Origin of the sequence: Crocosphaera sp. (assembly GCF_030064895.1) — a bacterium.
GTDB lineage: Bacteria > Cyanobacteriota > Cyanobacteriia > Cyanobacteriales > Microcystaceae > Crocosphaera.
The window spans coordinates 1-57,671 of the sequence record NZ_JASJEB010000016.1 but is presented as its reverse complement, the minus strand read 5'-3'; the positions used below and the strand labels follow the sequence as shown (position 1 = coordinate 57,671).

Sequence of the window (57,671 nt, the reverse complement as noted above, 5' to 3'; positions counted from 1 at the left end):
TTTCGGTAGAAACTGCCCAAGATGCGGTAATTTCAAACCCTGCGTCGATTAAGGCTTTGGCTAGGGTGTCCCATGCCCCTGAGTCTTTATGGTTAAATTGTACCGTTAAGACTCCTTCATCCCGTAAGACTCGGTAAGCTTCTGACCATGCTAAGGCCATTTTAGCTTCATAGTCTCGTTTGGCTAAGAAGTCGGGGCTTTCTCCCATGTTACGGAAACGGGAAGGGTTGGCGACGGCTTCTCTGTCTTTGTCCGTTAATTCTTGATAGAATAGGTCGGGAAATATATCTCCTAATGTTCTGCGTTGCCAGACATAAAAAAAGTCGCTTAATTCTGCATATTGGATGGTTCCATAATAGGGGGGATCTGTAATTATGGCATCTAAAGTGTTATCGGGAATGTGATATAAACTATCGGCTGATTCTAGGTTAATGTTAACAATTTCTGGTGCATAATTATTGTGTAAGTTGTTTTCTATTTCTACATCGTTATTATTTTGGTCATTATTGGTGATGGTTGAATCATTTTTTTTTCTTTCTAGTTTTCCTAATGGGGTATCGGCAAAGGATGATGAGTTAGTTTTAGATGTTTTATCTATAGTGTTTTTAGTTAATAGCGTTTTATAGTAGTTAAATAATTGTGTATAACCATCTGCAAATTTAGCCATTTGATTCCATAGTTTTTTATAGCCTTGAAATTCTGGATAATTCCAGTTCAAATTTAATGAATGTGTCAAGCTTGCTTTGATAGTTGTTGCTGTTCCTGTATTCCATACTGTTAACCTACAGTTTAAGTCAACGCATCTATCCATAACTAAACTTAAATAAGTACAAATAGCTTCTACTTTTTCTGGTTCATATTCAATATATAATTTAGTTTTAGCTTCGTTGATGATTTCTAGGTAAGTAACGAGGGTTAGAAGTTGACGGGGGTTAAACATATCTTTCCAAGTTGGACAAAATATTCTAATTTGCTCATCTAAATCTTGTCCATCAGGTAATAATTCAATAGGAATAAGATTTAATTGTTGTAAAATATCGTTTTTTTCTTTTAAATAATCTTCTGCTTTCTTAAATCCTTTCAAGTCCAATTCATTAGGAATTCTAAATTGTAAGCTACTTTTACCCTCTTTATACGCAACAGCATATAATTGACAACCAAGAGTTAAATTTTCAGCAGATTGCATAATTATTTCATTTTCAATTACACTATCACAACATAAACATTTACCCACACCTCTACTAATAGTATTATTATCTTTGGGATCAAAATCTCCATTCTCAGTTTGAATTGTTGTCCCCTTACCTTTTTTTCCCTTAATTAACTCAAAATCAACCCGTTTATGTTCAATATTAGGTATAGGTTTAACTGCACACCATTTATGTAAATTCTGCTTTTCTGGACGTTTATATAACCACCAATTAGGAGATAAAGGAACAACCGACTGACAGTTTGGACAAACAACGGTATGCGCCCAAAGATAATTTTGTACCGTTTCACCTTCAGGAGAAGGGAAAAATTCAGCCAGTCTTTTTTCAGCTTCATCACCTACCCATTTCACCCATTTATCAATATCCTTTTGTAAGTCTGCCCCAAACTTTAAGGGATATTCCATCGCAGCTTTCATCGTGACAACCGCCACAGGATTTAAGTCAGAAGCATAGACATTTAACCCATATCTAGCTGCTTCAAAAGGAATACTACCCCCACCCGCAAACTGATCTAAAATAGTGGGTGTTTTACCCCATATTTTCTGACATAATTCATGAACTCGGTTAATTTGTTTTTCAGTGGGAGGTGTTTTATATAATCTAACCTTATTCTTATTTCTTAACTCTTCTTTTTCTTCCTTTGATAATTTAGAATTTAACCATAATTCTAACTCTTCCTCTGTATGTAACCCTAATAAATATTCAAACTCTTCCATAGAAATATCAGCAGGAAGAATTGACCCCAAAACCGACGCACGGGAGAAAGATAAAGGTTTGCGTGAATACCAACGATGTAACCCTTTAAAGGGGTTGCCTCCATGTTCATAATAAACCTGTTCATTTAACAACTTAACAGGCATAATCTTTTCAATAAAAACTCTCGGACGGTTGGGGTTAGTCATGGATTTAATTACTTTAAAATTGAGGTTTAACGTATAAATTCCAAACGTTTAAAATTGTTTGAGAATCTTGAATAGAAATATGTCCAATTTTTCCCAATAAAAGAGAATTTTCTAAACAATCTAACCGAGATAGACGAACTGTTGAAGGTAATCTTAAACCACTCATTGCCCAATCATTTAATTTTACATCAGTTTGAGAACGAGGTTGCGCAGAAGTTACAACAGCAACAACAACATCATTTCCATCACACCAAAGAACTAAAACAGGACGCTTTTTGCTACTCACACCATTAGTAAAAGGAATTTCTGCTACCCAAAAATCACCGGGTTGGATAGTCATCATATAACCCCTCATCTTCAGGTGAATAACCATTAAGAAAAGCTTGATGGTTACGAGTCGTATTTATGAGAGAAGCAGACTCAGTTACTTCTTGTAATTCTATATCTTCTGCATAAACTTCTGTATAAAGTTTAGCTGATTCATCTAATTCCTTATTCTCTAATTCTTGTTTTAACTTTTCTAAAGCAGATTGGATCATCGATTCTTGACTATCAAAACCATAGTCTTGATACTGATTTAAAAAATCAGTCTGAGATTCATCAAAAGTCAAACTTAATTCTAAAGTCATGTTAATACTCTCCTGAAAATCTAATCTAAAACTTCAACAGTTCTTGATTTTTGTCTTTCTTTTCTTAGTTGTTTTAATTGGGTAATCATATCACTCTCCTAATAAAACTCTCATTGCTTTTAAAGCAGGACTCCGTTTACCATTAGAAATCTTAGCAAACCAATAATGTGCCTCCTCATTACTCATGGCCATTATACCATCCCGAATATTAACAATTTTAGACTCTTTTCTTAACGGTTGTACAGCTTGAAACAAAATAGCTAAATTAACCCCTGATTCTTCACTTAGAATGTAAGGAGTTGAACGCTTATAAGATAATGTTTTAGGGTCATAATTATTTGCTTTTAAAGTTTGATAAACTGCTTGACGAATCAATACTAAAGAATGACCTTTAACTCGTCCAATGCGTTTAGCTGCGGGTCTTTTTTTCTCCCCTGCTTTTTTGTAAGCACACTGATATAATTCTAACGCAAAGTCGTTATCTTTTAATGGTAAAATCCTTAGTTGAAACTCTTGCATATCTAGTGAATCAATCAGTAAAAAGAGAAATATAATACTTAATCATTATACCTTTTAACCTCGTCAATAATTAACTTTTGTTGTTAAATTTAATCTTTCCACAGGATTACGAGATAAAGCTTGGTGAATCATATTAATTTCTGTTCCATCAAACTTAACAAGATCCTTAAACTCAAAAGATAAAGCCAAATTAATAGTAGCTTGAGCATTGGGACTATTCAGTAAACTATTAATAGGATTAAAGAAACTCATAAAACCTCGATTATCTCCTTGATATTCTAAACGAACAAATTGACCTTGTGCTTGAATGGTAACAGTTTGTTCAATCATTAAAGTAAAAAAAGGTCGATTTAATAAAGATAAACTGGTTCCAAGCTTCCGATAATCCATAATAGAATTAACCGTAATATCTAAACTTTCAACCCCTTGGACTTTATTATCTAAACATTGATCTTTAAAATCATTAAAGGTTCTATCAACTGTCCCATCAAACGATAACGTAGGGGGTTTATAATCAGCCATAGGAATACTAATAACTGACCCCCCAGTATCATAAGTTCCCCCCTTTTCTCTAACTTTTCCACCTCCTAAAGATACCGTGGTTTCTTTTTCTGCTATTTCCCCACTACCATAATCAGCAACTACCTTAAACGTCGTAGATTGATTAATTTGACATTCATATTCATCACTAGGTAAAAAGCTACCCGTTATCTCAACATTATTTTGATATAAAGTAATCGTTAAAGCTTCTTTTGCTTTCCATCTAACTCTAACTTGTTTATTCTCATTTCCAGAGATAACTTGTGCGCTTAATTCAATAGTACGAGGTTCCGGTGGTTGTAGGATTCCCCGTCGATATAAAATAAAGCGATCGCTAAATTCAATGGTGTTAGGAAGGGTTAAACTTTGTCCTTCTGTTTTAATATATAAACGAGGATTTCTACGGGTTGAGGATGATTCTTTCTTAAGGGAATCTTCTGACCCCTGACTGGTATTTTCATCCTCTGGATTAACCTTATTTTCGTCTTCAAGCCCTACTTTTAAGTCCCAATGACCCTCTGCTAATCCTTTGCGTATCGTGTCCCTTAACAGCGAAATTTCCCCTTCTATGAGAAACCGTAATCCTAAATCTTTGGCAAAGGTTTCTTTTAATGATTTAGTTGTCCAATACTCTAACCCGACTGGCCATACTTTCTGTAGAATAAAAGCAGGTGCATAAGCTTTTAATGGTTCTTCGGGACGTATTTTCTGACAATCTTTTAAGGCTTTAAAAACAACGTCTTGTTGATTATTTTTTCCTTTAACACTACTCGATTCTTGTGCCGGTAAGGTATAATGTTTTAAGCCATTGGGAGCTTTAACAGGGTCTGAATCAGGGTAAAATAAATGACGATAAGCATTAGTTAAACTAATTCTTACTTCTAAATCTTTCGCCCCTTCTCGTTCTCTTAATTGTTTCTGTTGACTTTCGGATAAATCTTCTAAACGAGTTTGTGAACCTAATATATTTTTAATTGCTTTATATTCTCTAGCAATATCAATGGCATTTTCAATTTGAGTTTGATTAGCTACTAAAAACAATAAACGATTGCGAAATAATCTAAACTTACCAGCATCCCCTGTATTCCCAAAAATTTGTGTCACTAAAGAAGGTGGTTCATCAGTGGAACTGTTAACGGTTCCTTCTTGAAAATCAATGACACATAAGGCAATATCATCGGGACGATCATCTACATCTGAAGGACTTTCAGGAGACGAAATTAAGGTAAAAAACTTTTTAGCAAAAATACTATCCCGACGATTTCTTAAATCTTCTTTAGCCTCGGTACGCCCCACTTGTTCCTTTTCTTCTGTTACTATTTTATTGATAGAAGGTTCCTCTTTAAACCGAGATAAATTAGTAACAGGATCATCATCTAAATACCAAGCTACTGAAACCAACTGGTTAATCACTTTATCTACAAAACCGATCTCGACACCAGGGGTTAATAATGATAAATTTAATTCAGCCCGTCGAATACCGGAACTTATTCCTTGGGTTAATGAATGCAAAAAAATCGTTCTTGCTACCCAAGTAGAAAAGGGAGGTTTTCCTGCTAATAACCACTCTTGATCTTGGACTTGAGCATAAGCTTCTCGTCCGTTAGCATTGTAAATATCGGCCCCAATGGGGTTACGCATGGGGGAACGTTGCAACCGAGACGTTAAATCATTGGTCACTTCTTCATCAACCCCAACGGGAATATGATGAGTATGGATTAAATAGACCCAATTAGGTTTATTTTGCCATAAGTGACGGACAATCTGAGCAAATAACCTTAATGCACCCCTCGTCTTCTGAAACTCAGGAATAGAAGCTATTTTCTTGGTTAATAAACTAAATAACTCAGGATGAAACGGATAACTTTGGGCGATCGCTTGAGCATAGTTAGCATCTTTAGACGCATCGGGTAAATTAACTTGACTGGTACGATACGCACTCAAATATTCTGTGGCGATCGCTTCTGCTATATTGATATCTACAGCAGCAAATAACCGTTGTTTGACAATATTATATATTTCTATATCATTACTGGGGGTCAACACCCGTTCTTGTCTAGCTGACGCACGGGAAATTTCTTGTAATTCTTGCTGAATTTGCTCTCTAAATTCTTCGGTTTCTTCAGCAAAAGTATCCGTTGAAGAAGCCAAAGAATAAACAAATACCAGATGGTTACAGGCCGCAGCTAAGTCCATTAAAGAAAAGAGAAAATTAATAACCTGCTTAGCTAAATTACTATCTTTAATTGCTTTCCCTTTAGCTGCACTTAAATAACGGGCAATTTCATCTAAAATAATAACAGTAGGCTTATCCTGCATCAATCTTTCCATAACCGAAGTACCAGGACTTACCCCAGATTGATCACTCGCTTGTAATAATTGATAACCTTCAATACCTCCTATTTGATAAGCGAATTCTCCCCATAAAGTATAAGTGGTTATGCCTGTATCTTCGTGGTAAATGCCATTAATTGGGTCTAAATCTCGACCATCAACGGCTGCCACTTGAACAGGAGATGTAGGTAATAGTTCAACGGACACAAAACGCTCTAAACCAGTAATATTTCTTCCTTGTTGACAAATATGCCATAGAGCAATTTCATCGTGGGTTTTACCGCCCCCGAAACTGGTTTCTAAGCGAATGACAGGGGAACCTGAACTTTTGCCTGTTAAACGACTAAAAACTTCTCTTAGTAAGGTTTTTATACCGTCAGTAGCAAAGGTATTAGCAAAGAAAATATCGGGATTTTGATAAACTTGGGGAGCTTTTTTTTCAACAACTAAACGAAGTTTCGCTGCGAATAAATCAACGGTTAATTCCCCTGATAAAATTTCCGCTCTGGGTTCGCACGTCTCAAAGATAGAAGATAACATTAATTTGAATAATTAAATTATTTTAGAAAAACTCAGACTTTCTTGTTCTGGATGACTATTTATTCCAAAGCCAAATTCTTTCAACCAAGATAACATTTTCGGTCTTCTTTCAATTTGCTCTAATGTTAATTCTCCGTATAACTTTTTCCATCCTTCTTGAGAAGCTAAATTTTTAACCGTATCCCAGAGTAAAAAATTAATTTCTTCAGATGAATCAGTTGAACAAGGACTAACCATATTTAGCCAAATTTCTTCGGATGAAGATTCTACTTCTTTAACTAAATCAATTCCTGCTGTAAATTTACCACGATTCAATCGATCTAATTTCCTGAGAGAAATCCGCCATAGATTAAAGCTATTTCTGTATTCTATGGATAGCATATACTTATTACCCAGACTGTCAATGTATTCTTTCATTATGGGTTCCTTTTTCTTGAATTTCTTATCAAACTTAGGCAGATCAGAAGTTGGCTCATGGGGCATTTCCTCAATTATTTGTCGAATCAATTCAGAACGAGATAATCCGCAATTTGCGGAGTAATGTTCGAGCTTTTCATCTTGTTCGTCAGTTATACGAACTCTTAACCACTTTTGTTTTACCATGTCCCTATCGTGACACAGTGGGATACATTTAAGGAATTGGTATAATCACGGATTATTTGGTTATATTCCTGTCTGTTTTGAGTAATTACCGTATTAATAAATTGCGGTGCATGAGTTGAACCTTGTGGGTAAAGTAATCTCTACGTCTAAGATTTGGAAACATACAGATTCTATAAAAGTAAATTTGAAAAATGAAGCACATCAATTGGGCATTTCGTCTTCAAGAGAATCGAGAACATCTTCAATATATTTCAATCGAGTTTTTATCTTCTTCCAAAGGTCTTTATTTTCCCATAACTTAGCTTTTTTTATACGTTTGCTTAAATCATCTAATTGACGACTAGGAGACGATGGCGTTTTACTTTTATCTGAAGCTAATGAGAGAATTTCTTTAACTCTGTCAACAATTTCTCGTTGACTCCATTGCTGTGCGATCGCTTCGGATAAAATCCGTTGTCGGTCATCGTAATTTTTTACTTTGGCAATAGCTTTAGCTTTAGTATAAGCAATTTTACCTTCTCGTAAAGCACTCAAAAGGTCATCAGGAAGATTGAGTATTCTTAAACGATTACAGGTAAATGAGTACCAATTTTGTCCGAGTTGCTCAAAGATTTCCAAGATTTTTGATTCATGTTCATTACGGATAACGTTATCCGTAACTTTATTTTCTTTCTTATTTTTCAGATAATTAAGCTCAGAAATAACGTCGGGGACTGACTTTTCTAGAGACAGTGAAAGAAATTGTAAAATCCCCTCAACTTCATCCACAGGATTTAAGTCTTCTCGATGCAAGTTTTCAATTAAAGCTAACCGTTGAGCAACGGAATCATTGAGTTCTTTAATAATGACAGGAACTTCAGTAAACTCAGCTTGTTTTGCGCTTCGATAACGACGCTCCCCAAAAACTAATTCATAATAGCCCTTGCGTTCAGAATAAGGGCGTACAACTAAAGGTTGAAGAATACCATCAACTCGAATTGAATCAGTTAGTTGTGCCATTTTTTCAGGGTCAAAATAGCGACGAGGTTGGGAAGGAGGAAGTAGAATTAATTCAATAGGAATAAAATGAGGGGATTCTACTTCCTTTTCTAACTCTTCTCCGAATAAAGCATTGATCCCTAATGGTTGAAAAGGCTTATTTTTCTTAGACATAGTTCACAGGTGAGATAAGAGAGTAATTTACAAATTTTCAAGACAGTAACGAGCGATCGCTCTTAAGGGTTTAACGGCCGGATGTCTAGATTGATATAAAGCTAAAGGTAAATGTTCCTCCACCGAATCAGCAAAAGCGGTTGCACGGGGAACCGGTTGAAAGATATGTCCCACTTTTCCTAAATAGTCCCTAATTGCTTGTAAAGCTCTCACATCTTGAGAATTACTTTTAGCATAGAGAATGGGGACAAAACCGGCCAATTTCAGTTCTTTATTAGCCCGTGTTTGAACTCTTTTGACTGTCTTTAAAAGTAATTCCGTTCCCATCCAGGCTTTATATTGAGTGGCAATGGGGACAAGAAGATGGGTAGCCGCCACTAAACTTATGTAGCTTAAAATTCCCAAGGAAGGAGGACAGTCAATGACAATAAAATCGTAAAGTCCGTGAATTGACTCTAAGGTATCACGTAAGCGGAAGTCTCGTAAGTCCGCATTGACTAATTCAATTTCAGCCCCAGATAAATTGATATTAGACGGAATCAAATCAAATCCGGCACCATCAATAGACTGTATGGGTAGGGGTAGGTCTTGTACTAAAGATTCATAAATAGTTTGCGGTAAATCAAAAGGTGTTAGTCCACAAAATAAGGTTAAAGATGCCTGTGGATCTAAATCCACTAAAGCGACTCTTTGGTTTAATTGCTGTAGATGATAACCTAAATTCATGGCCAGAGTGCTTTTTGCCACCCCCCCAGCTTGATTAAAAATTGCGATAATTTTGCTCATTGAGATATTTCGGAGTTTCCTGTTTTTGCTCACAATCAATTACAAAGATAAACCAAAATGGGTTAATTTTTTGTCCGTTCCCTGTTGTTCTTGGGCAGCAATCAGTTTCAGTAGATCAAAAACTTACTTGCTTGGGCTGCAAGGGAGCAGGGAGTGGGGAGAAGGGGAGATTATTTTCAAACTTTTTCGAGTAAATAAAGTTTTTTAAGGGATATAAACCTTAGTTCTCTCACTTTAACTCGTTATTTTTGGTTTTTTGACTATGATTGTTTTCTCCCATGCTCCGGTCTCCCTGCTCCCCCACAATCCCAACTAGGATCTTTGTGATCTACTGAGTTTTTCTCTCGGTTCGAGACGTTAATTGGCAATGCTTTTATTTCAGTAAAAAAAAAGTTTCTGTTTAAATCTGGTGGATTACTTTTACCCAATCGCCCTAGTTTGGGGAGCGAACTTCGTTTCCCAAATACACTTTTTTCAAAAAAGACAAAGAACTAATAAATTTTCATCGATATCAGTGTTAAGATTGAATACAAAAATTTAAAGAAGAATTGATAAATGGATAATCAAGAAAGTTATGGCTTAAGAGCGCAGTTCGATTTTATTGTTAAAGAAGATAATTTTAGTCGCATGAGCGCGACACAAGATGCTTTACGAGGTATAAGAAAAGAACTAGAAAAGTTAGAAAAGACCTCTGAACTTACTGGCTTTCAAAAACAATTTGATGCGATGGCAAAAGCAAGCGTAAAAAGCACTGACGCGATGGGAAGAGGTATGGATAATTTTGCGGATGATAGTAAAAGGGTAAGAAATGAATTATCACCATTAAGAGCGGAATTTAGAGCATTAAAGAAAGAAGTTAGGAATATTGAATTTGGAGAAATTTATGATTTTAAGGCTTTTAGAAAAGCCGAAAAAGAAACGAGAAATTATATAAAACAATTTGAAAGATTAGAAAGGCAAATCAAAGGAACCACCTTCGCAGAAAGAGAGTTTACCGCTTCCCTAAAACAGCAACAAAGAGTATTGGACACTAAAATTGGGATTCAATACCAAGAACGTTTAGCAGCCCGTTCTGCTGAAAGAGTAGGGCAATTTCAAGCAGCAGAACAAATAGGAAGAAATATGGTGCTTCCCTTTGTTAGAGAAGGGAAAAAAGCCACAGATGCTTTAATGGCTTTGAACGATCAACTTTCCTCTGTCGAAGCTAAGACAGGGGCAACGACTGAAGAGATGAAGAAATTAGAAAAAATTGCTCTACGGTTGGGAGCAACTTCATCTTTTACAGCTAGTCAAGCAGCCTCAGCAGAAGTGTATTTAGGGCAAGCAGGATTTAATGCCAGAGAAATCTATGCAGCCTTACCCTCAGTTTTAGGCTTAGCCGGTTCAGATTCCAGTATTGACTTAGCCATGAGTGCTGACATTACCAGTAACGTACTGAGTGCCTATGAACTGGATGCGATGAAAGATACCGCTAGGGTGGCTGATATTTTGGCAAAAATTGCTTCAAAAACCAATACTAATGTTGCTCAGTTAGGGGAAGCCTTTACCTACGGTGGTACACAAGCTAAGATGTTCAATGTTTCCCTGGAAGAAACATCTGCGTTGCTAGGGGTAGCTGGTGACATCGGTATTCAAGCATCATCGGCTGGTATGGGGTTACGTTCCGGTTTAGCCAATTTAGCCGATGCTTCCAAGCAAGCCAAACTGAAAAAAGCTTTTGGGGTTGATGTCGTTGATCAAAAAGGCCAAATCAGAGACATCATAGACATTATGGGAGATTTGTCCATTGCCTATACAAAAACATTTGAGGAAAGGCCAGCAGAATCATTAGATGCTTTAACCAAGGTTTTTGGAAAAACAGCAGTGGGCTTTTGGTCTGCACAAATCAATAATTATAGTAAGCTGCAGCGAGATACTTTAATAGGATTGGCCTCGGGGGTAGAAGAACAAAAATTAGCAGATATTTTGGGGATTAATATTCAAGAAGGTCAGAATTTATACGATCAGTTGATTAAGCAAACGGGGAATTATAATCAAGCGGTTGAGGTTTTGAAGAAAGGAATAGACGATCTTATTCAGAGTGGTAGAAGCGGACAAGGGGCTGCATTAGCCATGTCTTCAATTATGCAGAATAATCTGGGGGGTGCATTTCGATCGCTTTCCTCGGCCTTGGAAGCTTTTAGGCTGGCTTACATCAAACCCTTAGAACCTCTGATTATCACCACAACTAATGCGATCGCAGGACTCCTAAGATTTTTTGCTAATCTCCCAGAACCCATACGGTTTGTAATTAGCAGCATGGCGTTGCTCACAGTAACTATGGGAACGGCATTGGTAGTTATTGGCAGTGTCTCCGCAGCATTATTCGGTTTTTCTCAAGCAGCAGCTACAGCAGGTATAGCAACCACGGCTCTGGCTCGGGGAGGGATGATTCCCCTAACAGGATTTTTCAATGAGGCCATGGGGGGACTTCGGGGAGCATTTGAGTTGGATAGCATTATCCCTTCTCTTTCTAACGCTTTTGGAGATTTACAGAATGTAGTTGTAGGGACAGGTGGAGCAACTTTAGTTAGCTTTGGTAAAGTTTCTACTGTAGTTAAACTTCTTGCTTTAGATTTTTTACAATTATCTCGTGCTTTTTTGCTGTCCCCATTAGGATTAACCATTGGAACTTTTCTTGCTTTAAATACGGTTGTAGAAAAGCTAGTCCCAGGACTTAATCTGATGGGCATTGCTTTAAGTGGAATAACCGCGATCACAGGTTTTTCTTGGGGGGTGGTTAAAGGTTTTACAGAAGCTATTTTTGATTTTCTTGGTGTTACAAGGGCAGGGGGCTTAGGGGTAATTAGTCCTATTTTTGAAAGTATTGGTAATGCTATTTCAATGGCAGCTAAATCTTTTGAGCTATTTAGTCAAACTGGAGAAAATCTGGGAAAAACTTTTGGGAAAATTCTTGTAAGTCCTTTTTTATGGGCTGGTAGAACTATTGTTAGTATTTGGCAGATGACCATTAATGCTATTCGTCAGCCTCTACGTCCCTTTGCTGATTTTGTACAATCTATTGGGAAATTATTGGTTAGCTTTTTAGCTGAAAATTCCCCTGGACCTACTTATCTGATTAGGGAAAAGTGGGGGATGACTATTGATTTTCTTAAAACACAATTTGATAAGCTCATTCACTTTGCTAAATTAGTGAATCAAGCTTTTCTTGGGATTGGTGATATTACGGCGGAAGAAAGGGGAAATGCAAGAATTGAATTATTGCAAGGCACGTTAAATATGTTCATTGGGGGAATCAAGTTGATTAGTAGCTTGTTCTCTCTTTGGCAACAGTTTAGGAATTGGCAAAATCAGGTTATCAAGGAAACTATCTCCAATATGGATTTATTGGGGTTTAGTTTACTTACTTTATCCTCCCTACCAATGACGCTGGCGGATCAACTACTGCCTACGGCTAAAAACATTGTCAAGGAATTAGCTTTATTGACTGATGCCGGTATTTTTCGAGGCTTGATATTTACTTTCCCTGGTATTATTGCTAGTTTGATTTTTACCGGCACATTAAATGAATTTGAACAAGGGTTTTCAGATTTCTTAAAACAAGTACCTTCTGTTCTTTCTAATACTTTAGACAATTTATATTCATTAATTAGCGACGAATTTAAGACTCAATTTAATCAGGGAGTATCTGATGCGGTTACTGATTTGGTTAAAAGTGCGCCTAGTTTATTTCCTGGATCAGAAACTTTCGCTTTTGCGTTTGACTTGGATACTGTTTATCAACAGACGCAAAATGCAGTTAATACGACTTTATCAAGCATTGTTAATTATTTACTTGTGGTGGGGACAACAGCGCAACAAGTTGGACGAGAATTAGTTGCGCTGTTAAAGCCTTTATTAGAATTTAACGTATTAAATATATTCCCCCAGTTGGGCAATATTCCTATTATCTCTGCATTAGCTTCTGTTCCCCTTGTCCCTAATTTTACTGTTGTTCAACCCTTCATCAAGGGACTTCTCGAAGTGTTGAGATCGCCTGAAATAAAAATGCTGGTTAATTTTTTGAGAAGCAATGTTTTAGATGTCTTTTTAAAATCTTTAATCAGTGTTTATGAAACATTACAGCTAATAACTGGGGTTAGTTTTAGCCCTGTTATTATCCCTCTAATGTATGGAGTGGACCAAGTTTCTTTGCTACTTAGATCCATCATTTTAGATACAGGTATATTAGTCAAAAACTTTGCTGATTTAAGTGTTACAGGTGTATCCATAGTATCGAGACAATTAATAGAAGTAATACGCACTATTCCTTTTGTTGGAGAAGGAATTATTACGACATTCATCAACGTATATCGTTTTATTTCTAATATTAGTAAAATCTTTAAACCTTTTGCAATTCAGTATGGAAGATTCTTATTAGGATTAATTCCTACACAATCTTTTAAAGATTTATTTTTCTCTTTACTTGATTTAGCTAAGGTTGGATTAGAGGGTTTTGTAATATTTACTCAAAAAAATATTGCTCCTTTAGCCAATATTTTACTTAAGGCATTTAACCCTCTTAGCTTTTTCAAAATTTTGAAACTGTACTTTACAACAGGGGGATTTCAAGGGTTATTGAAAAAGGGTCTTTTTTCCATTACTCCTTATGACTTCTTATTTGGTAATCGCAATATAGCCTTTTTAGGAAGAATCTTTCTCGACACTGTATTTCCTGCCAATATTATTCGTAAACGAACTACAGAAATATTCCAAAACTTGGCCAGTCCCCAAGCAGCAGCAGAAGCTGCTAAAACTAGCCGTAGGTTAGGTAGAACTGTTCTTGTTCCCCTTGAGGAAATTCTGAATTATGTACCTGGAGGTACAAAAGTATTTATTCGCTTTGCCCAAGCAGCTATGATCATGAACCCAGTCGTGCAGATACTGGGACGCATCGCCTTTACAACGATGTTTTGGTACTCTGTCCTGAAACCCCTGACCCCTGAAATATTTGATGCGATCGCAGCAACTCGCGTATTTGGTGTTCAACTAACCTATCTTGCTCATACCCTTAGAGTAGCAAGGTTTTTGGTGGTTAACTTAACCGATAGTTTTAAGTATCTGGCAGTTAATTTACCTCGATGGGCAACCCAGATTCACAACACTTTTAAAGTAATTGGGGACGTAGTAGGAACCGTCACACAGTTGATGGTAGGTGTTAGTGCGGTAGGATTCAATGTCTTCAAAGCATTGGTTGTCAACCCTCTCCTACTTATCCCCTTGGGCATTTTAGAGGTGATGAACAATGCCTTGAAAATTCTACAGTCAGGGTTACAGCTAATTGTTCTGAAAACCACTCAATATGGAGATGCCATTAGTGCGGCCTTAAGAGGGAATTTTGTCCCCCTAATTAAGCAAATAGCCTCAGATGTGACAGGGGTTGTTTGGGGTATGACAACTGCCATTGCCAATGCCATTACTTGGCCGTTTCGGATGGTTGCAAAGTACACATACATGGCAGGGGCAGAAATTATCCGTTTCTTGCAGAATCCTGTACGGGAGTTGAATCGGTTAAATGATGCCCTCATTAATATGGCAGGGAACTGGAGAAAGACTTTTTCTACTTATCTCCAATACCTGCCAATGGAAGATATTATTAACTTCCTCCAACGCTTCAAAGTAGAGATTTTAGGAATATCGGTTCTCATTGCCCAAATCACGAATGTGTTTGGCTTGGCCGCCATTCGATTCAACCCATTGCTATTGGCCATTGAGTCGATTGGATTCTTGATTTATGAGTATAAGACAGGGTTCAAGGTATTACATGGATTGATAGATGCTTTATCTCACCCCATTGCTGCCCTTAATTTAATGATCAAAGGAATATTCGGCACGATGGGTGCATACATTACCCCTGGTATGACCAACTTTATGGCTAATTTTGCTGAGGGGTTTGTCAAAAATATTCCTTTGATCGTTAGTGGTATTTTTCTCATCGCATTAGTTATTAAGCGCAATATTGGACAAGCATTTATGTTGTTTGTGGATGGTATTCGCTTATCTATCGAAAAAGTCAGAGCATTGGGGACAGCTATTGGACAGTTAAAAAGTCCTCAGAATCCTCAAGTACAGTCCTTGATGATGAATGCTCGTTTACAGGCAATGAGGGCTGAATATGCGGTCAGGGGACAAGATCGCATCATGGGAATGGCAAATCCTCTGGCATACAGCACCAACCCTCAACTGCAAGAAAGGGCTGCTTTTATTGGCTCTCAGATTGAACTTGTTAAGGAGTTAATGTCAGTAAATAAAGAAGCAAATCAAGAGCTAAATAAGTTAATTAAGCAGGAAGAAAAACGATTAATTCAGATGGCGCGATCTCGTAATGAACAAGATCGTATTGATGTTTTGGGATATATAGAAAGGGAAAATGCTAAAGGAAGAAGTTATCGTCATCAGCTAGAACAAGCGGCCAAAGTTACTCAGGTTCAAAGTAGTTTAGGAAAACGATTTGAGCTAACCGAATTGGGACGAAAAACAGCTAGAGAGAATGCAAAAAGACTATATCAACAACAAGATGGTAATGAGAATATTGAAAAAAGTATGAATATTATTTCTGCATACGAAAGAATCCTTGGTCAAACACCTGATGTAGATGTTTTAGGGCAATTAGGGGATATAGCATTAGGGGTTAAAAATCCTGCCAACTTAATGGATCAAATTACCAATAAATTAGAGATGATATCGTCTCCAAGAATGAATGTTGATAAATTAACAACAGGAGTTATTCAAGTTACTAAACCTGGGGGGTTTGGAGATGTAAATCAATCGATACAAGACGTATCCAAGATGTTTGATAGTCAGATTAAAAATAATTTAGATCAAGTTGAAAGATTTGCATATTGGCGGTTAGAGAGCGAGTCTGTTTCTACACATTTAGATGGAGAAGTGATTAAAAATATGCTGAAATCTTCTTCAACTATTCGAGGAATAATGGATGACTTGATGACAGGTACAAATATCACTACTGGGTTAGAAGCAAGTTTGAAAGAATATAACGAAATTTATCGACTATTTGGTGGGAATAGAAACTTTTTAGACGTAGAAGGTATTATGAGCGAAGCAAGCTATAGTGCATTATCAGAAGGTAATAGAAAGGGAATGGCAGAGAAAGTCAGTCATCAGATTATGTCTGGCTTTTTGGACGTTTTGTCCCAAGAAATCTCTGGAATAGAAGACTCCATGACAGCAGATTTGAGGCGGTTACAAAGCCAAAATATTAGGAATTCTGAACGTATTGCTACCAGCTATCAAGATATGCTTATGCAAGGGGCAGAAAGAATTTATAGTAGTAATAGAGATGCGTTCAATGATCAGTCTTTAGCAGCTAAAATATTCCGGTTAACTGGCTTACCCCAACTATATCAACAAATAAAGTTCAACAGACAATTAGGAATTAGAGCGAGACAGTTAGAACAGAATGCCGAAAACCTCCGCTTTGGTGAATCTATGCGTGAAGCCACTGCACAAAGACAGAGACAAGCAGGATACCAAGCTTTACTAAGCAACTTGAGAATAGAAGGAAATTTAGCAGAAAAAGAATCCTTCCTCAAAGCAAAATTAGGCGATCGCTTGCATAATATTCTGCAAAATTATTTACAAACAGGAGAAAGATTTAGAGTTGATTTATTCCAGATTAATAATGGTTATAAAGACATTTTAAATGCTATTAGAATTCCTCAGTTAGCAGACTATGCAGAAAATCCATTGATGGGTATGCACAAGGTGTTAAGAAATGCCATATCTAATGATGAATTTGGTTTAACTCAAGAAATATTAGATGATTTTCGCAAGAACTTGGTCAAAGGAGGTTCTGACTGGAAAAAATTTATTGACGATCTTGATAGAGGTGGACAAATTGAAGACGTTTTAAACATTAATTTGAAACGGTTAAGAGCGTCTTTAATTCAAGCTCAAGAACGTACTGCTAATGACAGTATCTTATCTGATATTGCTGATGTTCTTGGATCAGGGAAATTTAGTGCTAAAGCAACAAAGGAAGAAGAAGAAGAATTACTGGCTAAATTAGGGTTGAATTATCGTCAATACAAAAATTTAGGTGATTTTCTACCCAATGGATTCTTTGCTCCAATTTTAGCTAAATTAACTAAATGGCAAGAAAATATTACTGATAATTTAACTATCGCAGATCATCAAGTCAACAATATTTTTGAATTTTTAAAAACAGGTGTTAAAGAATTACCACTAATTGAGCAAACAGCTTTGCCCACATTGGAAAAAGCACAATCTTTATGGGGAAAAACTTTTGAAACCTTAAACAAAGTAACAAAAGGAAGTTTTGAATATGTGGCTCAAGAAATTACTCAAATCAGAGATAATATTGCCGAACTATCAACTGTTCAAGCAGTGCAAGGATTGCAATCAGAAGTAAAAGCAGCTAGAGAAAATACTCTATTAAACTTAATAGAAACTAGAGGCAAAGGACAAAGACCTCAAAATGTTGCTCAATTCCAAAAAGCCTTTGCTAAAGAATTAAAAAATCAAGGGATTCAAAAGCAAACAGACACATCTAGAATTATTGCCACCTTCTTGCAAGCAGGACAAGAAGATCAGTCTTTATCTCAAATGTTGTCCAGTGAGTTTGCCGACAATTTAGACACCATTAGACAAGCTTTTTCCAAGGCAATTGGTGTGACAGTGGCCGAAGCATCGGAGGCAATGAACGATTCCAAATTTACTGCTCGGGCTGCTACTCCTGTTCAGTTTATCTTCCTCCGTACCTTACCCACTCTGTTTAGTAGTTTCGCCAAGGATGTTTCTAATTCATTTGTCGGGCGAGGGGTGAAGTTTATTACCAAGAAAGTGGCAACAGATGTCTTGAGAGGATTCTCTGCCCCCAGTTTAGAAGCGATCGCATCTTTCAGTCGGAGAACATCGGCTGTGCTAGGAAGAGGGTTCAATATAGCCTCAAATTCTTTGATCCGAATGGTTGGAAATAACAGTATTAGTAAGAATTTACAGAGTTTATCTCAACTAATGCTGAAATTTGGAGACAAGACATCAACTTTCGTTGATCAAGTTAGAAATACCATAGATCAACCTTCTGCTACTCGTTTTATTATTCAAAAATTGTCAGGGTTATTCGGAGTCATCTCTGAAGGGGTGCAAAATCTCTATGACAATGTAAAGCAGGAAGTTGAGAGGCAAGGAAGCGTAGGAAATTTTCTCAAGAATATGTTTAGGAATATGGTAGGAGGAGTAAAATCCTTTTTCCAAAACCTATTTAAACCTTCCGCGAATGTAGTTAGGATGCAGAGCCGGATCGACAATCTTAGAATTCGTGAGCAGTCGATCATCAACAATCCTCGTTTATCTGCTGAAAATAGACAAAACGATTTTAAAACTATTTTATTGCTAAGAGGAAGACAAGATAGGGCAAGACAGGAATTAGAACGAGAAATCAATCAAACTTCCATTATTGGCAAGGCAGATAAACTATTGAATAACCTTATGTCTGGTTTGGGTAAAAACTTGCCGAAAATGGGCGATCGCTTGTCTCAGATAATGAGTGGCCGTTTAGGCAATCTACAGACGCAACGTTCTAGAGCGCAGCGAAACGAAGGACAGGAAAGTTATTACGGTCAAACAGTAGTACCTGTGTTAGATCAAGCATTTAACAGCATTCTAGAAAAAGGGCAGAGTATCACCAACCAAATTGCTAACTTCTTCAAAAATACAGCCGAACGTTCCCGTCGCTCATGGGAAGAATCGGGACGAGGTATTATTGGGAAAGGTTGGAAAGCGTTGGTTGATGCAGCTAAGCATACTGGCCAACGCATCAAACACTTCATTGCTCATAACTCTCCTGGGCCAGCTTCTGATGTAGAACGCATCTACCGAGAAGAAGTCCCCAGAGAGGCAGCTAAAGGATTCCATCGTATGGAAGTTCAAGCGGCCCATACAGGACAACAAATTCGACAACAGATGTCCCATGCTGCACAGCAAACAACGGGTTTCTTCCGTCATACTTCTTCTGCTATATCAGGATTTTGGCAAGCTGGTTTGGGAATAGGTGCAGCCTTATCTGCAACAGGATTTGGGTTACAGTCGTTAGGATATTCTTTGGTTAATTTAGGAGTTCTCGAAGATGGAGATCGACTAATTGCCATGTTTGACAAAATGGGTGAAGTGATGGGGATTGTGGGTGCCATCGGCTCCGTAGCATCTCCTCTTCTCTCGGCAAGTCTATCTTTGGTCGGTGCTGTAACAAGTAGTGTTTTTGCCTTGGGTGGTGCCATAACTGGGGTAGGAGGTGCGATCGCAGGAATAGTAGGATTATCGGAAGTGGCGTTTGCACCGTTTTTACTAGGAATTGCTGCGGTGGGTGTGGCGATCGCAGGTTTATATTTCGCTTTCAAGCATAATTTTCTGGGCATTAAAACTATAGCAACGGTTCCCATCAACTTTATCAAAGCAGCATGGCAGGGATTTGTTAATAACTTCGGTGTGCTACTATCCCCTGTTAAAGCTTTTGCCGAGAATTTAGGAGGGGATTTAATCAGAGCATTAAATTGTCATCCCACCATTCGCATAACCGAAGCATGGTCAAATACAGTTGATAATGTACAAAACTTTATGGGATCTTTGTTGGGGTCAGCGCAAAAACTGGGGGCATTTATTACCTCTAAAGTTGCAGGAGCTATAAATAAACTTGGTTTTTCTACAGATAGCAAAGGGATAAAAAGTTTAGACCATCTAGTATCTACTAACAAGGAAAAACACAGATGGTTTTCTTTATCAGAAATATCAACACAGTTAAAGTCTATAGGTGAATCACTAAATACTCTTACTATCCTGCAAGAAAATCAGATTCAAAATAAAGATTTATCTCATTTAAAAACCATCAATTCTCAGATACTTAGAGAGTTGATGGCTTTAAATAATAAAAGTAGATTGCAAACTACTGGTAAAGAAATTGGTGATACCACTGGTCACAAAGGACAATTAAGTGTACAACAATATCGAGAATTTCGCTTTAGTTTACCTCAAATAAAATTCTCTGGGGAACAGAAACCAGAACAACAATTATTGAATGAAATGGGAGCATCATATAATAAAAAGAAATTATTCGGATTAATTGATACAAGTGGAGGGTTTGGATTAAATAAAAAGGCAAGGTTTGAATATAAAGTTTACGAGCAACTATATAATGAGCAAGCAAATATTATTAAAGAGATTCTTAATAAGTCACAATCTGCATCTGCCCTTGTTCGGGAGAAGTATCAGGGACTAATTCAACAAATAAATGGAAAAACAGTTTTAAGTGACCAAGGACAAAAATATATAGAAAGACAATTAGCTCAACAAATTCAAAAGGGAACTGGAATTTTTTCTAAAAATAACTTAAGCCAATTGGCACAGACAAGTGGATTGACAAATAGGCTGGAAAAACAAGGATTAACAGTAGATAGAGCAACCTTGGTTGACATTGCTCTGAGAAATCAAGGGGCTTTATCTGATGCTCGTAATCTCTTTGGGTGGGAAAACAGTATACCTAATCAAAATGCTATTAATACTGAATCTAATTGGAATACGAAGATATCTAACTATTTAGATAAAATCACAACAGCAGTAACAGCAATTGCTGAATTAATATTTAGCGAAAAGAATGTGTCGAGCCGCCCATTGCCTAGCGTGTTAACTTCAAGTGGATCTAATAATATTGTTTCTTTTAAACCTCAACCTCAACCTAGTGTAAGTCTCCAAGAAAAAGTAGGAGCAATGATAAAAACTGAAGTGAACGCTATAGGGAGTTTTTTGAAAGAGGGAATGACTCCCAGGATTGGCGATCGCAAGCCTGTTCAGTATAAAATAAATGATCAAATATCAGTTAAAGACCAAATACTTAGAGATATTGGTGATCAATCTCCAGTTTCTTATAATTCTTTAAGTGACAGCATTAAAGAAAATTTACTAGATATTGAAAGAAAAACTAAATCTACAGTTAACGTTATTGAATCAATCTTCTCTCAGCTATTTGATAATATTCAAACGGCTTGGCAGAGTACCACTCAATTTATTTTTAGTAAGGTTGGTTGGCTAATTAACATCCTTCGTCCCCAAGGGTATGAAATCCAAAAAGCGTTGTCAGAAGGTTCTCCGGGGCCATCTTTGTTTACCAGAGAAAATTGGAGTAAAACTTTTAAATCGATTAACGACGGATTTTCTGATTTATTGGCAAAGGCTAAGGATACAGGGAGGAATTTATTTGCTGCACTTGCTGTACCGGAAGATAACACCTTAAAAGACCAAATTGCTGAAAGCTTAAACACTGCGATCGCCTTAAAACTACCCCCCATTGAAAAACAGACGTTTAACCCATTTAAGGGGCTGCATAAGCAATTTGAGGAAACCACTTGGCAAATCAAAGAACGCATGGACTATCTACATCAGTACGGATTAGACCATGCAGGAAGTTTGTTGACCCCAGGTATTCAACAAGTTGGGAAAAGTCTTCAAATATTCGGTGGGGACATCCTTAGTTTCGTCAGTCGTTCAGCAAAAGCGATCGTTACTCTTGACTTCTTTGAACTGGCAGACGCAGCCAAGGATTTTGGGGGTAATGCTATGTATGCACTCAAGGGAGTTGTGGGAGGATTGACCAATGTAGGGATGGGAGTTATTGCTATTACTGCCTCTTTACCTGCATTACTTGCTCCTTTGGGTATTGCGGCCTTAATCTTTGGAGGAATTGTTTTTAGTTCGGCTGTTCTTACTTCTAATATGTTAGGATTGAGGACAATTATTAAAGGTGTATTCCAGGTATTTATTGGCTCGGGAGAAATAGTCTGGAATGTACTAAAAGGCATAACAAAGACAGTTAAAGCCCTTGGGGTCATAGGCGTTGGTGTGTTTAAGGCTCTCAAGGGTGATTTTATACCTTTGTATGAGGGTATTGATATGTTACGCCATGCTTTAGGTGGCATGGGTGAAGGTATTCTGCAAGGGCTAAAAAGAATAGGGTTCGGATTCCAAGATATTTTCAAGGGAGTTTTACAAGGATGGAATCAAGTATTTCCTACCTTGAGAATTGACATTGATCGATTTTTTGAAACTGCTGGTTTTTACTTCAATTTAATGAAGGATGGCCGTGTTGCAGGGGAGTTACTAGCTTCTGCTTTAGTTAATGGTATTCGTACTGTTATTAACAGTTTTAAGTTGTTAGGTAACACAATTATAACAACCTTACAAACTAAGTTTACAGAAAGTATTGCTTATATTAGAATCAAATTCAACCAATTAAAGACTTTCTTGTCTACGTTCCAATGGCAAGATTTATTGAAAATTGATATAAAAAATATTGTTGGCAATCTTTCTACAGTTGGAAGCATAATCAAGTCAGAAATCACTCAAGCTTTTAATGGCTTACCTGATATATTAAAAGCTCCTTTTATATACTTAAAAAACTTTGTTGGGGGATTTAGCTCTCAGTTAATTAAAGAATTAGGCATACAGAAGTTCATTGACCATCTAAAACAAGAATGGCGAGTATTCTTGTCCGTATTAGATATCGATCCTCAACTACTAGGAAATTTTGGCGTTATAGCAGACAAAATCCGTCAATCTTGGACAGCACTAAGTAATACCATCGGTCAAAAAATAAACTATATCAAACAGGAGTGGAAAGTATTTAGCTTCATGATTGAAACAGGTACATTTTTGCCCTACCTTTCTACTGTTAAAGAAAAGTGGCGTGATGTCTTTACCAGCATGGTTCCTCATTTACAAAGACTATGGACTAATTATGATGTGACGGTTACGAATATGTCTTCATCCTGGATATCTTTTAGAGAAAAACTGGGCGCAGATGACTGGGTGACAAAAGCATTAAATAATCTTGTTAAATTTAGCGATCGCTTTCACTCCAAAATAATGCAACTTGCTCAAATTCCTATATTTTATAACATAGCTGTTAAGTTGGCTGCTATTAATAATAAATTTAAAGATTTTGTGATTACAATTGCCGAAAAATGGCAACGGTTATCAGAACGATTAAGAACAACAAATATAATTCCAGATATATTAAATCTACATCAAAATTTTCCAGATAGATTTAATCAGTTTACTCAAGACATTCAAAATAAATGGTCAAAATTAATTAATTATATTCAGACTGAGGGGTTTGCAGAAACATTAATTGTTGGCATTAATAAAGTTCAAGTCAAGTGGATGCAGCTTGTTGGTTGGTTAAATCGCACTCCCTTGTTCCTGAATATTTTCTCCGAAGTCAATAATTTGTCTCGTCGCTATACCGTTGCCATGAGACAAATGAGACACAAATGGTTACAATTCCGTGAAATATTAGGCTCTAGCGATTGGATAACTGAGTCTTTGTCCAAAATTAAAGCATGGGCAACAGGGTTTGAAGAAAGGTTAGTGAATGTTGCCTCTAATGTTCCTATATTTGGTCGTGTAATTGATGCTCTGTTTGACCTTAACAATGTATTTATCAAAATTATAAATTGGATTGAAAAGAAATGGCAAGGATTATCTAACTTCCTTAGAAACACATCTTTGATACCTAACTTTCTCAAATTAAATCAAGAAGTGGGAAAAGGAATGGCATGGTTGTCAGAAACCGCTAAAGCAGAATGGCAGCAATTCTTGAACTGGATCAATAATACTAATTTATTTGATAAGTTTTTTGATAAATTAAGAGCGATCGCACCTCAGATTCCTGGTATTTTACAGTCTGTAATTTCTGAGGTTAAAACGGGATGGGAACGACTCATGCAAAACCTTCCTAAAACCACAGATGAAGCGATTAATCGTGTTATCGGAGCATGGGTTGGATTAAAGCAAAAAGTCAGCAATATTTTATCAACATTACTGACTTTTATTAAGGATGTTATTGGAAGAGGGATTATTCGGGCTTTAAATTGTCACCCGACTGTAGTAATCCCTCAAGCATGGGAACAAGCAGGAGAGAGAATTAAAAATACCCTCATGATGGTAATGAAAAAAGCAAGAGGAATTGGGAAACGAATAACCAAATCCCTAACTAAAACATTACCATACTTAAATACCTTTTGGAAAGGGTTTAAAGATGGATTTGAAAATAGTATTAAACCTGCGATCTCAGAATTAAAGCCTACAGTTATATCCACTTTTGACGCATTGGTATCTCGACTCAAACAAACAGGACTATTTGCTGAAAAACTAAAACAATACTTCACAGATTTAAGACAGTCTATGAGATCCATCTCTCAAACTCCAGTAAGTGTTCCTGGGGGGCAAACTAACTTAGGAGAATTATTTGCTAAAGGTTTAGGAACAGGGATCAGACTACTAAATAAGACCCTTAAATTACTAACTCCTGTTGTTAGTCTCGTTGAAAAATTAACGATCGCAGTAGGTGGCTTTTCTGTCTCTGTTGTTGCGTCAGTTACGCAAAGGGTTTTACCTCCCTTAATGGAGTTGTGGCATTCGTTCAAAAAGATTTTAAGAATAGCTAATTTAATTGGAAATGGAGTACAAGCAGCCTTTAATTTGGTTAGTAATGTAATTGGATTGGTAGTCCCTGGTATTCGACAAATTAACACAGAGACTAGGGAAACGAGACATCAGTTCTCTTTACTTTTCAAGGCCGGAAAAGCGTTGGGCGCATTCATTGGGGAAATATTTGTTTTACCCATTAGAGCTATTAACCTATTGGTAACGGCTATTGATGGCATCGTCTCATCGGTTATTGGCGTTAAAAATACTTTTACCACTACATTTGATGTAGTTCAAAACCAAATTGAGGGGTTTAAAACGAAAGTTGAAACCGTTAAAGAGACTGTAAATACTTCCTTTATCACTCCACTCAATGCGGTTAAAAATAAATGGGCAAATACTACTGATTTTATAGGTAACACCATCAATAAACTTAGAGGCAGAACTGAAGGCGTAGGCAGAGAAATTCAAGGAAATATCGCAGAAGCATCTCCAGGGCCTACCTTTATGATTCGTAAATACTGGGGGCTGACCACAGATTATATTCTTAATCAGGTCAAAACCATCGCTAGTTCATCCCAAAGAGTAGATCGAGCGTTTGAAGGAACTCGTTCAGCGTTGATGCGCCTCAATCAAGAATCTAGGCAGATGGCCAATCCTTTGAAACATTTGGGTCTATCTGCCATGCCCTCTTCCTTGAAGGAACTAAAATCTGCTTATGGTCAAATGGCGAAGCTGGCTCATCCTGACATGGGGGGTAGCTCTCAGCATTTCAATGAGGTGAATAGGGCTTATGAGCAACTTAAGTCACAGATGAGGGGAGGTATTAATGTTCCTCTAAATGCTGATACTAGGTCATCCGTAGGAGTTGGTACAGCCCAAATGAGGAACATGGCAAGGTTGAGCCGTGAACAAATGGGATCGTTGCGTCAAGGCTTTACATCTTTGGGGATGGCCTTGAGTAATTTTGCCCCTCAGTTAGCCACACCGATGTTTATGACACTAGATTTGGTGGACGCATTTGCCGACCTTAAAACTGCTTTACCCATAGTTAAAACCTTATTATTTGGGACCCAAGCCGCGGCCAACGTATCAAGTACAGCTATGGTTGTTGGTAATACTGCGGTAGCTGGTTCTGCAACAACGACGGCTGCTACTGTTACTACTGCTAATACGGCCATGGGGGTATCTTCCCTCACTATGGGAGGGATTTTCACTTCCGTTCAAGGTTTGATTACCGCAGGGTTCGGTGCGATCTCTTCGGCTGCAACTGCGACATGGGTAGCGGTAACGGGGCCATTATTTCCATTGATTGCAGCATTAGGTTTAGTGGCCGGAGTCGTAGGGGGACTCTATCTAGGATTCAAGCACAATTTTCTTGGTATTCAAGATATTGTTTTGGGAACCTGGAAAGTTCTTAAGACGTTCTTTGATACTCTGTTTGGAGGGGCTTGGGAGATTATTAAGTCGGTTTTAAAAACTTTTGAGGAAACTGTTAATGTTATTTTTGAAGCTTTTATAGAGTTAGGCAAAGCAATTATTAGTCCATTTACCGCAATCTTAGGAATCAATACAGAAACTGCTAATTTCTTCAATATTCTTCAAAAAGGAGCAACTAATCTTGCCAATTTTTTGCTACTTCCATTGAGAGCCGTAGCGTTTGTTATCAACACTATTCTTAAAGGAATTCAGTTAATTACTAAAATTTCAAGTTCTGTTTTACTCACAATAATTCCTTATATTTCTCCTATTTTAATTGGATTAAAAACTATCGTTACAATAGGGAAAATTCTTTTTAAAGTTTTCAATTTTACCTTTAAAGTAATTTCTGGAGTAATTTCTTTACTGATTCAACCTTTACTAAAAGTGGGAAACATAATACTAAGACTATGGCTACTTCCAATTCAACAAGTTCAATCGGCTTTAGGGTTAATTCTGTTCCCATTTAAGGCGATCGCAAATATAGCCCAAAGTATTAGAGGATTTATTTTCAACCTCATTAGTCCACTTAGAGGGATCTTTGGATTACTTGGCAGACTTCCTATTTTAAAGGGACTGGTTACTCCACTTTCACAGACAGAACCAGTTCAAAAGTTTTCTACAGGGGGGTGGGTTAATGGGCCTGGGACGGGAACCAGTGACAGTATTAACGCCTTTTTATCTAATGGTGAGTTCGTTGTTAATGCTAGAGCGGCGGCTGATACCGGACCTTTACTAGAAAAGATCAATGAAGGGAAATTAGAAACAGTCTATCGAGACCCCTACGATGCCATTATGGTACGTCCTATCTCTCCTGCTGCAACTGCTACAAAGAAAGAGATAGGAGATATAAAAGTTAATTTTGAGTTTTCTGGGAATATTATTATTCAAGGGGAAGGGAAGGATAAGCAACAGTTAGCTGCTGAAATTCTAGAAGAGTTGGTCGTTCAATTCGGTCCCCAAATTGATAGTATACTGAAAGAAAGATTGACTTACATGACCGAATTAACAAAAGGGTAAAAAAACAACAATGTTCAAATTGATTTTCTTCTGCTAGAAGTTTGGGAAACGAACTTCGTCTCCCAAACTCATATTTTATTTCAATGTTTAGCGTAAGAACTATGGATAAAGAAAGCCTCTTGATTACTCAAGAGGCAAAAAATCCAACTATTTAAGGCAATGGAAAACTTTCACAATTTTCAGCTATAATCTAAACTAAATTGCCTTATTTAGAAAGTACCCTAAAATCAAAGATATATATCATTTATTTTTAAAATATGTCATTTTTTAAACAATCTGAATTAATAGAATTAGCGCAAGAGAAAGGCGATCGCGTAGAGATTTGTCAACAAATAACAATTCCTGGTAATCCCAATTTAGGAATTCCTGATGAAACAAGTTTAAACTGTAAGACTGTTATTGGACATATTGGAAGAGGACAATCTGTAAATATTCCTTTGTTGGGTACTCAAGACAATTATCCATCTGACTCCACAACCCTTTATATTAATAATGTTGACAATTTTGATCCTTTATCCGTTGAACCGACTACTCGTTTTCGAGTAAATAATCAAGTATATAAAGTAACAAACATGGGAGAAAATATAATTTATCAAGGACATATTTTATACTATGTTTATAATATTAAAGATACAGAAAATTAATAATTTTTCGATTAATTCTGTTGTTTTCATTTTTCTTAAAATAAAATATTGTTAACTTCTTCAACAAGAGAAATTAAGCCACTTGCTAAACAGGAAATGTTTCCTGTTTAGCAAGTGGCTATTTAAAATTTTGTCCGCTCATTTTCTTGTCAGCTTCTTTTGTGATAGCTTTAGCCGCTTTCGCCCAGTTATCTTGACCGTCTTGCCAAACTTCAATTAAGCGACAAATTTCCTCGACTTTTAAATCATCAATTTGCGAAATTTCATCAAGATCAAACCAAATTGGGCAACCTTCTATCTGAGTTAAGTTTCTTATTACTTCATCCTTTGGTAACTCATTTTTTAGCAGAACTGTTTTGGCTCTCTGAACAATATAGTATAGCGTATCAATAAGCTTTAAGTGCTGCTCAGATGTGATTTTTTGGTGGGGAATCAAAGATTTGACCTTAGTGGAAAAATTTTCGATTTCTTGAGGGGTTGGCAAGAATGCAGATCCAAATGTTGTATCCATGCTTTTTATTGCTTTCAACAATTACATTATATTAACTTACACACAATTAGTCAACATTTACACATTATTTCTGTTTAAAAATGTGTAAATATGATATAGTGTGATTAAGACAAGAAAAATTATCACCAGCCTTTGTAGCTAGGGCATATCATGAAAAATCTAACAATTAGTCTTTCACAAGAGGAAAGAAGCTTTTTGGAGTCTTTGGCTAAACAACATAAGTTTTTTTGGGGTAATAAGCCAAATATAAATGGATTAATAAAAGAAATCGCTTCTGGAGGAATCAAAATTTCCCTTGACAAAGAAGCTTATGAACTGAATCCTATACAGCAAGATGCCTTAGTACAAATTCTTAGAGATGCTGTAGAGGCAGGCCACGGTGAAGCAGCAAGAGCATTAGCAGAATATTTTTCAAAATTTCCTTTACTTCAAGTTCACTTTGAAGCGATCTCTTCTTTGATAAAAAAATCTGATTTACCTTTTCTCGACAAACTAGAGACTTATATTGCAAAAAAACAAACTTTTCAGATTAGCTACAATAATAGTGCAGGAGAAGATGAAGTTTTTCAATGTACTTATGGTCATTTTCAAAACATCGAAAGACACCGTTATTTAGTAGCAAAAGTCCTCAATACTGCTGAAAAATCAGAGCATCCACAGATTTCTTGCAATCGATGCTTTCGACTTGATAGAATTAATGCGATTAAAGAAACTAAGAGACAATGGGAAAGTTTAGGAACTGTTGTAGCTGTATTTCAATTACGTGGTAATTGGACAAAAAAATACGAGACAAAATCAGGCGATGTCAAACAAAAGTGGATAATTATGCCTGGGGAGAAAAAAGAAGCAATTTTAGAAGTTTATCGGGAAATTTGGTCGTTTTTTTGGTTTCTCAGAGAGATTGAAAAATATAAAAGCGTCACAATTATAAGCCCATTAGAATTGAAAGAAAAACATATCTATCAGTTGCGAGAAAAGTTGGAATTATATGAAAAAATTGAATAAAGTAATTTTATCAATTGTCAAAAAAAATCTGGAGAAATAAATGAAATTAGTAACAACAATTACGAAAGAAAACTTTATCAGTCTTTCGAGTACAGATAATTGGTATCGTTGGAGAGATAAAGACTTTGAAAATTTGAGATTATTATCAAAAACGTCTAACCCTTGGGGGAAAGTTATTGTTCTTCCTACCTTTAATTATATGAAAAGCAATCAAACTAAATACCCTTATAGACTAACTCTAAAAGTTTTTCCTGTTGAAAAAAATACAGAATATCCAGAAGTTATCATACACAGGCAAATAATTAAGGCTCATTTTCCTAGTACCAATAATCCGAATTTATTATTTGCGGCTTTTCCCATTGATAATTTATTATGGTTGACTTATGAATTTTTACAATTAGAAAAACAGCTTTATTTAATCAGGGGAGCAAGTGGCAGTGGAAAAACAACCTTAGCTAAAACATTAACTCAAAATAGAGTTATTTCTGCTGATAATTACCCAGGCTTGTATATAGATGGCAAATATCAATTACATTTACAAGAACAATCTCATCTTTGGTCTATTCAAGAAACAGAAAAACTATTAAAATCAGGAGCTAATGTTTCTGTTGCTAATACTTTTTCTAGAAAAAGATATTTAAGTCCTTATGTTGAACTAGGTAAAAAATACAACTATAGAGTTTCTATTATTCATTGTGAAGGGAATTATGGCTCAGTTCATAATGTCCCAGAAGAAGTTCGTCAAAGACAATTAGGAACATTTGAGGCTTTAGAAACTGATGGTTTAAAATCTCTTGAAATTCGGTTACAAGATGCTTTAAAAAAAGAAATTATTACAAAAGAAAATCTACATCAATTGATCGATAAACTCACTCAAAATTATGACTCTAAGTCAGTCATTAATCAATCTAAAAATAGTGAAAAATCCCCAGATGTAAATATAAATAGTGATAAACGAGGTGATGGTCGTGTCAATGAAAATAAAACTAATGATCAACGAGCATTAGAATCTGTTGAATTAGTCAAAGAGGCTGTTGATTATCTAAAAAAAAATCAACTTTGGAATAATAAACTAACGGCAAGAAAGAAGATTGAATTAATACAAAATTATACTAAAAAACATTATAAGCGAACTATATCTTCAGGAACACTTTATCGAGATTGGTGTCGGGAACTTTGGAATGATAATTGACAATTAATTCAAGTGGTATTTATTATCCTTCTAAAAAATCAATTGCTTCTTTTTATGATAATTAACTTTGATTTTAGTATTAATTTACTAAAAATTATTTCAACAAAATATTTCAATGTATAAAGCAAAAACCCATCCCAAGAAATTATCTTGGGATGGGTTTATTTTTATGGGGAACCACTTTTGAGATCGGCAAAAGCTCCAGATGGATATTGCCATTTCCGGTTTTTAGGAACAATAATTGTATCGTATTCGCTGTAATTAATCATTGTGAATACATAAAAATACGCCTTTTAAGGCGTATTTTTGCTTATTTAGTAATTGGACAGGTTAGGAAAGAACAGGGAGAGTAGATAATCCCCTCTGGGGAATCGATTTGTTCTGAATAAAAATCTGGATCTGTTTCACGATATTCTACAAAGCTTATTCCATATTTTGAGATGAGGTTGACTGCGAAACCCATTTGATGAGTGTTAATATTATATTTCAAAAAGTTTTGAAATTTTTTTGCTAACTGTGCATCAGAAAGTTTGATAGAGTCAACCATCACATAATAATTGTCATCAAAACGAATATAGTAATTAACATATTCCTCAAAAACACCTTCGCAGGGGACAAAGAATGAAAAAAGTTGACTATCTATTGTAAAACTATTTCTTCTTTGTGGGGGAACTGCTCCAAGAACAAATTCATAGCTTTCTTCTGTTGTACTTTTAAAAGTAGTACAAAAATATATTTTGGACATGATGTCACAGCAAATCTGCGCAAACCACCATTGGAATATATCGGCATAAGGATGATATATTCTAAGCTTTTTTAAGCTGCCATAATCAACTGGTTGCTGAGTTTGTGGATGAACAATATCAGCCACATGATAACTACCCATATCATAAAAAACATGGGTGTATGTTTTCGTTGTTTCGGACATTTTATTTCTGTAAATTAGTGATAACCTTCTGCATTTTCCCAGGCTTAGGACTGGCTTTTTCTTTGTAAAAAGGCTGCATTAAACGAAATCCTGTCTAAGATTTCGTTTTATTTTAAATGATTTAAGTTTGATTATTCTTTAGGAAGCGATGGTTCTTCAACAAAATATTGAGAGCGATCGCTTAAAACATTAGCAATTACACAGCAAGGTGCTTGAATAATTTCTTCTGTTCTGATTTGTAACTTAGGTGAATAGAAAAGATCGACTTCATTACTACGATTACTATAAAGATAATTAGTTGCAAATGCGTTTTGCTTAATATTTCCGTAAATCAAGAAACTTATTAAACGTCGAACAATATCTTTATGACATAACGTATGTATATCACTCATTTGGTAATAATGTGTATCACCTTCAAATTTAACTTTGATAAAGATATTTGTGTATTCACCAAACAATCTTTCTTTTGCTTTAAAAATATCAGTTCTAATATAATCTAGATCAGAATATATATAATCTTCATAAAGCATTACATTGAGTTGTAAATTCCATCTTTCTTCTGTAATAAGTTTTGGCTCTTGCTTAAAAACAATTTCAAGAACTTCTTGTATACAAAATTTAACGAATTCTAAAGGCATTTTTTCTGCTAAAGGATACTTTGCTTTTAATTCTTTTTCAGATTGATAATTTATCGGCTGATATGTTTGAGGATTTACATCACAAATTACTTTGTCACTTCCCATTTCGTAATAAACTTCTGTAACTGATTGTGTTTGAGTGACCATTTTTAAATTAAACTCCTGTCTTACTAATTATTTTTAACTTTGTAAAGACTAAAATTTAGCAACTTTAAATATATTAAAGTAAGCAGCATTTTTACTACTTTTGTTAATATATTTAAAGTGCAAATATTCGCAAAACAAGTTTTTAGTCTCTATGGAAAAGTGCCATTTGGACACTACCTTCTTCATTTACAAAGGATTTGTAAAAATAAGGAGAAATAAAATCGCTATCCTTAAAATGCTCAAGATTAAAACACTTTTCAGGATTGATTGGTTCAAGACTTTCTATTGCTTCTATATAACCTTGACGATTTAATTCTTCAAGAATAAACTCGTCGAGTGAATTGTAAAGACCAATAAACGCAGCTTTGAATTTGTTTTTAAATTCACAAGCATCAGGAAGATTTAAAATCCCTATCAAATCTGCAACATAAATGCTAACAACTTTGTTGTCATAATCCTCACAAGTCTCCGCGATCGCTTGAATCATTTCAAGTTCAGAAGGAAACTCCGTAAAGCCAGGTGGAGAAATTTTAACTTCCCATAACTTTTCACAATCAAGGCTTTCTTTTCTCCATTGTTCTAAAGCTTCTGGTCTAGAAAGATGACTGACTGAATTTAGTTGCTCCTCAAGAGACTCAACTTGCTCTTTAGTTAATATCTTTTTTAATTCTTCTTCAATAAAATCCAGTAAAGCATACTGAAAACTAGGGTCAAAATCAAGTTTAGTTTGCTGTCCTGTTGTTGTTGAAAGTATTACAATTTCAGACATTTATTTTTGAGAATAAGTTAACTTCTATTTATATTATACCAATTTATTTAAATTAAGTAAATATGTATTATTTAGATAAATAAATTGATTATCTTTTTGAATAAATTAGATTTATTATAGCGTTTCTCGGACTCATGAGGTACACCTAACTCCTGCCTCAAAGAGATCATCTATGTACCTCACAAGTATGAGATGTGCCATATTTGATATTTGTATTATTTGTTCTATTTGTCCATCAGTAAAAGTTTCCATTGCTTGCTCCTATGACAACACCTTAATTTTATCATTGCTTGGTATTTGACAATAAAAAACCATTAAGCAGTAATTGCTTAATGGTTTTAAAAATGTAAAAATTAGACAGTAAAATTAATTTGGGATTGTATCCTCAAAAATATCATGCTGTTCTCCAACGACTTCCAGTTGATTAACTTTTGGATCTTCGATCAAAACTAATCGTAATTGAAGATTATTGTTTTTTACTTGATTGCAAACCCATCCCACACATGGAACTTGATCACTTGAATCATGTTCATGACAATTCATCACTACAAAAGGTTTAGAATGAATGCCAAAGTAATCTTCTAAAGTGGGGTTTTGGGGAGCAATAGTTGTCTCCAATGCTTGGTGTTTTTCTAGACTGTATCCTCCTGGAATATCGAAAGGATTAGTACCTTTTCTCCAAGGACATTTCGGACATTGTTTAGTAATTTTCAGAAAAGACATAACTTACTCCTTTTATTTGCTGAGGGGCGACCCCCTTTGTTTTAATGTTTTGAGAAATATTCGCCAACTGCTTCATACTCTTTAAAATGAACGTCTTCAAGTAATCGTTTTATTGCTTCACGATCGCTTAAATCGTAAGATGTAAAGAGAAGGAGATTTGGTTGATCAGAGAAGCAGACTCCTAGTAATTTAGGCTGAATGAACTCAACGAAAAATACTTTAGGCATTTGGCATATACTCAAAAAGTTCGTTGACGCATGGGACAACTTGCTGTCCATTTAGGATGAAAATATCAACATTTTCAAATCCTGCTTTACTTGCACATTCATAAAATTTTTGATAATCCCAATGTGCAATTTTCTTGGAACGGATAGTTTTATCATAGTTGTGAATTTCCGTCTTACGTAAGCGTTGAGAAATAGTGTGAAAAGTTTCTTTTTCACTAAAATTTCTGTAAGGAATAAAAGTAAATTTATTCCATTGAAATGATTTGGCCATAATAAGCTCCTAGACTGTTAATTCAATGAAGAATTAGCCATTTTTTTCAATTGCTTTAGTCGGTCTGAATAATTGTCTTCATCGATAGCGTATAATATCTGATAGTTGGTTCCATTCTCGCCCCAGGTGATTGAGGAAAGGCAACTACTATTACAATCTTGATAAAGGGCAGTGCGACCATTTCTTAATGTGATCGCTTGTCCTTCTCTCCGTAAAATACCACGCTTTCCTACTAACTTTCCAACAATACAATTCGGAACAGAGCAAGGGGAATCTTGCTTAATCAGAACGACGTAATTTCGAGAAGTGTTTTTGACGACATCTAAACGAAGGCGTTTAGATGAGTCTGGAAATTTAGCTGGAATTCGAGTTGGATACTCAAAATCCAGGCTAAGCGATCGCACTAAATTGATTGGATTGTAAGCGATCAAAATCGATAGTGTCAATGGAATTAACGTCATCATTCACTCAATTAAAACTTGTCTAAATTGTGAACATAGTTAACCCAAGTTGGGAACTTTTCTCCCTTTTCAGCTTGAAGATTAATGTATTCTTTTTTGATTTCATTAATTTCCATATCTGGTAGAATATTAGCTGCCCAATTAATAGCGTCCTGGTCATTTCTCCAAAGTGTCCAAGGGTAAATCCAACCCAATAAAAGATTACAAAATTCGGCTCCAGGCTTAGGAAATGTTTGTCCTGAAATCTTAGAGTAACGAGATTTTTCAATCTTTAAATTGTTCTGTAAATCAAGCTTGCCCCATAGGTCAAATTCGTACTCAATTCCGCTTGCCTGAATCGGTGAAGTACCAATTCTCCGAGGGACTTGCTTCCCTTTTTCGTTCTTTTCCAGAGTATAATCTGTTTTTTCGCGCATAGTTGCGATCAAATGACACTTGCATTCAACAATGGCTGACAAAAGCTCCCTTTCTTTAGGACGCACAGAACTCCATGCTGTGTACGAGTTTTTTTGGCTACGAACATAATCAAGTTCAGCCAACCAAGCGTGACTCAAAGAATCAATAATTAAAACATCGTAGCAATCTTGAGCAGCCTTTATTTCTCTGGCATAAGAGTCAGGTTTGTGATTTTTTAAATCTGATATGTCGAAACTAAATTGGTCGGCATATCTCTCTGAACTCGCATTTTCAGTATCAATTAGACCAATTTTTTTGCCTAAGTATGAGGCAATTAATAGTGATGTCCAGGTTTTGCCTGAACCACTAATACCACTAAGTGCAATCCTTAATTTAATATCTTTCTTTGTGGCCTTTCGGAACATTTTACTTATTAGTTTACGACAAATATACTTAACTTTTGCTATTAAGTATATTTGTATTATAACATATTTTTATAGCATAATATATTATTTTGAGAAGCGAAGTTCGTTTCTCAAAAAGCAAAAAGTTTTATTGCTCAATTTAGCTTAAAGTAAATATATACTTAACAAAAAGAAAAAGCCAATACAAAAGTTGTATCGGCTTTTTTAACTAATAGATTTATTCTAGGATTTGTTCCAGCAAGCTCCAGGGATCTTGATATAAAGCTTGGATAGGATCAACCTCTGATTCGTCTAAATCGTCTTCTTCGATGTCATTTTCCTCTTCAAAATATTCAGAGGTGTCATCAAAGTCATCATCTAATAAACTCCAGGGGTTACTGTACAATTCTTGTAAAATATCACCTGTCAATTCGTTAGACTCAGTTCCATTTTCAATGGATTCCGAAGAATGATTGAAGTATTCTTCTACTACTGAAATGGAAGATTTAATTTTTTCCATCCAGTCTGGTAATTCGGTTAACAATTGCTCTTTGAGATCGTCAATTAAAACAGAAGTGATATCGTTTCCTGATACCTTGCCTCGTTTTAATTCATATTTATGAGCAATGTTGGCAGGAGACTCAAATTCAACTTTAGGAGCTTCTAAAGGAACTCCATTATCATCGACTTCTTGTGCCATCCCTAACTCTAGTTCCAAAGCTTTAATTTGAGCCTCTAAAGAGTTAGCTTCCTTTTCTTTTGGGAAAGTGGTTTCGATTTTAGGAGAAGCAGCAATTTTTTCAACGCATTCATCAAGTTCTTCTTGATTATCAGACTGATAACCAAGAAGTTTATTGACAAAATACTGTCGCTTTTGATCAACAATATTTTGCTTAGTAACTCGGTATAATCCTTCCCCTTTGAGATAATAAACCATTTCATCTCTCAATCCTTCTTTTCTAACCATTAGAGTGAGATCACCATAATGAGCAATGTTTTGTTGAGATTTAAAAGTCTTTTTAAGAGCAATTTCTTGCTCTTTTAGATACTTTTTGATCGCCTCCTTCGTTTTATAGACTTTTCCAGAAAATTCCAAAGGAAAGTCCTCCCGAAGCGATCGCAAAGATTTTAAATCGTCTTCCAAGTCTGGCAAGAAGAAGCGTTCTATATCTTCCTTCCTGGATTCTAGCCCTCGAAGTTTACTCATTTGATAGCAAACATTAGAGTACCATCCATCAAATTCAAGTTGCAGAGCAGAGAACTCTTGTTTAAGTTCTTCCCTTTTCAAGATGCGTTCGTCGCCAGTAGCAATAGCCTTCATTAAGGCCGCAGAAGCCAAAAATGGGTCTGCGTCTTCGATAACACGATTACCGAAGGGATCGTTAACAATCATGGCTGGACCAGACTGTTTTTGTTGGATTTTTTGCCACAAATAGCTATCGAACCCAGGAAAACCATTGACTCCTTGAGTGAGATACCTGAACATGAATACAGTGGGAAAAAGATTGCCTTGACGTATAGTTCTGCCGTCTCGTTGAGTGACATCACATGGTCGCCAGGGACAATCGATGGAATGTGAAGCAAGCATGAGCCGCTGCATATTAACGCCAGTCCCCATCTTGCTGGTACTGCCAAGAATAACTCTGATCTGACCGTTGTTAAGCTTTTCAAAAAGAGCCGGTCTTTGTTCCTTTGAATAGCTATGGATAAAGGCGATCTCCTTATGGGGGATGCCCAATTCGATCAAAACTGCCTTAAGATAGGCATAGCAGTTAAATTCGTGCTTTTTAGGAGTTGAAATGTCTGAAAAGACCGATTGTACTCCTTTGATTGATTTGGATGCTAACCAAATCCTGTAAATATTCAACGCACATTGATTGAGCTTCGAATACTGAAAATTATCACCATTTTTCAAAACTAAACGAATGTCTAGATTAGATAGCCTACCCTCGTGAGTAACTTTTAGGTGATTATCTACGTCCGGCTGAACTGATCTATTTTCAATACGGTGTAGTCGAGCCGTCAAATACAGTTGATATGCCTCTTGCTGTCTATTCATAGGTAGCTCGATAGGAATTGTCTCAGCTTCTGGCAACTTAAGTTTTAGCTGCTGACTAGAGATGACATCGGCTATTGAATAATACAGCTTACAGACTTCGGGAGCGTTAAAAAACGACGAAAAACGCTCTTTAATCTTAAAATTGGAACTATGGGTAATTTCAACCCCAGTTGTAATGTTGCCAAAAATTCCCATAAAAGCATCTACTGAGTCTAAACCTAGTGGTTGCAAAATGGAATCGTTGGCAAGAAATTTCAGGACAACCCATAGTTCGATCAAAGAGTTAGCAATAGGGGTTGCTGTGGCAAATACCACTTTTTTCCCTCTGCGTAACATCTGTTGGATTTTGATAAAGGCATCCAACGCCCTCCCTGATTTGTTGTTGGTAGGTAGTCCTGCTACCTGTAGTTTTGTCTCGTAATACAGATTTTTGAGTTTATGAGACTCATCAAAAACCAAGGCATCAACTCCTAGTTGTTCTAGGAAGATGCAGTTATCTTGATGTTCTTGAATTTCGGCATAATGAGAACGAAGTTTTTTCTCTATTCTCATTGCACGACGTTCAGCAGATTTTACGCCATCTACTTCTAAACTTTTTAATGCCTCAAGCTCTTGATCAAAGAAGTTTTGATAGGCTTGAGGGGAAGCGTCAATGGCTTTGAATTGCTCGTAAGTGACAATTACTGCGTCCCATTGCTGAGAAGCGATCGCACCGCAAAACCGTTTTCGATTAGCTGCTTTGAATGATTCAGAATCAGGTACCAAAATACGGGCTGTGGGGTACATTCGTCGAAAGTCTTTGGCAATTTGACCGATAGTGGCGTTTTCAACTACCATCATGGGCTTATGAGCTAAGCCCAATCTTACCCACTCCATCATAGTTCCTATCATGGCAAAGGTTTTTCCTGCACCTACGAAGTGATGAAATAAGGTAGTTTGGTTTTGAATAGCGCGCCAGATAGCATTTTTCTGGTGGGGCCTGAGAGTAATGTCAGGGTTCATAAGAGGAAGGTTTAGATGAGAGCCATCGTATTTCCTCAAAACCTCTGAGTTGTACTTACCGTTATAGAGCTTGGTTAGCTCTAAACATCGATGGTAATCAGTCCACAGCCATTCCAAAAAAGATTTTTCAATCTCCTGAATTTTTGCTTTTACCGCAGCCGTCGCTTTTGGGTTAAAAATGCTTTTTGTTTTACCATCGATAGAAATGGTGTCGCAAATTCTGACTGTTCTAAGGTTCAAGGCCAAATCGAAAATTTGGTAAGCTTTTCGATATAGAGTGTTAAATTTATCATGGTCAAAAGAACTGGTGATTTGATACTCCCTTAAAGCAGGATAATAGTTTAATCCATCAAAGTATCGATTGTTAATCATTTCACCAATAAATTTACGCTTTATATGGACAGGAATCCACTGAGAAGCCAGCCTAACTCGAATACTTACCTGTGGGTCAATTTCACATTTTTCTTCTCCCCCTAATTCGATAATCAGGTCTGCTCTTAATTGAGGTGAGCAAGGAGGCAAAATGAATTTAGGTTGAACCTTTTCCAATGCTGCTACATTGGTAGTTAGACTATATTTGATTGCGTCGTCCAGCTTCCTTAGAATATTGCCAGATAGGTAAACCTCGGCCGTATGCCAACGATCCTCTAGGGGATCGAAATAGATTAACTCTTCTGCTTGTAACTGGGCGATCGCTTCCTCTTCTTCTATGTCTAAAAGCCATGCGATATAATCCGTATCAACTTGCCCCTTGTAGTTAAGAGAATAAATCAAAGCGTCTTTGGCCGTGTAGGCCATCTCTGGTTCCACAGTGGGCGAAGCTGTCCGCTTGAAAAATATATCAGCCGGACTATAATGCTTCTTAACTTTTTTGGATTTGGGGATATCAGACAAGTCCCAGTAAGGCTTTTCTGACTCTACCTCCAATCCATTGAGCAAGTAATAGCGAGGATCTGTCTTTAGTTTTTTCTCGTTGTCCCGAAGATACCCAAACTTTTGGATAAAACCTTTATAAGCATGAAGTAATTTTTTTTGTTCTTCGTACAAAAAGTCATCATCGTCATATTTCATTCTCTCAACCACAGACAAAAAATTGTCATGTATGGCCAAGAAATGCTTGATGAGTTCGACTTGTTTAGAAGGTACGGGGACTAAGTTATGTTCTCCCCTTTGATAAAACAGTTCCTCATATTGGACAAAGTAGTCCAGAGGAATATTTTGCATCTCTGGGGGTATAAAGTGAATAGTAGCCAAGTCGGTGACAGTGGTGTCACAAACTAGCCCCATGCTGTTAAAGGCAACCTCTAGGGCTAAATCTAAAGGACGCTCATTAGGGGCTACAGCCATTCGTTCTCCCCCGTATAATATATCCTTAGTAAAGTTACCAAGAATATATTGGGGGTTACGGACGTAATAGCCATTTACCGGTAGAGCAGCAACCTCATGAAGACTTTTCTCTCGGAGAACTTTTGCTAATGCGTCCCAAAGTTTATTATCTTCAACAACTGCTGGATTTAAGCCAATGGCTTCCCATTTCAATTGTGCAAAAGGTGCTGATTTTGTCCATATTTGCTCTAGTTTAGTGGCCTTTTTGTTGCGACGCAGAATAATAATATCTGTCGTTACACAGGTGCCGGCATAAGACTTATGCGCTGTGTTGGGCAAACGCATTGCACCTACAAGCTCTGCTTTTTCGGCGATCGCTTCTCTAACTTGTTTATTACCCTTGCTATCCAGAAAACCAGTGGATGTGATGGCTACCATTAGACCACCTTCTTTGAGTAAATCAAGTCCTTTCAGAAGGAAATAACAATGAAGATTGGGTTTAAGGTGCGCATACTTGAGATGGGCTACTGGAATATCGCCAAAGGGGACATTCCCAATGACAAGATCAAAGTCAGTTGGCAGATCGATATTCTCAAATCTGTCGTTATAGATCATTGCACGGGGATTAAGCATCTCTGCAATGGATGCAGCGATTGGATCATATTCTACCCCAACCCAGGTTGACTGCTTTTTAAGAGAGTCGGGTTGATAGGACATAAAATTTCCGTGACCGCATCCAGGTTCAAGAATTAATCCTCCTTCAAAACCTTTTCCAATTACACCGTCCCAGATAACTTTAATAAGTTTGGGGTCTGTGTAGTGTGAGAAAAGCGTTGCTTGTCGGGCGATCGCTAACTCTTTGGGAGTCAACAATTCTTCTAATTCTGCATAGGCTTCTTTTGCCCATTTGTGATCAGAATTAAAAACAGAGTACACCGTACCCCACCCTACAAAAGAACCGAGAATTTGCTTCTCGGTTTCTGTCACTTTTCTTGGGTTTTGTTGTAAATCTTTGATAAGCTTAATAGCTTCTAATTGCGTTAAGCTTGTTGTTTTATTCATATTTTTTACCGAGAATAAGCTGTATAGTATTATTATACTATATTTGTTAAGAAAAATAAACGTTTTAAGCTATTTAAAAGTTGTTATTAAAACAAAAATAGAGCTTATCATCTTAACTTAGGCTATAGTTAAAATGATAAGCTCTATTTAATTTGTAAATAAGTCTATTATCAATTGCTGCACTTTTTTGTTAAATTTGTGCTTTTCCCATCCAAAGAAATTAAGCAATGTTAATACATTTATTTGTTGTTTTTCTAAATTAACAATACAAGGGTAAGAAAATTCATTTATTTTCTCTTTAATGACAACAGTAATATGTTTGATATTTGGATCTTTATTTTTATATTTTCCTAATAAATTTATTTCAATTTCAACTCTTGTTATTTCTGGGTAAACATCAATTAATGTTTCTTCTATTTGTTGTCTTACTTGTTCGTGTTTTGACATTTTCTACTCTTCAGTGCCAGGATTTTAGCCACCTGACAGACAGACTTGATTCTGTTTCGTTCAGCTTAAATTGTTGCTATTTAGCAATTTTTTATTAATTTATTGTTTAATATATTCCTATTATATCATATAATTTTATTTACAAGGGTTTGACAGTCTAGAAAGAGTTTATAGAATTTACAATGAGTATTACTTCAGAAATTAAAAACACATTAAATAGACTAGAAGCAAGCAAAAAGGTCAAGATACTTTATGCTTGCGAGGCTGGCAGTAGAGCATTTGGATTTGCTTCAAGACAAAGCGATTACGATGTTAGGTTTATTTATGCTCACAATTTGGATTGGTATCTAGGAATCGAAGACAATAAAGAAGACGTTATTGAAGCATTAGTTAATGACACGATGGACATCGTTGGATGGGATTTGAAAAAGACTTTTTTCCTACTATCTAAGTCAAATCCTCGCTTAATGGAATACTTGTTTTCTCCTATTGTTTACCAGAGAAATACTGTATTCTTAAATGAAATTCAAGAAATAGCGACATCGTGCTATTCTCCTCAGGCAAATATGTACCATTACTTGAATATAGCTACAGACAACTACGAAAAATATTTATGTGAAAATAAAAAAGCTTCATCCAAAAAGTATATCCATGCAATAAGAGCAATATTATGCTGTCAGTGGATTACAACAAATCACACAATGCCCCCAATTTCTATCGATGCACTACTTGCTGATACGTCTCTACCTTCTACCGTTAAAGATCGTTTTCTTACATTATTAGAAAAGAAAAAACGAGGAAGAAAAGATGACATTCTAGATGAAGTTTTAAACACCTATATTAAAGAACAAATTAATGTTTTTGACTTTTTACTTGAAACAATACTGTCCTCAACTATTGATAAGGAGAAGCTGAATTCAAAATTTATATTTTTATTAAAAATTTTCGATAAATTATTTACCTAATTTTTTATACAACGACATTAATACCACCAGAGTTTAACAATAAAAAGGCAAAAAGAAAATTTTTGCCTTATTTTAATGTAATCTCTAACCAAAAAATAGTTAGATATGAATATTTATATTTTAATATTTTAAAACATAAATAACACGTTGTTACTTAAATCTATTTTAAGTCGCAATTACCTGCGATCGCAACTTATTTATTTATTGAATATTTGGGGAACGAACTTCGCTCTCCAAATATTTGATAATACTCTCCCCCAAAGAATCTATCGATTAGTCCGAGAACCCTTATCCTTATCGAAAAAAGTGGAGAATCATATTGGGACAATTGGGTAGTTCAATCACCATTGCAAAAGTAACATTTCTTAATATTCATTAATATCGGCTTTTTGACAAAAGTTTGATACAATGTAGGGATTAAATTATTAAAAGTGGATAGAGTTAAATCTATTTGTTCCACCCATTTTAAACCTAAAAATTATAATAATCAATGCCTTCATCTTAACTCTATCCTAGCAACTGGAAAGAAATCAGTTTAGCACTGAAGAAAAAAGCTAATTGGACTTGTCAGAAATGTGGACGAAAATGTATTGAACCTGGTCAAAAAGTCCCTGAAGATTGGACAGTTTCCAAGCGGATGCAATATACACTACAAACTCATCATTGGGATAGAGATCCCAGTAATTCATCAGAAGATAACTTGATATGTGTCTATACTGGGTGTCATCTTGATTTACATCGTGGTTACAAAGGGAAACTTAGTAATAGACCTCTTGCAAAAGTCTTTTGTGATATGATTGAATGCTATTTTTTTGTCTAATTTTACGTGGCAAGACACCCAGAATTCCTGATTTTTTTGAATGAGATAGTAGAGAGCGATCGCCACAAACAAAAATGATTAAAAATGGGCAGCACAAATCAGTCTAGCTAATGATTAAAAGCTCAAATAACTAGAAATTTTATGCATTTTTTTACAAATTAATTAGCCAGATCGTAGTTATGAAGTCCAGCTATTAAGTTCGCTCTTAATCCGAATCTTTTACCACGATTTCGATAAGGATAAGAAAGAATTTTAAAGATTTTTAGTCGTCTATTAATATGTTCGACTGTGATTCTTAATCGATTCAGTTGCCGATTATATTTCTTCTCTTCTTTGGTCAACTTTTTCCCTTTCTTTTTCTTGATTGGAGTTTCACTTAATCGATGAATTTTAGCTATACCTTGATAGCCTTTATCAGCAATGACTTTCATTAATGTTCCAAATTTTACCCCACTATTTTTAAATAGTTTAAAATCATGAGTTTTTCCTTTTCCGTTAAGTAAACACATAATTTGACCAGTTTTTTGTTGAATTACTAATTGTGTTTTGAGGGTGTGTTCTTTTTGTTTTCCACTATAAAACTGTTTTTGTCGTTTTTTAGGTCTTTCGATTTGACTTTCCATAACATCCATTACTACCAGTTCTCCATCTGAAGAACTTTGCCATAAGGCTTTCTTTCCAGGTAATCTAAATTGACGAGATTTTATTAATACATTTTCAATTTTATGAATAATACGACAGACAGATGACTCGGATATTTTCCAATCTTTACCAATATGATAATAAGTTCTATATTCTCTTAGATACTGAAGAGTCATTAAAATCTGGTCTTCAATAATTAACTTTGGCTTACGACCTGGTTTCTTTTTTTCTTGGTCTTTAGCTTTGATAATCCGAACCATTAAACTAAAAGTTTTTTTTAACCCCTGTCAAACGCTTGAATTCAGTTTGCTTTAACTTTTTAGCTTGCCAATATTTCATCGTTAAATCAATTTAATTAGCTGAATAATTGTCTTTAATAATTATACAACAATTCTTGTTTTAAAACTTAATTAATTTTTGGGGATTAGGCGATCGCTCTCTGGAGTGGTGGCGATCGCTTGACCAGAATGGCTGCTTTTAAAATAAATAGCTTTTTATTATACCACGAAACACTTTTGCAAGAGGTCTTTTGTGTTGATACTCTCAAAACCTTACAACCACCTTTGATAACCTGTTGGGCAGTCATAACGGAAGTTCTTTGGTTAATTCGTAAAAATAAGATAGGAATTAATGCTTTATTTACCATGATGGAAGGAAACTTATTACAAGTTATTCATTTACCCCAAGAAGCTACCCCTTGGTTAAAAAGTTATATGATGAACTACCCACAATCGTCGCTACGCTTTGATTGGGGTTTCTGTCGCTTCAACTCCCAATCTTTAGCAAACCCTCCACACCGTTTTGATGTGTGTTTTTGCTCAGAGGACTGAGATCCACGATTGAGGAGGTTAGTTCCTAACCCCCGTGCATAATTGAGCATTACGGTTGCGGCCGCTGCATCGCGATCCATGACACATCCGCAGTCACAGCGATGCACTCGTTCGGACAACTCTTTTTTCTTTCTCTTACCACAATTAGGGCAAGTTTGCGAAGGGGCTATTTTGATAGGAACTTCAACAAAAACACCTCTGGACTCCTTCACTTTATACTTGATGAGCTTGGTTATATTACTTATACCTACATCAAGTAAATTGCGATTGAGTCCGGTTTTTTGCTTCTTGCGCTTACTTCCTTTCTTAGCCTTGCGAGTCATCGCTTTTATATTTAGTTTTTCGGTAGCTACCAAGCTATTACTGCTTACAATTTGTGTAGATACCTTATGTTGCCAATCTTGTCTCTGATTGGCAACTTTATTTTGTAGTTTACTAACTTTGTTACGAGCTTTCTTCCACCGTTTAGAGGCTCTAGTTCGTTTCTTTCTATTAGGGGAACGCTTGCGTCTTAATTGACGAGATGCTTTGGCTATCTTGTCTTTAGATTTAGCTAAAAACCGAGGGTTTTCAATACCTGTTGAATCATCAAAGGTTAAAGCTCTTAACGTTCCAAAATCGACACCACAAGCACCCGTTCCCGTCTCTCTAGATACCTCACATTTAATCGTAATGGAACAGTACCATTTATGGTTTTTCCAAACAACTGTACAAGTGGTAGGTTGCCCCCAAGTTCGAGCTTTTCCTCGCATTCGGATTTGACCCAAGTTTGACAATTCTAAAGCTCCGTGATCTCCTGTTGTATGGGCTTTCCATCCTGATTTAGCAGGGTATGTCCACCCTCGGTATCTTTGGAAACTTTTGAACTTAGGAAACTTGGCTAATCCCTTGAAAAACCTTTGAAAAGCGTAATCAACTCTTTTGCAAGTTGCTTGCAGTGCTTGTGAACCTAATTGTTTATATTCAGTCCAGCACTCCTTGAACTCAGGAAGACAATTTTGTTGGTCGAAGTAACTAATGTTTTTACCAAAATGTCGATATTCAGTTATCCGATGAGATAAACAGGCATTGTACAAGTATTGGTGTAATTTACGCCAATCATGCAGTATTTTTTCCTGTTTCTTTGTCGGATATAACCTGAATGTAACTCTTCTAGTAGTTAGCATTTTTCGACCCAATCAAATATGATAATCAGTATAACGTCACCTAATGTAAAATGTCAACCTCACTAAATAAGAGTTCTCATTGTGCTTACGCTATTCACCTGCACATTATATTTATCACGAAATATAGACGAAAAGTTTTGACCGCAGAAATGATAAAACGACTTGAAGAGTATTTCAAGGTTTCCTGTAAAAAACAGAAATGTGAGTTATTAGAATTTGGAGCCGAAAGTGATCATTGTCACTTATTGGTATCCTTTCATCCCAACAACAATATTTCTATTTTTGTCAAAAACCTAAAATCTTCTTCAAGTCGTCTTCTTCGCAAGGAATTTAAGATAGAATTATCACAGGTCTATTACAAACCTGTATTATGGTCAAGTTCCTACTGTGTAATTTCTACTGGTGGTGCGCCCTTAGAAGTTATCAAGAAATATATTCAGAATCAAAAGTCTCCCCAGTAAGTTCTGCCCTGGCTTTCATCCCTCGATTTTCGTTCCTCAAGCAAGACCTGCTCTTGCGGAGGAAACCTCCGCGAGCTTCCTTGCTCAATCGGGGATTTCTCGCCAGGAAGAGGTTAAAATACCACGATATAGGGGCGCAAATTGCTGATGTTTCCTTATGCTATTTAGCTGAAAGTCTTAACATTGGGACAATATTTACTTTAGATAAAAGAGATTTCAGTATTTATAGGATTAAAGATAATCAAGCCCTTAAAATCATCCCCTAAAACTCTTTGTTTACTTTAATTATTCTACATTTTTTTGTAAATATTCATCAATAGCTGCCCGAATAATATCAGGGACAGTACATTTCTGTTGGTCTGCTAAATCTTTTAATTGTTGTTTTGTTTCCGGCAAAATTTGGGCTTTAACTTGGGCTGATAAAGGCTTTTCACGCCCATAGTCAAAACGATACTTTGTCCCAAAATCTGGATTTCCCCCTGGTCTTGGCATGGTTTCCTTACTTACTATTGACCCATCTTTATTATACTTGCTCACTGCAAACAGTATGATTTCTTAATCTTATAGTGACGTACTACGCTATAATAGGATAAGGATTAGTTGGCATTGACGATGGAACCAACAACAGAAATAATACATCTTGATCTCGAAGAAATTCGCAGAGATGGTGGTACGCAACCCAGAGCAAAAATAGACTTACAGCATATCAAACGCTTAGAAGAACAGATGGAAGAGGGTCAAGAAATTGAGCCAGTTGTTATATTCTATGATGGGGATGATTACTGGTTAGCTGACGGTTTCCATCGCTGGAATGCTCATCGAAACCAAGAAGAACCGACGATTAGAGCTATTATTTATCAAGGCACTCGACGGGATGCTGTACTTTATTCTGTTGGGGCTAATGCAGACCATAAACCAGCGTTACCCAGATCAAGAGCCGATAAACGCAAGGCAGTCCTAACGTTGCTCAATGATCCCGAATGGCATAATTGGAGTAACCGCGAAATAGCTAGAGTCTGTCGAGTGAATGAGAAAACAGTGCGGAATATCCGCAAAGAACTAACTGCGGAAATCCGCAGTGAGATAACAAACTCTACTTTTACTCCAAAAATCCGCAGTGACAAATCCACCTCTTTAACTGCGGAAGTCCGCAGTGAGGAACAAGAACCAACGAATGAAAATCTGCGGACTTATCGAACCAAGCACGGAACCATCGCTACCATGAACACTGCTAATATTGGGAAAAACCCAGAAGAACACCTAAATACGACAATTAAAGTGACTACTGATGAGATATTGATTGCATTTTTGAGCAACGTTGAACAGATGAGTCCAGAACAAGTTAAAGCAGCCCTTAAAGCGATCGCTTCTTCTCATCCAGATATCATCAAAAATATGCACCTAACCGACTAAGGTATTGAATAACCTTGAATTAATCAATTATTAATTGATAAAATGGGCATATTAAGGATAACCCTGTTAATAGTTCACTTATGGTTTTCCTTCTCCCCTCTCATTCCTGGCGTATTAGCTACAGTAGCAATGAAAATAACCCCATTGCGGACTTTTACATCCCTGCATTAGAAAGGGCGGTACAGTACGATCGCAAGTCAGGGTTTTTCAACAGTGCCATACTTTCCAAGGTGGCCAGGGGGTTAGGAGCCATGCTTTATAATGAAGGGAAAATGCGGTTAATTATGGGGTGTCAGTTTGCCCCTCAAGACTTAACTGCTATACAACAAGGGTATGAATTAAAAGAAGCGATCGCAACTTGCTTAGATAGAGAATTAGATCCTCCAAAAACCTTTGTTCAACTCAAACATTTTGAGATATTAAGTTGGTTAATCGCCCATCATTATTTAGAAATTAAAATTGCCATTCCCTTGAAAGATAATGGTTTACCCGAACCCGATAAACCGTTAGATACTCGTCATATATTCCATGAAAAAACAGGCATTTTTACTGATCTCGAAGGTAATCAATTAGCCTTTAACGGGTCAAATAATGAGTCCATTAGTGGATGGGAACAAAACGTTGAATCATTTCATGTTTATTGTTCTTGGGAAGGAGTCAGAGACTTAGAACGAGTTAATGAAGAACAATATCGTTTTGACCAATTATGGCATGATTTAGCCCCTAATGTACGAGTCTTTAATATTCCTGAAGCAGTCAAACAGAAATTGTTACGTTATACCCCAACCACAAAACCCAATTGGACAGCAGCCATTGAACAAAATACTAGACCTATTAAAGCAGGAGATATTAATCTTAATAAAAACAATAAATATGCTATCGTATCAGATAAATTAAAATCTCTACCTGATCAAGAAATAAATAAGCAAGAAATTGATAAAGAAGAAAATGAAGCCATGATAAACGAGGACATTGATAACAAAATAAATGAAGCAGAAAAGCAAAAATGGGAAATTTTGAGAGAACTACATAAACATCCAGGTTGTTTAGATTATTGTCTAAAATCTATTCCTATTACCCCCTGGATACATCAATTAAAAATCCTCAGACAAATGATAGATAAATGGCCTCAGTCTGTCATGATTTGTGATGAGGTGGGTTTAGGAAAAACTATTAGTACCGGAATTTTAGTCCGCTATTTATTGTTATCCAAACAAGTTAAACGGGTTTTAATTTTAGTCCCTGCAAGTGTGCAACCCCAATGGCATGAAGAACTTAGAGAAAAATTTAACCTTCATTTTTGGAGTTACGATAAGGGAATATTCAAAAATACCTATGGTGAAACTTGCCAACCCATTGATAACCCGTGGAATGAAAAAGAATTAATATTAGCCTCATCTCATTTAGTTAGAAGAAAAGAAAGAAGCCAAGAATTATTAGACGCTGAAAATTGGGATTTAGTAGTTCTTGATGAAGCCCACCATGCCCGTCGTCAAAGTCCGCAAAAGCGAGATGATACGCCTAATTCATTATTACGTTTAATGAGGGAATTGAAATACAAAACAAGGTCTTTATTACTATTAAGTGCTACCCCGATGCAAATTGATACAGTAGAAATATTTGACTTACTCAGTTTAGTTGATTTAAAAGGAGAATGGCAATATCAAGATAATTTCTGTGACTACTTTGATAGTTTATCTTATCCCCCTGACCGTTTACGCTTAGAATTTTGGCAAAGGATGTCCAAAGATTATTTTCAACAGGGAGGGCAACTTTGTCCCCTATTAGAACAACAATTAAGTAACGAAGATCGTTTATTGCTGTATCGTTTAAAAGATATCTGGCAAAGTGGAATGACTATGGTTAATCATAAACAACTTTGTCAGGATAATAACTTTATCAATGCTTCCCGTCAGTTTTTAAGTAATAATACTCCCCTCAAAGATTTGATGTTTCGCCATACTAGAGATACTCTTAGAGAATATTATCGACGGGGTATTTTAGATAAAGATGTACCCAGACGAATAGTATTCGATAATGCGATCGCTCTCGAATCTAACCGAGAAGTTCCTCTTTATCAAGCAGTTAGTAATTATGTTAGGCATTTCTATAACTTAGCCCAACAAGAACAACGACAGGGACTAGGTTTTCTCATGACCTTATATCGGCGACGATTAACCAGTTCCTTCTACGCTATCAAAAAATCTTTAGAACGTCGCTTAGAAGGTATCAGCATAACAGAAGACGACTTAACCGAATTAGATGAAGCTGACGACGCTGTTATTACTGGGTTAGAATCCTATATGGAACCAACAGATCCAGCCGAAATTGATTATTTAGAAGACTTACTCAGACAATTTGAGAATACAGGAGAAGATACTAAATTATCCGCTTACATAGAAATTTTGCGTCAAGAATTAACCCAAAGAGAAAGTGCAATCACCTTCTTTCAATATACAGACACAATGGACTATATTCGAGATACTTTAGTTCAATTATATGGTTCCCAAGTGGCCTGTTATTCGGGGAGAGGAGGTGAACTGTATCAACAGGGACAATGGAGAATCGTTAAAAAAGAGCAAATTAAGCGGTTATTTTTTGAAGGTGTTATCAAAATACTTTTATGTACAAAATCAGCCAGTGAAGGGCTAAATTTACAGACTTGTGGCGTTATTTTAATGTATTCAATGCCCTGGAACCCAATGCAAGTTGAGCAGCAAATTGGGAGACTGGATCGCATTGGTCAAGTTTATCCTACTATCCGTATTCATAACTTTTATTATGATGGAACCGTTGAAGCTAAAGTTTATCGAAGATTACGCGATCGCATTCAAGCCTTTGAAACAGTAGTAGGAAATTTACAACCTATTTTGGCACAAGTCCCTACTTTCATTGAACAAGCTGCCATGGCCGCTGATCCCGAAGAAGAAGGGGTTTTATTTTCACAATTTGAACAAGTTATGGACATTCCTATAAGTCGCCCTGATTTAGAGGCAATGGTGGCGATGAACGTCGATGCAGATTTGGATAAAGTTCGGCAACCTATCCCTTCTTCACCATTGACTTGTGAAGATATAGAATTGCTATTCACTTACTCTCATATACTGCAAAATAAAGGCATAGAATTTAGGAAACTCAACAACAAAATTTGGGAACTTATTTATCAACAAAAAACGTATCAAGTAACATTCTATCCTGACAGTTTTGACGAGTCGCCTTCTTTAAGATTAATGACTTGGGGTGAACCTTTATTTGAAACATTGTGTAGTTTTATCAAGTTTTCTCCCTAGAAAGTGAAAGCTAAAAATAAGATAAAGATTGGCTATTAGTGAAGCATCTAGGGTATGATTTTCGTCAGACAAAGGGAAGACTATTATAGACGAATGCCGCTAACTTAAGAGAAAAGCCTCATCAATTCTAGCTTTTAAGACAAGGGAGACAAGGAAGACAAGGAAGCAATGATACACAAAAAACGAATTTCCCCCGTGTCCCCCGTGTCCCTCTCCATATCTAGGTTACAGCGTTAACTTAGCGGCATTCCTTTATGGTCGCCTAGTTACTTTGTCTCTTCTGTTGGAGGTGCGCCCTTAGAAGTGCTAAAATCTTATATCAGGAAACAAGAAAAGCCGTCCTAAAAGGACGGGGTTTTAAACCCAATTTTTTGATAATTAAGTTAAACTTATATTTCTGGCCGTAACCTGAAACTTGACTTGAGGCAAAGATCCTTTGATAAAACGATCGCTTCTTACAATGCTCAAAAGTGACGTTACATCTAAATCAAATTCTAGGTCATATAAAGGCAAATGAACCGTGCTGTTTTCTTTCATATAAACTACCAATTGTTCAGCGATCGCCTCAGATATTTTTTCTTCCTCACTAATAATAATTATCTCGTAAGGTTGATCCCTAATTTGAGATATAGAAAGAGATTGTCTCATATTATCTGGAGACATTCTTCTAACTAAAATACTAGGTAAACTTTGGAGTAAAAACTCTTCTTCCACACCTTCATATTTGACGGAAGGAGAAATATTTAGAATCATTTGTCCTTCTGTATTGGCTATATTTTGATCTAATGTTATCTTTCTATCATTAATAACGCAGGCAATAATATCACCTCCATAAACTTTAAAATGTGCCTCTTTCACAATGTTTTTATCAAAATATTTTGGCAGTATCCATTCCCCGTTATTTATACGAGTAGCATGAGTTGTTCTTAAAAAACATTTTGATAAATGCAAAGGCAATATATTTTCAGAGAAATAGGAAAGAATGCTTCCTGGTACCTCATATTCAACATAAACTTTATTCAGGACAACATCTTGAGGTAAACCTAAAGTGATAGTTAACGCCCCTAAATGTCTCACCAATAAAGATTGAAAATCTGCCAAAGAATGAAGCAAACTAGGTTCAAAACCAATCAATATTTTGTCATTCAAACTGGTGATAATCTCAAAATTTGTGTACTGTAAAACCCCTTCGGGATTTATTTGAGGTAAAGTTAATGAAGAATCGATTTTAGCAGTAATCCCTAATCCTCTTTTTTCAATCTCAAACTTCCCTTGTGCGATCGCGAGTCTGTACAGTTCGTTGCCTGAAAATGTTTTTACAATACGCATGATCTTAATTATTTTTGAGGAACGAAGTTCGTCTCTCAAAGTTTCCTTATATTTTTGAGTTGTTGTTTTCCTCTACGAAGAACGTCTCTATGTGTGTTAGTCCAACTATATCGAGCAGGAATAACAAAATGGGTCTTATCGCCTCGAATATAAATCCCATGTACAGCCAGGAACCGCCTCATTTTGAGGGTAACAGGGACAACGGCTCCTTGATCTTGTACCTTTGCAACTATTGTAGGCCGCCCTTCTAAGATTCCGAATATTCCGGTTGTGGAAGATTTTATTCGTTGAATTTCAGTCCGAATATGGTTGCGTATCCCAGAGCCATCTGGTTCCCCAATTTTAGAATAAATTTCTCTTGTCAACTGAGATAAGGGAGGGGGTTGACCACCCCTACCTTGAGTTTTCAGGTGTTGTCCATAGGTTCCCTCAAAATCATCTACACGCTCTCTTACCCATTGCTCTCCAATATCTCCAATTTCTTGAGACATTTTGTCGATCTTTTTTATCAAATTAGGAAATTCATCTTTTGTGGTTCTCAACATTTTTTAATTAAATTTTTAAAATCCAGAAAAGTAATTTGCACTTTCTATTTTGACACCAATAACAATAATTGCCCATCTTTCTAAGAGAAATATATAAGTCAAAACTGCGATCGTGAAGCCCAAGAAAATTAAACTATAAACCAATACTTTTATACCAAAAAATATTGGTTTATTAAATATTAAATAAATATCAATTTTTTAAAAGATTTTATATTGCATAAGTTACGTGAAATTTGCTAATCTAAGAACAAGTATTTTTACATTTAGTTCAAAAAATGATTACAACCCCAAAAGAAATAACTTTCAAAAACAATCCTCGATATCCATATAACATTGGAAAAACTAATTCTTTTGGAGAAAATAATAGTAAAGAAAACATTGAGGTAATAAGAAGAAATGGAGAATCAACTTCTTTAAATATTACTCGAATTAGAGAAGTGGTTGACTGGGCTTGTGATGGACTCAAAGTCAATGCGATCGCTTTAGAAGCAGGAATGACTGCAAGATTAAAAAACGGTATTACAACTTCAGAGATACAAGACAATTTAATTAATTGCGCTTTAGAAATGTGTAACCTAGACGCACTTGATTGGAGGTATGTCGCAGGAAGGCTGCATATTTGGAGTGTGTGGAAAAATATTTTTGTCACAAGAGGACATAATTATAAGAATTTTTGTGAAGTAGTTAAAGAAAAAATAGAAAAAGGAATTTATTGCGATCGCCTATCAGAGTACACAGATGAAGAATTGAGAGAAGCCGAAAAGTGGATTGATCCTCAACTAGATAAAGATTATGACTATGCAGGGGCAGTTCTTTTGACAAGCAGATATCTTCTTCCCAATGAACTCCCCCAAGAAGCTTTTTTGATTTGTTCCCTACTCCTTGCTCTACCAGAAAGCAAGGAGTTTCGCCTTTTTAGGGCAAAACAGTTTTATGAGGCGATCGCTAATCGCAAAATTTCTTTAGCAACTCCGATACTTGCCAACCTAAGAGTCCCTGGCGGATCTCTAACTAGTTGCTTTATTACATCTATTGACGATAACTTAGAGAGCATCTTTGAAGAGATTACCAATGCGGCCAGGATATCTCAGCACGGAGGAGGTGTAGGCACCAATATTAGCCGTGTTCGGGCTACCGGTAGCTGGGTGATGGGCAAAAATAACGCTTCTGGGGGGGTTATTCCTTGGATTAAGTTATTAAATGATACTGCGATCGCGGTTAACCAAGGGGGCCGGAGAGCAGGAGCTATCACTGTGGGCTTAGACATCTGGCACTTAGATGTTCCAGAATTCTTAGAAATGCAGACAGAGAATGGAGATCAAAGAAGAAAAGCTTATGACATTTTTCCTCAATTAGTTGTTCCCGATGAGTTTATGCGTAGGGCAAAAGCGAAGCGAAAGTGGACATTAGTTGATCCTTATGAAGTCCGAGAAAAACTTGGAATAGAATTAGCTGAGTTATGGGGAGAACAATTTGAAGAAGCTTATCGTTTAATTGAATCAGAATTAGACAAAAAAATAACTCTTTATAAGCGCGTAAATGCTCGTGATTTATTTAAAGAGATAATGCGCTCAGAAGTAGAGACAGGAATGCCTTATTTAGCTTTTAAAGATGCTATTAATAGGGCTAATCCTAATAAGCATGAAGGCTATATTCCTGGCGTGAATTTATGTGTGGAGTCTTTCTCAAATGTACAACCTGGAAAGTTTGCTCACTGTTGTAATTTAGTAAGTTTGAATTTAGCTAATATTGAAAATGATGAGATAGAAAATACTTGCAAAATTGCCGTTCGTATTCTAGATAATACCATTGATATTACCACCCCACCTTTTGGTGATGCAGCAGCCCATAATAATCGTTATCGAACTATTGGAGTGGGTGCTATGGGACTTGCTGACTGGTTGGCGAAAAGACGCTTGAGATACGAAAATACTAGAGAAATCAGCAATCTATTTGAAGAAATAGGTTATTGGTGTACCCATACTTCTATGGAGTTGGCTAAAGAAAGAGGCTCTTATAATGCTTTTGAAGGAAGCGATTGGAGTAAAGGTTTATTAATAGGTTCAAAACCTGTTGACTGGTTTCTTGAAAATGCTGCTAAAAAAGAGCGTTGGGTGCAGTTATCAGAAGACATTAAAACCTATGGTATTCGTAACTCCCATATTGCTGCGATCGCACCTAATACTTCTTCTTCTTTGGTACAGGGTTGTACTGCCAGTATTCTTCCTGCTCACAGCAAATTTTATTACGATAAATGGGCAAAAGGGACAGTTCCTGTAGCTCCCCCATTTATAGAAGAATCATTTTCTTTTTATCAGGAAAACAAGCATTTAGATCAGAAGAAAGTAGTTGAAGCAGTTGCTTCTATTCAGCAATGGATAGACACAGGGATTTCTATGGAATTGTTGTTTAATTTGAATCAAGGTGTTTACTTTGCTGATGAACCAGAACGTTGTTTAACAGCCAAAGATATTTTTGAGACTTTATTCTTAGCTTGGGAAAAAGGCTGTAAGGCGGTTTACTATGTCAGAACCGTTCAAAAAGATGATTTTAAAGATAGTACAGAGCAATGCTTAAGTTGCGCTAATTAGCCTGACTAGACTTTTAACCGACTTAACTAGATTAGTTTAAACTAAAATTGAGTATAGTTCTACTGATTCACAATAGTTGGTTTAATCCAAGTCCATTTACGTTCTTTTCGTCCTTCCCCTATAGCAACTCTTTTTATATGACCTCTTCTAAAATGAGTTTTAGGAGAACGATGAGAACCTTTTTCTTCATAGCTAATAGAAACTTTTTGCGTATTTTTAATCCATCGTGGAGAACGTTTAAGATTTTTTTTGTTTTTATATGAATTAATTTTAGAACTTTTATTAACTATTAATTCATTCAAAATTTCTGGATATACTTGGATAAAAAGGAGCATTTTTAGAATTAAATCGTTAATATTGTGAATAAATCTATCTTCTGTTAAAATATCAGCTTCTTGTAAATCCAAAGACACAGGACAGTTAAAAATATCAAAATTGCCTCTATTAATTTCTCCTTGATTAATTTCAAGAGTCGATTGATAAATTAACCCATAAAGAGAAGTAACCCAAGTGATTTTATCTACCTTGTGAGGAACTGATTGAAGAATATAAGGTTTTTTGTGTTCATTCCCCTCTATCTTTATGTTTACCCAACTTTCTCCTGCCGGTACATACTTAAAATAAAGCCATTGACAAGGGAATTTATCAGGAGAAATAATCAGATTATCTGGTAATAATAATAAAGCCTCATTAAAAGGAATATTAAAATCACCAATAACCGAAGGTAAATCAGTTGACAACATCATTTTTAGCCAATCTTTTTCTAACCAGTAAACATGGTCTGGGTTGGGATAACATTAAACATTGAACATTGAACATCTTTCATTTTTGTTTCAAGCCTACTTCCAAACGAATGATAAATGATGAATGAAATGACCGTAAGAAGTTAAGTCCTGATCTGCTAAATCTGTTTTTTCTCCCTGACGAAATTCATGGACAAGTGTTCTAAACTGCCATTGCACCTTAGAATCTTGATTGAGAATATTATCTATGTTTTGCTTATTCATTTCCATGAGCATGAAGATTAAGGTCAAGATCAGTTATCTTCTTTTTCGGAAAAATCAGGACAAGGTAAAAACTCTAAACCTGTAGGATGAATAACACATAAAAATTGTTTTCCTTTATCTGTACTAAACGTTATTCCACTTCGACAAGTATTACACATTTTTTTCTGTTTTCTTTTAGCTTCTATTTTATCTTTAAACTTATAGTAATGATCAACTAATTTATCTCTTTTATCTAACCATTTGGCATATTTTTCAGCATGATCAGCTAAATATTTTTCTACTCTCTGACGACTATATAATTGCATAGGAGTGGCATTAGGATAATAAGGATTTTCTTTGGTTAAGTCAGGTTTCCCTAGCCTTTTTATCCATCCTTCAGAAAGTAGGTATCTTTTCTTGATAGTGCTTTTTGTTAAATAATTATCTCTAGCTTTCCATTCACAATCTTCAACTCTGTATAAAAATTTCCAGGAATAAGTCTCTGTGTCTTTATCCCACCACCGTACCATCCCTGCTGGTTTAGTATTTTCAGATGGTCCCAAATTAAGCTTATTTAATTCCCACTCAAATTTAAGATCGCCTCTGTCGTGATAATAATAAACGTCAGGCATATTAGGATCTAACTTTTCACAATCTTCTTTATTATATAAAGGTTCCCATTTATGACAACAGTTGTATTTATCGAACCATTTTACTACACCTGAAATTTTGGTAGTTTCAGTTGCTTTTAAATTTGAATTTTCTAACTCCCAACTGTACTTTAATAGTCCTCGTTCATCATGCTTTAAAATAGGAGGGAGATTAGGATCTAAAATCGTTGTTTTATTCGGATCGTATAAACCTACCCATTCACCTGTAGACCGATAATATTTTGCCCCTAATGGATTTTCTATCGGTTTAAGATTTTGCCATTTTAAGTCTTCTTCGCTAACTAAATATTCTGGGATTTCTGAATAAGCTTTAACCCCTGGACATTTAGGGGAAGATTTTTTAGGTTTTGATTTCCATCGTTTATGACAATTCTCACAAACCCAGTATCCATCAATTTTCTTAAGTTGATGTTCCGTAAGGTTTAACATTTTAGCTACACATTTTTTCAAAAATTCTCAGGGTCTCTTCTTCATGAAGAGTTCGATGAAGTGGATTAATCCTTGCCAAAGATTCTCGTAATTGCTGAATTCTTCTGGTTA

Annotated in this window: 37 protein-coding genes and 1 pseudogene (1 of these 38 running past the window's edge); 10 read left to right on the top strand and 28 right to left on the bottom strand. The window is 36.0% G+C overall.

Translation table 11 applies throughout. The annotated features are described in order from the left end of the window. The 8 genes from QNJ66_RS06620 to QNJ66_RS06585 form a co-directional block, all read right to left on the bottom strand. Positions 1-2,113, bottom strand: the 5' portion of a protein-coding gene (locus QNJ66_RS06620) for a DUF1156 domain-containing protein (protein WP_300504275.1). The gene continues 830 nt to the left of window position 1, outside the view; only the first 2,113 of its 2,943 coding nucleotides appear in the window; the start codon lies at positions 2,111-2,113; its stop codon lies off the left edge, out of view. A 13-nt stretch (positions 2,114-2,126) separates the two neighbouring features. Beyond that, positions 2,127-2,456, bottom strand: coding sequence for a type II toxin-antitoxin system PemK/MazF family toxin (locus tag QNJ66_RS06615; protein ID WP_300504272.1), 330 nt, complete (start codon positions 2,454-2,456; stop codon positions 2,127-2,129). Beyond that, on the bottom strand, positions 2,434-2,742 hold the full coding sequence (locus QNJ66_RS06610) for a hypothetical protein (protein WP_300504268.1): 309 nt from the start codon (positions 2,740-2,742) through the stop codon (positions 2,434-2,436). The genes QNJ66_RS06615 and QNJ66_RS06610 overlap by 23 nt, the downstream gene beginning before the upstream one ends. A gap of 90 nt (positions 2,743-2,832) precedes the next feature. Continuing rightward, a complete protein-coding gene (locus QNJ66_RS06605) occupies positions 2,833-3,261 on the bottom strand; it encodes a hypothetical protein (protein WP_300504265.1) in 429 nt (142 codons plus the stop codon). A 63-nt stretch (positions 3,262-3,324) separates the two neighbouring features. Next, positions 3,325-6,675 carry a DUF499 domain-containing protein gene (locus QNJ66_RS06600; protein ID WP_300504262.1) on the bottom strand — a complete coding sequence of 1,117 codons (3,351 nt, stop codon included), beginning with the start codon at positions 6,673-6,675 and terminating at the stop codon, positions 3,325-3,327. Between the two features lie 12 nt (positions 6,676-6,687). Further along, positions 6,688-7,278 (bottom strand): ribbon-helix-helix protein, CopG family, encoded by a 591-nt coding sequence (locus QNJ66_RS06595; protein ID WP_300504259.1) that lies wholly within the window; start codon positions 7,276-7,278, stop codon positions 6,688-6,690. A gap of 201 nt (positions 7,279-7,479) precedes the next feature. After that, positions 7,480-8,430 (bottom strand): ParB/RepB/Spo0J family partition protein, encoded by a 951-nt coding sequence (locus tag QNJ66_RS06590; protein ID WP_300504256.1) that lies wholly within the window; start codon positions 8,428-8,430, stop codon positions 7,480-7,482. Positions 8,431-8,457: 27 nt separating this feature from the next. After that, positions 8,458-9,216: an AAA family ATPase gene (locus tag QNJ66_RS06585; protein WP_300504253.1), complete on the bottom strand. Its 759-nt coding sequence runs from the start codon at positions 9,214-9,216 to the stop codon at positions 8,458-8,460. A gap of 555 nt (positions 9,217-9,771) precedes the next feature. Between QNJ66_RS06585 and QNJ66_RS06580 the strand changes: the two genes are divergently transcribed. After that, positions 9,772-27,210, top strand: a complete 17,439-nt coding sequence (locus tag QNJ66_RS06580) for a phage tail tape measure protein (protein WP_300504250.1) — start codon at positions 9,772-9,774, stop codon at positions 27,208-27,210. Positions 27,211-27,467: 257 nt separating this feature from the next. Next, the gene (locus QNJ66_RS06575) at positions 27,468-27,854 is read left to right on the top strand and encodes a hypothetical protein (RefSeq protein ID WP_300504247.1); all 387 of its coding nucleotides are present in this window, start codon (positions 27,468-27,470) and stop codon (positions 27,852-27,854) included. Positions 27,855-27,972: 118 nt separating this feature from the next. Here the strand turns inward: QNJ66_RS06575 and QNJ66_RS06570 are convergent, their stop codons facing one another. Then, positions 27,973-28,365, bottom strand: a complete 393-nt coding sequence (locus tag QNJ66_RS06570; protein ID WP_300504244.1) for a hypothetical protein — start codon at positions 28,363-28,365, stop codon at positions 27,973-27,975. Positions 28,366-28,515: 150 nt separating this feature from the next. Here QNJ66_RS06570 and QNJ66_RS06565 point away from each other — a divergent pair, with 150 nt between their 5' ends. Together QNJ66_RS06565 and QNJ66_RS06560 are read left to right on the top strand one after the other, a co-directional pair. Then, the gene (locus tag QNJ66_RS06565) at positions 28,516-29,370 is read left to right on the top strand and encodes a hypothetical protein (RefSeq protein WP_300504241.1); all 855 of its coding nucleotides are present in this window, start codon (positions 28,516-28,518) and stop codon (positions 29,368-29,370) included. A gap of 40 nt (positions 29,371-29,410) precedes the next feature. Further along, complete coding sequence (locus QNJ66_RS06560) at positions 29,411-30,562, top strand: ATP-binding protein (protein WP_300504238.1); 1,152 nt, start codon at positions 29,411-29,413, stop codon at positions 30,560-30,562. 310 nt (positions 30,563-30,872) lie between these two features. Here QNJ66_RS06560 and QNJ66_RS06555 read toward each other — a convergent pair whose 3' ends face one another. The 10 genes from QNJ66_RS06555 to QNJ66_RS06510 all read right to left on the bottom strand — a co-directional run bounded on the left by QNJ66_RS06555 (position 30,873) and on the right by QNJ66_RS06510 (position 41,422). Continuing rightward, positions 30,873-31,490, bottom strand: coding sequence for a hypothetical protein (locus QNJ66_RS06555; RefSeq protein WP_300504235.1), 618 nt, complete (start codon positions 31,488-31,490; stop codon positions 30,873-30,875). A gap of 131 nt (positions 31,491-31,621) precedes the next feature. Further along, on the bottom strand, positions 31,622-32,275 hold the full coding sequence (locus QNJ66_RS06550; protein WP_300504232.1) for a hypothetical protein: 654 nt from the start codon (positions 32,273-32,275) through the stop codon (positions 31,622-31,624). A 142-nt stretch (positions 32,276-32,417) separates the two neighbouring features. After that, positions 32,418-33,044: a hypothetical protein gene (locus tag QNJ66_RS06545; RefSeq protein ID WP_300504229.1), complete on the bottom strand. Its 627-nt coding sequence runs from the start codon at positions 33,042-33,044 to the stop codon at positions 32,418-32,420. Positions 33,045-33,410: 366 nt separating this feature from the next. Next, complete coding sequence (locus tag QNJ66_RS06540) at positions 33,411-33,767, bottom strand: DUF6283 family protein (RefSeq protein WP_300504227.1); 357 nt, start codon at positions 33,765-33,767, stop codon at positions 33,411-33,413. 41 nt (positions 33,768-33,808) lie between these two features. Continuing rightward, positions 33,809-33,994, bottom strand: coding sequence for a hypothetical protein (locus tag QNJ66_RS06535; protein WP_300504225.1), 186 nt, complete (start codon positions 33,992-33,994; stop codon positions 33,809-33,811). Further along, the gene (locus QNJ66_RS06530; protein WP_300504223.1) at positions 33,987-34,265 is read right to left on the bottom strand and encodes a hypothetical protein; all 279 of its coding nucleotides are present in this window, start codon (positions 34,263-34,265) and stop codon (positions 33,987-33,989) included. The genes QNJ66_RS06535 and QNJ66_RS06530 overlap by 8 nt, the downstream gene beginning before the upstream one ends. A 17-nt stretch (positions 34,266-34,282) precedes the next feature. Continuing rightward, complete coding sequence (locus QNJ66_RS06525) at positions 34,283-34,711, bottom strand: hypothetical protein (RefSeq protein WP_300504221.1); 429 nt, start codon at positions 34,709-34,711, stop codon at positions 34,283-34,285. Positions 34,712-34,737: 26 nt separating this feature from the next. Further along, a complete protein-coding gene (locus tag QNJ66_RS06520; protein WP_300504218.1) occupies positions 34,738-35,547 on the bottom strand; it encodes an AAA family ATPase in 810 nt (269 codons plus the stop codon). Positions 35,548-35,764: 217 nt separating this feature from the next. Beyond that, a complete protein-coding gene (locus QNJ66_RS06515) occupies positions 35,765-40,975 on the bottom strand; it encodes a DEAD/DEAH box helicase family protein (protein WP_300504215.1) in 5,211 nt (1,736 codons plus the stop codon). 147 nt (positions 40,976-41,122) lie between these two features. Further along, entirely contained in the window at positions 41,123-41,422 is a 300-nt protein-coding gene (locus QNJ66_RS06510; protein ID WP_300504214.1) for a hypothetical protein, read from the bottom strand. A 182-nt stretch (positions 41,423-41,604) separates the two neighbouring features. On the opposite strand from QNJ66_RS06510, the gene QNJ66_RS06505 reads away from it, so the two are divergent. Then, a complete protein-coding gene (locus QNJ66_RS06505; RefSeq protein WP_300504212.1) occupies positions 41,605-42,387 on the top strand; it encodes a nucleotidyltransferase domain-containing protein in 783 nt (260 codons plus the stop codon). Positions 42,388-43,365: 978 nt separating this feature from the next. Here QNJ66_RS06505 and QNJ66_RS06500 read toward each other — a convergent pair. The 3 genes from QNJ66_RS06500 to QNJ66_RS06490 form a co-directional block, all read right to left on the bottom strand. Further along, a protein-coding gene (locus QNJ66_RS06500) for an IS5 family transposase (RefSeq protein WP_300504209.1) occupies positions 43,366-44,188 on the bottom strand; the annotation gives its coding sequence in 2 pieces (ribosomal slippage) (positions 43,366-44,127 and positions 44,129-44,188; 822 coding nt in all). A gap of 85 nt (positions 44,189-44,273) precedes the next feature. Next, complete coding sequence (locus QNJ66_RS06495; RefSeq protein WP_300504206.1) at positions 44,274-44,495, bottom strand: hypothetical protein; 222 nt, start codon at positions 44,493-44,495, stop codon at positions 44,274-44,276. A 75-nt stretch (positions 44,496-44,570) separates the two neighbouring features. Beyond that, entirely contained in the window at positions 44,571-45,845 is a 1,275-nt protein-coding gene (locus QNJ66_RS06490) for a transposase (RefSeq protein WP_300504203.1), read from the bottom strand. A 50-nt stretch (positions 45,846-45,895) separates the two neighbouring features. Here QNJ66_RS06490 and tnpA point away from each other — a divergent pair, with 50 nt between their 5' ends. Beyond that, positions 45,896-46,306: an IS200/IS605 family transposase gene (gene tnpA, locus QNJ66_RS06485; protein ID WP_300504200.1), complete on the top strand. Its 411-nt coding sequence runs from the start codon at positions 45,896-45,898 to the stop codon at positions 46,304-46,306. A 285-nt stretch (positions 46,307-46,591) separates the two neighbouring features. On the opposite strand, the gene QNJ66_RS06480 is transcribed toward tnpA, so the two are convergent. Beyond that, positions 46,592-46,798 carry a CopG family transcriptional regulator gene (locus QNJ66_RS06480; RefSeq protein ID WP_300504197.1) on the bottom strand — a complete coding sequence of 69 codons (207 nt, stop codon included), beginning with the start codon at positions 46,796-46,798 and terminating at the stop codon, positions 46,592-46,594. A 120-nt stretch (positions 46,799-46,918) separates the two neighbouring features. Between QNJ66_RS06480 and QNJ66_RS06475 the strand changes: the two genes are divergently transcribed. From QNJ66_RS06475 to QNJ66_RS06465, 3 genes and pseudogenes are all read left to right on the top strand, one after another. Then, on the top strand, positions 46,919-47,719 hold the full coding sequence (locus QNJ66_RS06475; protein ID WP_300504194.1) for a ParB/RepB/Spo0J family partition protein: 801 nt from the start codon (positions 46,919-46,921) through the stop codon (positions 47,717-47,719). Positions 47,720-47,799: 80 nt separating this feature from the next. Beyond that, positions 47,800-51,009 carry an SNF2-related protein gene (locus tag QNJ66_RS06470; protein WP_300504191.1) on the top strand — a complete coding sequence of 1,070 codons (3,210 nt, stop codon included), beginning with the start codon at positions 47,800-47,802 and terminating at the stop codon, positions 51,007-51,009. A gap of 252 nt (positions 51,010-51,261) precedes the next feature. Beyond that, a pseudogene (locus QNJ66_RS06465) lies at positions 51,262-51,354 on the top strand (transposase); the annotation flags it as partial. 33 nt (positions 51,355-51,387) lie between these two features. Here QNJ66_RS06465 and QNJ66_RS06460 read toward each other — a convergent pair. Beyond that, positions 51,388-52,338 (bottom strand): hypothetical protein, encoded by a 951-nt coding sequence (locus QNJ66_RS06460; RefSeq protein ID WP_300504189.1) that lies wholly within the window; start codon positions 52,336-52,338, stop codon positions 51,388-51,390. A 35-nt stretch (positions 52,339-52,373) separates the two neighbouring features. Beyond that, complete coding sequence (locus tag QNJ66_RS06455; RefSeq protein WP_300504188.1) at positions 52,374-52,829, bottom strand: hypothetical protein; 456 nt, start codon at positions 52,827-52,829, stop codon at positions 52,374-52,376. A gap of 329 nt (positions 52,830-53,158) precedes the next feature. On the opposite strand from QNJ66_RS06455, the gene QNJ66_RS06450 reads away from it, so the two are divergent. Then, a complete protein-coding gene (locus QNJ66_RS06450; RefSeq protein WP_300504186.1) occupies positions 53,159-55,474 on the top strand; it encodes a ribonucleoside-diphosphate reductase subunit alpha in 2,316 nt (771 codons plus the stop codon). Positions 55,475-55,533: 59 nt separating this feature from the next. Here QNJ66_RS06450 and QNJ66_RS06445 read toward each other — a convergent pair whose 3' ends face one another. The 3 genes from QNJ66_RS06445 to QNJ66_RS06435 form a co-directional block, all read right to left on the bottom strand. Next, positions 55,534-56,220 (bottom strand): hypothetical protein, encoded by a 687-nt coding sequence (locus tag QNJ66_RS06445; RefSeq protein WP_300504183.1) that lies wholly within the window; start codon positions 56,218-56,220, stop codon positions 55,534-55,536. Between the two features lie 93 nt (positions 56,221-56,313). Next, on the bottom strand, positions 56,314-56,508 hold the full coding sequence (locus QNJ66_RS06440) for a hypothetical protein (RefSeq protein WP_300504182.1): 195 nt from the start codon (positions 56,506-56,508) through the stop codon (positions 56,314-56,316). Between the two features lie 2 nt (positions 56,509-56,510). Then, a complete protein-coding gene (locus QNJ66_RS06435) occupies positions 56,511-57,560 on the bottom strand; it encodes a hypothetical protein (protein ID WP_300504179.1) in 1,050 nt (349 codons plus the stop codon). Positions 57,561-57,671: the final 111 nt, after the last annotated feature.

Coding starts and splice junctions, on each gene's coding strand:
- QNJ66_RS06615 (WP_300504272.1), bottom strand. CDS start 2,456: ATGATGACTATCCAACCCGGTGATTTTTGGGTAGCAGAAATTCCTTTT.
- QNJ66_RS06610 (WP_300504268.1), bottom strand. CDS start 2,742: ATGACTTTAGAATTAAGTTTGACTTTTGATGAATCTCAGACTGATTTT.
- QNJ66_RS06605 (WP_300504265.1), bottom strand. CDS start 3,261: ATGCAAGAGTTTCAACTAAGGATTTTACCATTAAAAGATAACGACTTT.
- QNJ66_RS06600 (WP_300504262.1), bottom strand. CDS start 6,675: ATGTTATCTTCTATCTTTGAGACGTGCGAACCCAGAGCGGAAATTTTA.
- QNJ66_RS06595 (WP_300504259.1), bottom strand. CDS start 7,278: ATGGTAAAACAAAAGTGGTTAAGAGTTCGTATAACTGACGAACAAGAT.
- QNJ66_RS06590 (WP_300504256.1), bottom strand. CDS start 8,430: ATGTCTAAGAAAAATAAGCCTTTTCAACCATTAGGGATCAATGCTTTA.
- QNJ66_RS06585 (WP_300504253.1), bottom strand. CDS start 9,216: ATGAGCAAAATTATCGCAATTTTTAATCAAGCTGGGGGGGTGGCAAAA.
- QNJ66_RS06580 (WP_300504250.1), top strand. CDS start 9,772: ATGGATAATCAAGAAAGTTATGGCTTAAGAGCGCAGTTCGATTTTATT.
- QNJ66_RS06575 (WP_300504247.1), top strand. CDS start 27,468: ATGTCATTTTTTAAACAATCTGAATTAATAGAATTAGCGCAAGAGAAA.
- QNJ66_RS06570 (WP_300504244.1), bottom strand. CDS start 28,365: ATGGATACAACATTTGGATCTGCATTCTTGCCAACCCCTCAAGAAATC.
- QNJ66_RS06565 (WP_300504241.1), top strand. CDS start 28,516: ATGAAAAATCTAACAATTAGTCTTTCACAAGAGGAAAGAAGCTTTTTG.
- QNJ66_RS06560 (WP_300504238.1), top strand. CDS start 29,411: ATGAAATTAGTAACAACAATTACGAAAGAAAACTTTATCAGTCTTTCG.
- QNJ66_RS06555 (WP_300504235.1), bottom strand. CDS start 31,490: ATGTCCGAAACAACGAAAACATACACCCATGTTTTTTATGATATGGGT.
- QNJ66_RS06550 (WP_300504232.1), bottom strand. CDS start 32,275: ATGGTCACTCAAACACAATCAGTTACAGAAGTTTATTACGAAATGGGA.
- QNJ66_RS06545 (WP_300504229.1), bottom strand. CDS start 33,044: ATGTCTGAAATTGTAATACTTTCAACAACAACAGGACAGCAAACTAAA.
- QNJ66_RS06540 (WP_300504227.1), bottom strand. CDS start 33,767: ATGTCTTTTCTGAAAATTACTAAACAATGTCCGAAATGTCCTTGGAGA.
- QNJ66_RS06535 (WP_300504225.1), bottom strand. CDS start 33,994: ATGCCTAAAGTATTTTTCGTTGAGTTCATTCAGCCTAAATTACTAGGA.
- QNJ66_RS06530 (WP_300504223.1), bottom strand. CDS start 34,265: ATGGCCAAATCATTTCAATGGAATAAATTTACTTTTATTCCTTACAGA.
- QNJ66_RS06520 (WP_300504218.1), bottom strand. CDS start 35,547: ATGTTCCGAAAGGCCACAAAGAAAGATATTAAATTAAGGATTGCACTT.
- QNJ66_RS06515 (WP_300504215.1), bottom strand. CDS start 40,975: ATGAATAAAACAACAAGCTTAACGCAATTAGAAGCTATTAAGCTTATC.
- QNJ66_RS06510 (WP_300504214.1), bottom strand. CDS start 41,422: ATGTCAAAACACGAACAAGTAAGACAACAAATAGAAGAAACATTAATT.
- QNJ66_RS06505 (WP_300504212.1), top strand. CDS start 41,605: ATGAGTATTACTTCAGAAATTAAAAACACATTAAATAGACTAGAAGCA.
- QNJ66_RS06495 (WP_300504206.1), bottom strand. CDS start 44,495: ATGGTAAATAAAGCATTAATTCCTATCTTATTTTTACGAATTAACCAA.
- QNJ66_RS06490 (WP_300504203.1), bottom strand. CDS start 45,845: ATGCTAACTACTAGAAGAGTTACATTCAGGTTATATCCGACAAAGAAA.
- tnpA (WP_300504200.1), top strand. CDS start 45,896: ATGTCAACCTCACTAAATAAGAGTTCTCATTGTGCTTACGCTATTCAC.
- QNJ66_RS06480 (WP_300504197.1), bottom strand. CDS start 46,798: ATGCCAAGACCAGGGGGAAATCCAGATTTTGGGACAAAGTATCGTTTT.
- QNJ66_RS06475 (WP_300504194.1), top strand. CDS start 46,919: ATGGAACCAACAACAGAAATAATACATCTTGATCTCGAAGAAATTCGC.
- QNJ66_RS06470 (WP_300504191.1), top strand. CDS start 47,800: ATGGTTTTCCTTCTCCCCTCTCATTCCTGGCGTATTAGCTACAGTAGC.
- QNJ66_RS06460 (WP_300504189.1), bottom strand. CDS start 52,338: ATGCGTATTGTAAAAACATTTTCAGGCAACGAACTGTACAGACTCGCG.
- QNJ66_RS06455 (WP_300504188.1), bottom strand. CDS start 52,829: ATGTCTCAAGAAATTGGAGATATTGGAGAGCAATGGGTAAGAGAGCGT.
- QNJ66_RS06450 (WP_300504186.1), top strand. CDS start 53,159: ATGATTACAACCCCAAAAGAAATAACTTTCAAAAACAATCCTCGATAT.
- QNJ66_RS06445 (WP_300504183.1), bottom strand. CDS start 56,220: ATGATGTTGTCAACTGATTTACCTTCGGTTATTGGTGATTTTAATATT.
- QNJ66_RS06435 (WP_300504179.1), bottom strand. CDS start 57,560: ATGTTAAACCTTACGGAACATCAACTTAAGAAAATTGATGGATACTGG.